The sequence below is a fragment of the Imhoffiella purpurea genome (assembly GCF_000585215.1).
Taxonomy (GTDB): domain Bacteria; phylum Pseudomonadota; class Gammaproteobacteria; order Chromatiales; family Chromatiaceae; genus Imhoffiella; species Imhoffiella purpurea.
The window spans coordinates 1-56,697 of record NZ_AONC01000029.1 but is presented as its reverse complement, the minus strand read 5'-3'; the positions used below and the strand labels follow the sequence as shown (position 1 = coordinate 56,697).

Sequence of the window (56,697 nt, the reverse complement as noted above, 5' to 3'; positions counted from 1 at the left end):
TCAGCTCCAGGTTGCGGCGGGTCGCGGCGTCGAGGATGAGCGCCTCGTCGTGCTGTTCGGTGCCGAGACCGCGGATGTGCGGCAGGGCGGCGAACTGGGTGTCGCGCACGTACTGCAGCAGACAGCCGGCCGCGCCGACCGCAAGGCGCAGATCGGCACAGCCGTATCCGCTCAGGTCGCGGGTCCCGAACTGCTCGCAGAGCGCCTGCTGGGCCGAGTCGGCGTCGAAGTGCCAGGCCGGGCGGCGGGTGACCCCGTGCTCCAGACGCAGATCCAGGGGCAGCCGGCTGTCCTCCTCGACCAGGATCTCGGCCGGCTTGAGGCGTTCGAGCTCGCTCGCCAGGGCCTCGCGGCTCGTCACCTCCAGAACCGAGAAACGGCCGCTGGAGAGCTCCAGCACGGCCAGCCCGTATCCGTCCTTAGACTCGGCGATGGCGGTCAGCAGATTCTCGCGCCGTTCGTCCAGCAGGGCCTCGTCGGTGAGGGTTCCGGGGGTGACGATGCGGGCCACCTTGCGTTCCACCGGACCCTTGCTCGCGGCCGGATCTCCGATCTGCTCGCAGATGGCGACCGAAACCCCTTGGCGCACCAGCTTGGCCAGATAGCTCTCGGCGGCGTGATAGGGGACGCCGGCCATGGGAATGGGGCGGCCGGCCGACTGGCCGCGTTTGGTCAGGGTGATGTCCAGCAGCCGCGCGGCGCGCTCGGCGTCCTCGAAGAAGAGCTCGTAGAAGTCCCCCATCCGATAGAAGAGCAGCATGTTCGGGTAGTCTGCCTTGATGCGCAGATACTGCTGCATCATGGGCGTGTGCTGGGAGAGATCCTTGGTCATGCGGTCGGCTGTGTCTGCTGGAGGTCGAAAGGGTCGCTAGTCTAGTGCGGCTGGACGCAAATGTGCAGGGGCGGATTCGATCTCGGCCGGGCGCGCGATTAGAATGCCGTATCCCCGCAAGGTCATGCTGAAATCCCCGCGAGAGGAACCCGATGCGACCCCATGCCAGCCCGACACTGGTCCGTCTCTGTCTATTGCTGCTCGTCGCCGCTCAGGCGGTCGCGGCGCGCGGACTGGATACGGATCTGCCCGGGGCGCGCGATCCCGAGGGACTGGCGCGCTTCGCCGGCTCGGTCATCATCGGCTATCGCGCGGATGGATCCGAGACCACGCATCTGCCCGCCGGGCCCTGGGTGGCGGGCCGATCCAAGGGAAGCTGGAAGAAGAGCGTCGAGGTCTCCGGCCGGCGGACGCGCATCCTCTATCTGATCCCGCGGACGGTCCGGTCTCAGGATGTGATGAGGCACTATCGCGATGTCCTGGAGCGGGCCGGCTACGAGATGCTCTATCGCTGCGAGGGTGACTCCGAGTGCGGCGAGTCGGTCGGCGGCTTCTATTCGGACGCGGGCCAGGACGAGCGTCTGACCGACACCTATCTGCTGGAGCGCGCCTTTTCGGACGGCTCGGTCAAGGACCCCTGGATCCTGGTCGCGCGTCGTGGCTCGGACTCGGCGGACCAGCATCTCTTCCTTTTCGGAGCCTATCAGGACAACTATGCCGATTCGGGCGCGGGCGAGCGGGTCGCCGTGTTTCTGGAACGGATCGAGGAGGGCGCGGGCGGTTCGGCGCCGCCGGGGGCGTTGATCGAGTCTCGGGAATTGAGCCGGCTGATCGAGGAGGAGGGACATGCCGCCCTTCATGCCATCGGCTTCGAGCCGGGACGCGCCACCCTGATGCCCGAATCCGGGCCGCAGATCGAGGCCATGGCGAGAATGCTGGGCGAAACACCGGATCTGTCGGTCTATATCGTCGGCCATACCGACGGCCAGGGCGATCTGGAAGGCAATCTGGACCTGTCCCGACGGCGTGCGACCGAGGTCGTGCAGCGGCTGATCCTGAACTACGGGGTCTTGGGCGAACGCCTCACGCCCAGGGGGGTGGGCAACCTGGCGCCGGTCGCGACCAACGCCACGCCGCAGGGGCGCGCGCTCAACGCGCGCATCGAGATGGTGCCCAGGTGACGGGCCGCGATTCTCATGGCATCCGACATCTTTACACATCGGTTTTCCTGCAAACGCGCGCCTGGCATCTCATGGATCCGGGCGAATGTCCGTCCTCTTGACGTGTTCGTCCTGGTGAACGCCCTGCTGTTCCTGATGATGTGCGTCTTCGTCTATTACAGCCGCTTCGTCGCCTATCGCGGTGCCGCCAACATCCACGAGTTCTTCGTCTACGCACTGGCCATCTTGCTCGCGATCCTCTTTCTCTGGCTGCATTTTCGGCGCTATTCCTTCGGGCCGGGACTTTTGCTCATGGTGCAGCTGGGTATCCTCATGCACTTCGCCGGGGCCTTCGTGCGGGTGGATGATCACAGGCTCTACGACGAGTTCCTGCTGGGGATCCGCTACGACAAATACGTGCATCTGGTCAACGCCTTCGTCTCCGCACTCCTGGTGCGGCAGCTCTTCATCTTGCGCCGCATCTCCCTGGCCGGGATCAACCGGCTCTTCGTGGTGCTGACGGTCCTGGGGCTCGGCGCCCTGGTCGAGATCGTCGAGTATCTCGTCGTCAATACGGTGCGGAACAATGGCGTCGGCGGCTACGACAACAACATGCAGGATCTGATCGCGAACATGTTTGGCGCGACCCTGTTCCTGGTCTATCTGGCGGTTCGGGAGAGGCTGGCGTCTCGGGAGGCGCGCGACCGATCCTTTCCGGACGCGGCCGACTGAGGTCCGTCGCCCTCTGCCTCGGCACTTGCGCCATGAAGGGTGGGACGGGACCCAAAACCCGCTAGAATGCCGCCATGAACAAGGATCTCAAACTCCCCAAGACCTACAAGACGCTGCTGATGCTGGCCCTGGTGCTCGGGCCCTTCTGCTGGCTGGCATTCACCGAGGACGGTCAGCGTCGCACCGACGTGGCGCTCATGGCCCTGCTCGGACACCCGGAATTCAATCCGGCGATCGAGTCCTTCAACGGCGGTCTGACCGAATCGCGTCTGCGCGAGGTCTTCCCCAAGCTGGAATGGGCGTGTGCCGACGGCAGCAACCCCTTCGGCAACCGTCTGTGCCGGGCCGATATCGGCTCCTTCAATCAGATACCCGCCTCCAACATCACCTTCTTCTTCGACGGCGACCGGCTGCGGGCGGCCAAGCTGGTCTATCGGCGTGCCTACCATGGGCTCATCTCCGATTGGCTGGACCGGAGGCTGGGCGGACGTGGCGCGGCCTCTCCGGTGGCGGCCGAGAGCCGGTCGGCCGAGGGTGTCGAGACCTATCAGGTGGACGACGGCGAGATCTTCCTGCGCGAGGGCGAACTGGGCGAGGACGAGGAGCCGGCCCTCCTGTGGATTTCCCGGGCGTCCCTGGACGCTCGGCACTGAGCGCGCTCGCCTGCCGCGCCCCGTCTCAGTGCGCCGGCTGTCCGACGACGAAGAGCTCGTAGAGCGTCAGGACGCTCTCGGCCACGATCGGGATGACGGTGTGCCAGTCTCGCGGGTGCCGGACAATCGGCATGAGCGGCTTCAGGGCGTCTGGAGTGCGTCCCACAGAAGCTTGCCCGAGATGGCGAGCGAGGAGAGGACCAGGACCGGCCGAACCAGGCTCGCACCGTGACGCAGCACCAGATGGGCGCCGAGCCTGGATCCGGCCAGCTGTCCGGCCGCCATGACGGCGGCGATGGTCCAGACGATGTATCCCCCGGCCATGAAGAACAGCAGCGAGGCCAGATTGCTGGTAAAGTTGAGCATCTTGGTATGGGCGGTCGCGCGACGCATGTTGTAGCCCAGCAGGGCGATATAGCTCATGGCGAAGAAGGTGCCGGTTCCCGGGCCGAAGAATCCATCGTAGAAGCCGACCCCCAGACCGATGCTCGCGGCGAATCCCGGCTCGCCGATCCGCTGGTGCGAATCCAGGTCGGAGACGCGCGGCGAGAAGAGGAAGTAGAGCGAGAAGGCGATCAGCAGCACCGGGATGAGGCGCTCCAGGAAGGCGGAGTCGATCTGCTGCACCAGGAGCGTCCCCGCCGCCGCGCCGACGAAGGTCGCGGCGATGGCGAGCTTCATCCCGCGCGGCTCGACATAGCCCTGACGGACGAAGTGCAGGGTCGCCATGCCGCTGCCGAAGACCGCCTGAGCCTTGTTGGTCGCCAGCGCCTCGACCGGCGAGAGTCCGGCCCAGAGCAGCGCCGGGATGGCCAGGAGACCGCCGCCGCCGGCGATGGCATCGATGAAGCCGGCCGCGAGCGCGGCTGCGAACAGCCAGGAGGCGAGTTCCAGGGACGGCACTTTCTCTAGGTCTCCTATCGCGGAAAACCGCGCATTATCGCAGCGATCGCCGATTCGGCGAGTCCGTTTCGGCTCCGAATCCCGGTGCGGTGGCGATATCTCGGCACCGGTCCAGGCATCTCGCCCAGGTTCATCTCCCCTCGGATCGGCCTCTCGGCTAGTCCGCCAGATTCAATACGAATACCAATTCACATGTCCGCACTCGATGTCCAGCAGCTCACCAAGACCTATAAGGGCGGCTTCCAGGCCCTGAAGGGGATCGATCTTGAGGTCGAGGAGGGCGACTTCTTCGCCCTGCTCGGTCCCAACGGCGCAGGCAAGTCCACCTTCATCGGAATCATTTCGTCGCTCGTCAACAAGACCTCGGGTCGGGTCCGGGTCTTCGGTCACGATCTCGATGCGAATCCGGAGGCGGTCAAGTCCTGCATCGGTCTGGTTCCGCAGGAGTTCAACTTCAACCTCTTTCTGCCCGTCTTCGAGGTGGTGCTGAATCAGGCCGGCTATTACGGCATCCCGCGCCAGGAGGCCAGGGTCCGCGCCGAGCGCTATCTGCGCCAGCTCGATCTCTGGGACCGGCGCGATCAGGAGATGCGCAAGCTCTCGGGCGGCATGAAGCGGCGTCTCATGATCGCGCGCGCGCTGGTCCATCAGCCGCGGTTGCTGATCCTCGACGAGCCGACCGCCGGTGTGGACATCGAGATCCGGCGCTCCATGTGGTCGTTTCTGCGCGACCTGAACGCCGAGGGGACCACCATCATCCTCACCACCCACTATCTGGAGGAGGCCGAGAGCCTCTGCCGCAACATCGCCATCATCAATCACGGCCGCATCGCCGAGCGGACCAGCATCGCCGCGCTGCTCAACAAGCTCCATACCGAGACCTTCGTCCTCAATCTCAAGGGACGGGTGTCCGAGCTGCCCGAGCTGGGGGGCTTCGTGCTCCAGTATCTGGACGACTGCACCCTGGAAGTCGAAATGAATCGGGATCACACCATCAACGGGCTCTTCGACGCGCTCTCGCGCAACGGGATCGAGGTCATCAGTCTCAGAAACAAGCAGAACCGGCTCGAGCGTCTGTTCCTCGAGATGGTGGACGGGCGTCTGGTCGCCGAGGGGGGGCAGGCATGAGCGCGGGTCGGCATCGCTGGATACGCTATTGGGTCACCTTTCAGACCATCCTCACCAAGGAGATTCTGCGCTTCTCGCGCATCTGGGTGCAGACGGTCCTGCCGTCGGTCATCACGACTACGCTCTATTTCGTGATCTTCGGGCGTCTGATCGGGGATCGTATCGGCACCATGGACGGATTCGCCTATCTGGACTTCATCGTTCCGGGGCTGGTGCTCATGGGGGTCATCACCAACTCCTATGCGAACGTGGTCTCTTCCTTCTACAGCAGCAAGTTCTCGCGCTATATCGAGGAACTGCTGGTCTCGCCCGCGCCGGACTGGGTGATCCTCGCCGGCTATGTCTCGGGCGGCGTGGCGCGCGGCCTGGTCGTCGGTGCTGCGGTCATCTCGGTCGCGCTCGTCTTCACCGACCTGCATGTGCACAGCCTCGGAATCATGTTCCTGATCTGTCTCATGACCGCCACCCTCTTCTCGCTCGGCGGCTTCATCAACGCGGTCTATGCCAACAGCTTCGACGACATCTCCATCGTCCCGACCTTCGTTCTCACGCCCTTGACCTATCTCGGTGGGGTCTTCTATTCCATCGAGCTGCTGCCGGATTTCTGGCAGGGCGTTTCCATGGTCAACCCAGTGCTCTACATGGTCAACGCCTTTCGCTACGGGCTATTGGGGGTGAGCGATATTCCGATCGGGGCTGCGTTTGGCATGATTCTGGTCTTCATCGTCGTTTTGGCCGCTTACAGTTTGAGACTGTTGAGGCGAGGGGTTGGTGTCAAGTCGTGATGAGCGCTGAGGTTTCGAGTCTGCTTTTAGGGGCCTTGATCATCGTTTCGCCCAAGACCCAATCATGTGGTCAATCAAGCCTATTTAAGCTCTTAAAAATCAGACTCTTGCTTGGCGCTCGAGGCTGGATCGCGACAGGTGGACCAAACGATGATCAAGGCCCTTTTAGGCTAAGGCATCTCGTACGATGGATGTAACACATTTGAGGCGTTTTTGTTTCTGAGTTTTTGATTTTGTTACATTCTTTGAGGGCTTATTTGTCTATGAATTAAAAGGCTCGGGAACCTCCATAGAAAACTTTGTGCAAGCTGTTGTTTTTGTGTTCCGGGGAAGTGGTGCAATTTTTGCATTTTATAATTTTAGCATCCATGCTGAGTGGAGGTGGCGCGGGCAGATTGTTCGTTGCTGCTTGGAACATGAAATATCTGAAAGAGAAAAGTTCAGTGAAACAAATCAGATTTGCATTGGCTTTTTTAAGTCTTTTGGTGTGGTCATCTGCGAATGCGGTTACTTTTGATTTTCGCAATACAAATATATCTGATTATTCATATGCCAATCAGGGTGTAGTTACTGTCGGTGATTTGACCGTTACTGTGGAAGCGCGTACAAAATTTCATTTTGGGACTTATAATTCCTCTCTGAGGAAATATGATGGTGGGCTTGGTGTCGTTAATGTTCAAGAAAGTGGATATGGGGATTCTCATACTATTGATAATTTTGGTGGTTATGATTATTTGATTTTGCAGTTCAAGGATTCGTCTGGGGGCGCCGTCAATGTTAGTATCTCTGATATAGAAAATGGATACGTTGGGAACTTTAATGGCTATTTCGGAGGGGACGCTGATTTATCATATGGAACTTCGTTTGATAACATGACGACTGTTGGTTGGGCTAATCGACACTATGGCCGCTTTACTGACAATGCGGCTAGCGATACATGGTATATCGCTGCAGCTGTCGATAACCCAGATCATTTGTATGATGGATTCAAACTTAAGACGTTGACTGCGAATGCTGTCGTTCCAATACCTGCGGCAGCTTGGCTTTTCGGTTCGGCGCTGGTGGGTATGGCTGGGTTGGGCTACCGTCGGCGGAAATTGGACGCCTAAGAAATTCAGCCGATTTTCTGTTTCTAACCTTTTCCTTTCGTACCTGATCCATAGAATTGGGTGCGAAGAAAAGGGTTCTCGCATCCTCGGGTCAGTACCCGCGAAGACTCCCTCCGCACGACGAGATTGTTTGATCTGTCATCGCAAACAGTTGTGTCCAGCCGCCGCGGATGGGACCATAAGCGCCTGAAAATCTGTGACTCAGGCTGATCGAGCTCCCTGGATGTATCCAATCCCTTTCCCTATCTCGTCCGACATGGACGGCGGCGTCGCGGCGCTGCCGGGCGGGTGCTGACCCGTGGCCGATAATCGTCGAAACCCATCCCCCAAACGCAGGTCTTCCGTCCGACGCAAGCGCTTCCGTCCGATTGCCTTTCTGTTCCGCTGGGGGCTGGTGCTCGGGATCGTCGGCGCCGCTGCGCTATCGGTCTATGCCGTCCATCTGGATCGCGTGGTGCGCGGCAAGTTCGAGGGACAGCGCTGGGCACTGCCGGCCCGGGTCTATGCGCGTGCGCTCGAGCTTTATGCCGATCGTCACCTGGATGCGGAGCAGTTCCAGGCCGAGCTGGAGCGGCTGAGCTATCATCCGGCGGATGATCCCAATGCGCCCGGCACCTACAGCCGCGAGGGCGACCGCTTCCTCGTCAGTACCCGCGCCTTCCGGTTCTGGGACGGCCAGGAGCCGAGCCGCAATCTGGACATCCAGTTCGCCGAGGGCAAGGTTTCGAGCCTGAAGGGGGCCGAGGGCGATCCGGATCCCGCCTTGGTGCGTCTGGATCCCATGCTGATCGCCAGCATCTATCCGACCCATCACGAGGACCGGGTCCTGGTGCGGCGCAAGGATCTGCCAGACCTTCTGGTCAAGACCCTGATGGCGGTCGAGGACCGCAACTTCTACCAGCACATCGGCATCGATCCCAAGGGCATCCTGCGCGCGGCCATCAGCAACTTCCAGGCCGGTGCCGTGGTGGAGGGCGCCAGCACCCTGACCCAGCAGCTGGTCAAAAACTTCTATCTCAATGCCGAGCGCACCTTCGAGCGCAAGATCAAGGAGGCCCTGATGGCCTTCCTGCTCGAGCGCCGCTACGGCAAGGACGAGATTCTCGAGGCCTATGCCAACGAGATCTATCTCGGCCAGGACGGCAGCCGCGCCATTCACGGTTTCGGACTGGCGAGCCAGTTCTATTTCAACCTGCCGCTGAGCGAGCTGAGCATCCCCCAGACCGCATTGCTGGTGGGCATGGTCCAGGCCCCTTCCAGTCTGGATCCGCGCCGTCATCCCGAGGCGGCCTTGAAACGCCGTAACCTGGTCCTGGACCTCATGGTGCGCGACGATGTCATCACCATGGGCCAGGCGGAGGCGGCCAAGACCACCTCGCTCGGCATCCAGGATGGCGGTGGGCGTCCGGCCGGGCAGTATCCGGGCTTCATCACCCTGGTGCGGCGACAGCTTCAGCGCGACTATCGCGACGAGGATTTGCGCTCCGAGGGTCTCAACATCTTCACCACCCTGGATCCGCTGGTCCAGGCCACGGTCGAGAAGGCGCTGCCCAAAAAACTGGGCGAGCTCGAGAAGTCCCGCCGCATGAAGGCCGGGACGCTGGAGACCGCCGCCGTGGTGACCTCGGTCACCCAGGGCGAGGTGCTGGCGATCGCCGGTGGCCGTCAGCCGGGCTTCGCCGGCTTCAACCGCGCGCTGGACAGCGTTCGCTCCATCGGCTCACTGGTCAAGCCTGCGGTTTATCTGACCGCGCTTTCGCAGCCCGACCGCTACACCCTGACCACCAGCATCCAGGACAAGCCGGTCAGCCTGCCGGACGGCAACAAGCGCTGGCAGCCCAAGAACTACAATCACCGTGTCTATGGTCCGGTGATGCTCTCGGACGCCCTGGCCCGATCGCTCAACCTGGCGACGGTCAATCTCGGGTTGGATCTGGGCGTTGGCAAGGTCGCGGATACGCTCTATCGTCTTGGTGCCCAACGTCGCATCCGGGTGGTGCCGTCGCTCCTGCTCGGCTCCGTGTCCATGTCGCCGCTCGAGGTGGCCCAGATGTACCAGACCATCGCGGCGGGTGGCTACCGGGCGCCGCTGCGGGCCATTCGCGAGGTGGTGGATGCGCGCGGCCATCCCCTCAACCGCTATCCGCTGGCGGTCGAGGCGGTGGTCGATCCCAAGGCCGCCTTCCTCACCACCTGGGCGCTCCAGCGCGTTGTGACCAACGGCACGGCCAGATGGCTGGGCGGCCAGCTGCCCAAGGGGATGAGCATGGCCGGAAAGACCGGGACCACGGACGACATGCGCGACAGCTGGTTCGCCGGATTCTCGGGTGACAAGGTCGCGGTGGTCTGGGTCGGCCGTGACGACTACAAGCCGATGGGTCTGGCCGGCGGCTCGGGCGCCCTGCGGGTCTGGGGCGAATTCATGCTGGACATGGAGAACGAGCCGATCCCGGACATTCCTCCGGATGGCGTCGTGGTCGCGGATGCCTGCGGTCGCTCCAAGGTTCCCTATATCGGCGATGCCTCGGCCGCCCGCAGCTGCGGGGGAGGCTCGGACAAGTCCAAGTCCGACCGCGGCGAACGTCGGGTCGCACAGACGGAGGATTCGGAGGAGAAGCCGGAGCCCCCGCCGCAACCCAAGCCCAAGCCGGAGCCGCCGCCAAAGCCGGTCAATCATTTCATGCGAGATTTCTACAACTGATGACAGCTGTCGCTCACTGGTGCCGAACCCCGCGTCGAGCCCTTCTCGTGCGATGGGGCTCGCGGTTTCTAGCCGCCATCCTGCCCGTCTTGCTTCTTCCCGCATGCTCCCTGCCTTCGCGCGAGGGGCCTCCGGCGCCCGTGGTGCAGGTGACGCCACGGTCGTCCTCCTCGGCGACGACCCGGCCGGCCGAATCCGAGCCCGCTCCCAAGCCGGCCGAGCCGCCCAAGCCGGAAAAGCCTCGGACACAGGTCTATGCCTATCAGGATCCGGCCGCGCCGCCCGAGCCCGAGCCGGTTCGACCCGAGCAGACGGCCCAGTCGTCCGAACCGCCGGCATCCGAGCCGCCGAGGACAGCCGCTCAGGCCCCGGCCGCTTCTGCCGACAAGCCGAAGACCGAGGCGCCTGCACAGGCGTCTCCCCCGCCTCGGCAGACGGCCGCCAAGACCGAGCCACCCAAGCCGAAGCCCAAACCCGAGCCGCCGATCATGCCGCCGCCCTCGTCCGAGGCCCCGACGCCGCCCACTCAGGTCGCGCGCGCGGAACCGGCTCCGGCGCCTGTGCCGGCGTCAAACCTGGCCGCGCCGACTCTGCCGCCAGCCGCACAGGCCCTGGCCAACCAGGCCGAGCAGCAGCGACAGTCCGGCGACTACACGGGCGCGGCCGCCTCGCTGGAGCGCTCGCTGAGGATCGCACCGCGCGAGGCCTATCTGTGGAACCGGCTGGCCCGGGTGCGCATGGAGCAGGGTCAGACGGTGCAGGCCGGCAATCTGGCCTCGCGATCGAACGACCTGGCCGGGTCGAACGGCGACGTCAAGCGGGACAACTGGCGCATGATCGCCGAGGCCAAGCGCCGCGCCGGCGATGCCGATGGCGCCAGCGACGCCGAGCGGCGGGCCAACGCGCAGTGACCTCCTGAGCCCGTCCCGCCGGTTCCGCGATCGGCTCCATGACAGATCTGTCTCACGTCTTCGGCCCCGAGGGCCTGCTGGCGAGCCGGATTCCCGGCTTCGCCCATCGCGACCAGCAGCAGGCGATGGCCGAGCGCCTGTCCGAGGTCATGGCCTCGGGCGGGGTGCTCATCTGCGAGGCCGGCACCGGGACGGGCAAGACCTACGCCTATCTGGTGCCGGCGCTCCTGTCCGGGCGCAAGGTCATCGTCTCGACCGGCACCCGCAATCTCCAGGACCAGCTCTTCCACCGCGACCTGCCCCTGATCCGCAAGGCGCTGGGTCAGCCGCTCTCCGCCGCGCTGCTCAAGGGGCGCGGCAACTATCTCTGCCGCTATCGGCTCAAGCTGGCGCTGGAGGATCCGGCCAGCCTGGAGCGCGATCAGCGCGACCAGCTCAAGGAGGTCGGGCGCTGGTCCAAGTCGACCCGGCGCGGCGACATCGTCGAGCTGGGGATCCCGGAGGATGCAGCCATCTGGCCCCTGGTGACCTCCAGCAGCGACAACTGTCTGGGTCAGGACTGCGCGAACTGGCAGGACTGCCATCTGGTCGCCGCGCGGCGCGAGGCCCAGGCGGCCGATCTGGTGGTGGTGAACCATCATCTCTTCTGTGCCGATCTGGCGCTCAAGGACGAGGGGTTCGGCGAGATCCTGCCGGGTGCCGACTGCTTCGTCATCGACGAGGCCCATCAATTGCCCGAGACCGCCTCCAATTTCTTCGGCGTCTCGCTCAGCAGCCGCCAGCTCATGGACCTGGCCCGGGATGCCGAGCTCGAGTCCCGGCGTGCCGCGCCCGAGGTGTCCGAACTGGTCGACCGCACCTCGCGCCTGAGACGCTCCGTCCAGGATCTGAGGCTGGAGCTGGGCGAGTCCGAGCGCCGCGGTTCCTGGCGCGATCTGATGGCCGACGCCGACGCCAAGGTGCCGCGCGCGCTCGAGACCCTGGAGCGGCGTCTCGACGCGCTGGCCGGCGGGCTCGAGGCGCTGGCCGGGCGCGACAAGGGGCTCGATGCCTGTCGGGCGCGCGCCAAGGATCTGCTCGGCCGGCTGCGCATCCTCGCCGCGCCCGAGTCCGAGGAGGCCGTGCGCTGGTTCGAGACTCAGGGGCGGGGATTCCGCTTCCATCAGACCCCATTGGAGGTCGCGGATCTCTTTCGCGATCAGATCGGGCGCGAGCGTACCGCCTGGATCTTCACCTCGGCGACGCTGGCGGTGGCCGAGGGGTTCGGGCATTTCGCCAACCAGCTCGGTATCCAGGACGCCGAGACCGCCCGCTGGGACAGCCCCTTCGACTATCCGCGCCAGGCGCTCTGGTTCGTCCCGCGCGGACTGCCCCAGCCCTCCGAGCCGGACTACAACCGCCATGTGCTGGATCTGGCGTGCGAGGTCATCGGCTACAGCCGCGGCCGTGCCTTTCTGCTCTTCACCAGCCATCGCGCCTTGCGCGAGACGGCCAGGGGGCTGGAGGGGCGCATCGACTATCCCATCCTGGTCCAGGGTACGGCGCCTCGGGCCGAATTGCTGGAGCGCTTTCGCGCCCTCGGCAATGCCGTGCTGCTCGGCAGCTCCAGCTTCTGGGAGGGCGTCGACGTGCGCGGCGAGGCACTGTCCTGCGTCCTGATCGACCGCCTGCCATTCGCCTCGCCCGGCGACCCCGTGCTCTCGGCGCGTATCGACGCCCTGCGCCAGCGCGGCGGCAACCCCTTTCGCGACTATCAGCTGCCGCGCGCGGTGATCGCCCTCAAGCAGGGGGCCGGCCGGCTGATCCGGGGTACGGAGGATCGCGGCGTGCTGGTGGTCTGCGATCCGCGGCTGCTGTCGCGCTCCTATGGCTACACCTTTCTCGACAGCCTGCCCGCGATGGCGCGTACCCGAAAGATGGAGGACGTGAGGATCTTCTTCGAGGAGGATCCGGCCGAGGCTGTGTCCGATCTGGACCAGGATGCCTCTGCTGGGTCATGATGCCAATCCGCTGACCCGAACCAATCCGGGGCCGAGCGATCGAAGGGGCAGGGTGAGCCGATGTCCCGGTCATTCCGGACACCCGAATCCATTTCTATCGGTTCGAACCCCGCCGATTGCCCGAACATCCATCCGAGAGGCTGAACGATCCCATGGCCCGTCTGCTGTATCTGCTCATCCTGATCGCCGCGATCCTCTGGGGCTGGCATACCTGGCGCCGCCTGCCGCAGGAACGCCGCCGGCATCTGCTGCGTCAGTGGCTGGTGTGGGGCGGTATCGGACTGCTGGTGGCGGCCGTGCTTTTCGGCCATCTGAACCCCTTGCTCGCCGCCGTGGCTGCGGCTATCCCGGCGCTGGTCCGGGCCGGGTATCTGCTGCGCTCGGTCGCCGGACTGCGCGAACTGCTGAAGGGCCTGGGGCTGGGCGCCTGGGTGAACGGGGAGGCCGGTGCAGGACAGAAATCGGCTGGAGGCGGGTCGCCGGGCGGCGGTGGCCCCATGACCGATGCCGAGGCCCGATCCATCCTGGGCGTGGAGCCGGGCGCGGACGCGGAGGCCATTCGTGCCGCCCATCGCCGGCTGATGCAGCGGATGCATCCGGACCGTGGCGGATCGGACTATCTTGCCGCCAAGATCAACGCAGCCAAACGACTGCTGCTGGGAGAATGAGAACGCATGTTGACGAGTCAAGCGGAGATCCATGTCGAGCGTGCACCTGAGCAGGTGTTCCAGTTCGTCGCCGAGGATTTTCTGCACAACTATCCGCGCTGGTCGCCCGAGGTCCGCTCGCTGGAGGCCCTGACCGATGGTCCCATGCAGGTCGGCTGGACCGCTCGCCAGGTCCGTTTCGATCGCGGACGGCGCACCGACAGCCAGTTTCGGGTCACGACCTTCGAGTCCGGCCGCCAGATCACCTTCAAGGAACTGTCGGACACCTATCTGATCGACTATCGCTTCGAGGCGCTCGACGGCGGTACCCGGGTCGCCTTCACCTTCGAGCTGGAGGGTCTGACCGGGGCCATGCGCCCGTTCGAAAACATGGTGAGACGCGTGCTCCAGGAGACCGCGGACCGCATGATGAACAATCTCAAGTCGCTGATCGAAGAGGAATTGGCGTCCCAGCCCTGTTGACGCCGGGCCGGGTAACGACCCTTCTTGGCGCCCTTCGCGCCTTTGCGGTTCAATTCACCACACCGAGCTCGATCCACCATGGCCGCGACCAAGATCAAGGTCTCCTATGTCTGCAATGCCTGCGGCGCGCGCCAGCCCAAGTGGGCAGGTCAGTGTCCCGACTGCGGCGCCTGGAACAGCCTGACCGAGACCGCCGAGATCCGGCGCCGGCCGGCGGAGCGGGGTGGCGGCTATGCCGGTGCCGCCCTGGACGCGCGGATCGAGATCCTGGCCGAGGTCAGCCCCGAGGAGCGCACCCGCATCCTGAGCGGCATCGGCGAGCTGGACCGGGTGCTGGGCGGCGGTCTGGTGACCGGCTCCGTGGTGCTGATCGGCGGCGATCCCGGGATCGGCAAGTCGACCCTGCTGCTGCAGGCCTGCGCCGCTCTGGCGGCCGAGGAGTCCGTCCTCTATGTCAGCGGCGAGGAGTCGCCGCAGCAGATCGGTCTGCGCGCGCGTCGGCTCGGGCTCTCGGGCGGCGGCATCCGGTTGCTGGCCGAGACCTGCGTCGAGCAGATCCTGGCGCACGCGGCCCAGGAGCGTCCGCGGGTCATGGTCGTGGATTCGATCCAGACCCTCTTCACCGAGGCGCTCCAGTCGGCCCCTGGCTCGGTCTCCCAGGTGCGCGAGGCGGCGGCCCAGCTGGTCCGCTTCGCCAAGCAGCAGGAGACCGTGGTCTTCCTGGTCGGCCACGTGACCAAGGACGGGGCGCTCGCCGGTCCGCGCGTGCTCGAACACATGGTCGACACCGTGCTCTATTTCGAGGGCGAGCACGGCGGTCCATTTCGCATCGTGCGCTCGATCAAGAACCGCTTCGGCGCGGTCAACGAACTGGGCGTCTTCGCCATGGGCGACCATGGTCTGCGCGAGGTCAAGAATCCCTCGGCCATCTTTCTCTCACGTCACGACCAGCCCGTCTCCGGAAGCCTGGTGATGGTGACCCGCGAGGGCACCCGGCCGCTGCTGGTCGAGGTCCAGGCGCTGGTCGACGAGAGCCCCCTGGCCAATCCGCGCCGGGTCGCCCTGGGGCTGGATCAGAACCGGCTGTCCATGCTGCTGGCGGTGCTGCACCGTCACGGCGGGGTCGGCATGTTCAACCAGGACGTCTTCGTCAACGTCGTCGGCGGTGTGCGCATCGCCGAGACCGCCGCCGACCTGCCGGTCGTCATGGCCGTGCTCTCGAGCTACCGCGACCGCCCGCTGCCGCTGGATCTGGCCGTCTTCGGCGAGATCGGGCTCTCGGGCGAGGTGCGTCCGGTGCCCAACGGTCCCGACCGGCTGCGCGAGGCCGTCAAGCACGGCATCCGCCGCGCCGTGGTGCCCAAGGGCAACGTGCCCAAGGAGGGCGTCGAGGGGCTGGAGATCAGCGCGGTGCGGACCCTGGCCGAGGCGCTGGATGCGGTGTCTTGAGCAGCTACCAGCTACCAGCTACCAGCTACCAGCTACCAGCTACCAGCTACCAGCTACCAGCTACCAGCTACCAGCTACCAGCTACCAGCAAGATTATAGTGCTGGCGGCTGGCGGCTGGCGGCTGGCGGCTGGCGGCTGGCGGCTGGCGGCTTCCCTCAACGTCTCGGCTTGCGGGCCGGTTTGGGGATGATCTTGACGGTCTTCACGCCGTTGTCGGCGGTCTGGATGATCTCGATCGGGTGATCCTGGAGCTTGAGGCTGGTGCCGGGCTCGGGGATGGTCTCCAGATATTCCAGGATGAGACCGTTGAGCGTCTTGGGGCCGCGTGTCGGCAGCTCCCAGCGCAGTGTTCGATTGAGGTCGCGCAGACTGATGCTGCCGTCGACCAGCAGGCTGCCGTCCTCGGCACGATGGATCTCATCGATCTGGTCGGACGGGTCGGTCGTGAACTCGCCGACGATCTCCTCGAGCAGGTCGGTCAGGGTGATGAGTCCGAGGAAGTCGCCGTATTCGTCCACCACCAGGCCGATCTGCTGGCGGCCGCGCTGGAAGTTGAGCAGCTGCTGATAGAGCGCCGTGCCCTCGGGGACGAAGTAGGGGGCCTGGGCCAGTTCGCGCAGATGGTCCTTGGTCAGCCCCTTCTCCAGCAGGGCGTGCAGGGCGGTGCGGGCGTGGAAGATGCCGATGACGTTGTCGACGCTGCCGTCGTAGAGCGGCAGACGGGTGTATCCCGCGTTGCAGATCGCCTTGACGATCTCGTCCTCGCTGTCCTGGATGTCGATGCCCTCGACCTCGTTGCGGGGGATCATGATGTCCCTCACCGTCGCGTGCTCCAGATCCAGGATCGCGATCAGCATGGAACGGCTGCGTTCCGGGATCATGGCGCCCGCCTCGCTGACCACGGTGCGCAGCTCCTCGCGGCTGAGATCGGTCGGCGGGGCTCCCTCTGGGACGATGCCGACCAGCCGCAGCAGGCCGTTGGTGAAGAGATTGACGAACCAGACGATAGGGTAGAGCACCTTGAGCAGCGGCTGGTAGACATAGGCCGCCGGAAAGGCCAGCCGCTCCGGATGCAGGGTCGCGTAGGTCTTGGGCGCGACCTCGGCGAAGATGAGGATGACCAGCGTCAGCAGACCCGCGGCGATACCGATCGCCGCCTCGCCGCCGAGGCGCAGCGCGATGATGGTCGCGAGCGAGGAAGCCATGATGTTGACGAAGTTGTTGCCGAGCAGGATCAGGCCGATGAGCCGGTCCGGCCGTTCGAGCAGACGGCGGGCGATGCGCGCGCCGCGGTTCCCCTGATCGGCCATGTGCCGCAGCTTGTAGCGGTTCATGGTGAGCAGGGCGGTCTCGGATCCCGAGAAGAAGGCCGAGAGGTTGATGAGTAGGAAGAGCGCGAAGAAGAGGCCGGACAGAGGGAGGTCGTTCACGGGAAGCCGTTTGATGGCGATCGATCGTCGTATTCTAACGAAAGAGCGGGCCTGCCGCGAATGTCAGGAAGACGGTGGGTCGTGCCGATACCGAATCGCCAGCACGGTCTTCGACCCCTCTTCTCCAGCCGTTGGATCCTTTTTCCTTGCAGTGCCCTCCGACTCGGGCACATACTCCGGCCCTTTTTTCCACAGGGGCTGACCATGTTCAAGAACGCTCGACTCTTCCGTCTGGATACTCCCTTCGGTCTGGATGCCGCCGAATTGGAGGAGCGGCTGGCGACGCGCCGCTTCCGCCCCTGCGGGCCCATCGAGACCGCGACCCTGGGCTGGGCCGCGCCGCTCGGCGAGGAGACGGCCGCACTGGTGCACGGCGTCGGCGGCTGTCTGCTGATGTGTGCGCGCAAGCAGGAACGTCTGCTGCCCTCGGCCGCCGTGGCCGAGGCGCTGGACGAGCGTGTCGCCGAGCTAGAGGCCGGCGAGGCCCGCGACGTGGGTCGTGCCGAGCGCCGCCGTCTGCGCGAGCAGATCGTCAACGAGATGCTGCCGCGCGCCTTCACCCGTTCGCGCCGCACGATGCTCTACGTGGATACCGAGGCCGGCTGGCTGGTGGTGGATTCGGCGAGCGAGAAGCAGGCCGAGGACATCGTCTCGCTGTTGCGCGAGACCCTGGAATCGCTCCCGGCGCGGTTGCCCGATCCGGCCAAGACCCCGACCGCCGTCATGACCGCCTGGATGCTCGAGGACTCGGCCCCGAGCGATTTCGTCACGGGCGATGCCTGCGAGCTGCGGGATGCCGACGACACCGCCGGGGTGATCCGCTGCAGCAAGCAGGATCTGTCGAGCGACGAGATCCTCAACCATCTGCGCGCCGGCAAGCGCACGACCAAGCTGGCCCTGGAATGGGACGAGCGTCTGAGTTTCACCCTGGCCGAGGATCTCTCGCTCAAGCGTCTGAGGGTCGGCGATGCGCTGCTGGAGGAGCTGGACGACGACGAGATGGACCCGGCGATGCGCCTGGACGCCGAGTTCGCCATCCTGGCCCTGCAGCTGCGCCAGCTGATCGCCCGCTTCGACGAGCTGTTCGGCCTGATCCCGCCCGACCTGGCCGCGCCCGCTCCGGTCCCGGCCAGCCAGGAGGCGCCTTTCTGAGGCCGCCGAAGAGCGACTCTATCCGGCCCGTTCCGGGCCGGGTGGCGGCTGCCCGGGGACGCCGCGAATACTTCCCTGCAGGCTTGACGACAGCATCCCCGCTGTCGATACCCCTGTCAGCCGCCCCCGATCCTCCCTTGGCTGAACGCTGAGGCTTCAACGCCCTGTAGGGCGCAATAGCGCAGCGTATTGCGCCGGATCGTCTCAGGCCGCCTGCCGCTGATTCAGCAGAGAATAGGGATCGAAATCCTGTAGCTCGCGGTCGGCGAACTCGATGCCCGAAAGTTCGGCCTGAGACTTTCCCCAGTCGAGCAGCGTGAAATAGGCCATGAGCGCACCCTCGTCATGCTCATTCAGCTGATCCTTGTCGCGCAGCTCCAGCCCTTCGTCCATGGCTCGACGCAGGACCTCCTCCAAAACGCCAGCGGCTTGTTCAGGGTTCATCGCTTTTCTCCGACAGAATGCCTTGCAGGATGGACAGCTCTTCCTCGATTCGCGCGATATCGGATGGCCATTGCTTGTTGTTTCAATCCACGCCCGACCTACTGGCCGGGCGATGCGCCTTGGACTTGGCGCGCTCGCACCAGTTGAGCATGTTTCAATCCACGCCCGACCTACTGGCCGGGCGATGCCGCGCGTCGCATGCGCGACTTCTACGGAATCACGCTAGTTTCAATCCACGCCCGACCTACTGGCCGGGCGATGCCCGGTAAATCGTGCTCGGCGCGCCGAGCTCCCGGATGTTTCAATCCACGCCCGACCTACTGGCCGGGCGATGCTCCGTCATCGTAACCCTTTGATTCGATGATGGTGCTGGACGATGTTGCGCGAACCTGGCGTTGCTTGCAAGACAGCTTCAGGTTTCGGGCTGGCACTGAGGAGGTTTGTGTTGGAAAACCAGTCACTTGAGCGGAGCGCGAAAGGTGCGGGTCCATGACGGTCACTTGAGGTTCGCGCATCAGATGACGAGGGGGCCGTCGAAATCGGTCGAGCGGAAGGTGCCGTACTGCTTGACGCGCAGTCCGCGCGGTTCGGTGATGCGATAGAAACGGAGATTGTCTTCCGCCAGGTCGATCTCGGCCAACAGGTCGCGCTCCAATGCCTCGAACTGTATCTGGTCGAGCTCGCATTCGAAGACCGACTTCTGTACCCGTTGGCCCATACGCTCGCAATTCTTGGCGACCCGGCGCAGCCGACGGCGGCCTTCGGCCGTTTCGGTCGAGACGTCGTAGGTGACGATGATCAGCATGGATGATTCTCGACTCTGAGGACGGTGACGTCCGTTCAATGATAACCGGCCGGCTATTTGGCGACGAAGGGCAGATAGCCTTCCATGTCGCCCCGCAGCGTGCGCGCCAGGAACCGGGCCTGAACGAATGGCAGCAAGCCGAGCGGGACCTTGGTGTCGAGCAGCGGGTGGGTGATCTCCTCCTGCTTGCGCGCCTGCCAAGCGGCGACGACAGCCCGGCGGCCGCAGTCGTTGAGCATGACGGCACCACCCTCGCGCTCGTCGAAATCGCTCGCCGTCAGTTGCCCACGGTTGATGAGCGTGAGCGCGAGCCGGTCGGCGAGGACGGAGCGGAATTCTTCCTGGAGATCGAGCGCCAGGGCGGCGCGGCCTGGTCGCACGGCGTGCAGGAACCCGAGTTGCGGATCGAGTCCAACCGTTTCGACCGCCGAGCGGCAGTCGTTCATCGACATCGAATAGAGGAAGGAGATCAGGGCGTTGAAGCGGTCGCGCGGCGGTCGGCGGGTGCGTCCGTCGAGCTGGAAACTCCCGCGCATCTGGGGTTTGACGACGAGATTGAGCGCCGCGAAATAGCCGCGCGCGGCCTCGCCCTCGACGCCCCGCAGGCTGTCCAGGTCGGCGGCGTCGCGGGCGGTTCGCAGCGAGGCCGCCAAGGCATCCGTGGCCCGGCTCAGGATGGCGGACTCCTCTCCGTCGCTCGTCTCGCGCGCGGCGCGCTGCAGCACCGATCGGCTGTTGCGCAGCTTGCCGGCTACCATGGCGCGCGCGGTTTCGAGCGTGACCGCCGGATCGGCGGTCGCTTTGTGCTGGGCCAGCCGCAGCAGGACGTTGCCCGAGACAGGCCCCTCCAGCCGGGCCTTGAAACGACCTGAGTTGTCGAGCAGCACCAGCGACTTGCCCTCGTCCGCCAGACGGTGCATCAGGGCGGGCGACACCAGGACGTTGCCGAAGCAGACCAGGGTGCCGATATGGTGGAGCGGTACCCGCAGCTTGGTCTCGCGCTCGATCTCGATCCGTACCGTGCCATTGTCCAGATGGGCATAGGCGTTCGGCGTCATGACGTAGAGCGTGTTCTGGATGGTGTGCATCTGCCGCTAGTCCGTTAGGTCGTTCGGTTCGAACAGGGCATCGCGCAATCGGCGCTGGCGTGCCCGCGCGTCGATGGCCTCCGGCTGGCAAAGATCCTTCAGCGAGCACTCGCGACAGCGCCGATCGTTCACCGGCGGCGGCAGCCTTCCCGATGCCAGCATGTCGCGGATGCCCTCGACCGTCCGCTCCACCAGAGTGCGCAGTTCGGATGTGAAGACGACCTCGCGGCGCCGCCGGCTGGCCGCGTGGTAGATGGCCCCGGCCGGCACCGGGCGGGCGAACATCTCTTCCAGGCAGATGGCCTGGGCCGCCAGTTGGAGGTCGTCGTTCAGCCACTTTCGTTTCGGCCCATGCTTGTATTCGACCGGATACAGGGTCCCGTCCGGCCAGTGCTCGACGACATCGCATTTGCCGATGAGCCCCGCCGCGTTGCTCCAAACCGGCAAGGCATAGTCGATGCGAGCCCCGTCTCTGCCCGCCACGTGCGCGGCGCGATCCACCCGCTCATGCTCCGCGTTCCCGCGCGCGGTGTGGATGTTCTGGTCGAACTCGCCTTCCAGATAGATCAATCCGCAACGTCGCGGGCAGTAGGCGTACTGGTTCAGCGCGGAGATGTTGACGGGGTCAGCGGTCATTGAGTCCTCGCTGGATGGAGGCATGGCGGTTGACAGCCACAACAGAAGTGTTCAGATCCCAGGCCACGAACGCGAACGCATTCAAGCGCTGGCTGGCCAAACAGGGGGCGACCTTTCAGAAGGGGAAGGGTGCGCACATGAAGATCTTCCTCAACGGTTGCCAGCCCGTGATGCCGATGCACAACGCCGAACTCAAGACTGGCACGGTCGAGACCATCAAGAAGCAACTCGGATTGAAAGGAGACTGAGCCATGTTCGATTTTCCCGTCACTCTGGAGGCCCAGCCCGAAGGCGGTTTCGTCGCGACCTTCCCGGACGTTCCCGAGGCCATCACCCAAGGCGAGGACGAGGACGAGGCCCTGCTCTACGCGGTCGACGCGCTGGAAACCGCGCTGACGTTCTACCTCGAGGCGCGCCGTCCTCTGCCCGTCCCCTCGGCCGCGGACGGGCGTCCGACCGTGCGGCCATCGGCGCTCGAATGCGCCAAGCTCGGTGTCTACCAGGCGATGACCGAGCAGGGGATCCGCAAGGCCGAGCTCGCACGGCGCCTGGGCTGGCATATGCCGCAGGTGGATCGGTTGCTCGATCTCAAGCATGCCTCGCGCCTCGATCAGATCGAGGCCGCCGCGCGCGTCCTCGGACGCACGCTCGAGGTGCGGGTCTCCTGACGCCCGGGAAGGCTCGTGCCATCAAGTCGGGGTTGCCTCTGCGGATTTGCCGTCGACCAGCAACTCCACTCCGGCTGGCAGACGTTCCGGATGAACCTCGACCTCATAGTCGGCGAAGGTGCGCGGTGAGCCCTGTAGGCCCGCACGATGCTGGATTTCGACGATCGCGTTCGCCTGCGGGCGGGTCGGTTGGGAGAAATCCAGCAGCCGGTGCGCCGGTGCGCCGGGGCGCAGCCGAGCATGGCCTGACGTACCCGCTGGTTGGGGTCCGTGTCCGTGCCGACGTGCTTGAAGACGTAGAGACCGCGGCAGGCCATGACACCCTTGGAGGCGGATCGGTCGTGGTCCCACATGCCGAGCAGTGCCTCCCAGAGATGGCCGAGATCCTCTTCCGAGAATCCGGTGCCCTGGGCGAGATGGGCGGAGATGAACCCCTTGCAGGCATAGAGACCGTAGGGGATGAGTGCTTTGCGGCCCATGGTGCGTAGCTTGTCCTCTTCTTGATCGTTTTCCCAGTGTTCGTAGTCGGCCACGGTCGTCGCTCCGGCGACCCTCTCCGCGACGGCCATGCGGGTGATGGATGCGTCCATGGGCAGAATGGGATCGATCGAGCGCGAGAAGGCGACCTGAACCGGGCCGCGAACCTGTCCGGCATTGGCGCCGGTGGACATCACCGCGCCGAAGGTGCGGACATCGAAGAATTGGGCGCACATCCAGTTGCGTGCCGCACCGACCTGAGTGCGATTGCCACCGCCGCCGGGTGCGCCGCCGGTGGCGATGTGCGCGGCCACGATCGGCTTGTTCAGGTTGGTCGCATGCTCCACGAAGATGGCGTTGGGCGCGGCGTTGCCGAAGGCGGTCTGGACATAGTTGCGAATCCGCCGCTTGATGGCGACATCCGACACGAGACCATGCATGTCTTCGGGATCGAGGCGGGGGCTGTTGCCGGCGTCTGGATCGCCGTTGGGATTGCCGTTCTCGCAGTCGAAGAGGTAGAGGAACTCGTAGCGGTTCTGGATGGCGGTCATGGGTCAGTCTCCTTGATGCGATCCGCGTCCGATCGTTGCGTCGGGCGATGGATCGGCGTCCGTGGCGGATGCCGTGTCTTCGGCCGGGGTCTTGCGGCTGGCCCGCAAGGCGGCGAGCTGCTGGTAGTAACCCAGGGCAAACAACCCCTGGCCTTCGAGGTCGAGGATGCGGGGCGCGCCGTCGCCGAGCCGGCTCATGACCTCCGCCAACTGCTCCTCGTACCACCATGCAAGTCCAGCGTTGAGTTTGCCCAGATGATTGCGGGCATTCGCGGACAGTCGTCCGAGGATCAGCCCGGGCGTTTGGCTGGCCGCGGTGTAGTAGCGTTGGACGACGCCGGCGCCGACATCCCCGAGCGCGGCCCGTTGCAGATTGGCGAACACCGCGAGCAGGCGCCCGCAGTGATAGGCGGGGGCCGGGTGGTCGGGGTTCAGATAAGCGGTCATGCTGGCGTCACCTCCTGGTGTGCGGCGAACGAAATAAGCCCGAATGAGGCCCATCCTGGCGTGATTGATCGGGGGCTGGTCCTTGTCGATGACCTCCGTGCGAAAACGGGCGAGCGCTTGCGCCATCAGCGATCGAGGAATCGGAAGCCCCTGGAGCGCGACACGCCAGAGTGTCGCGGCGGTCGGGGCGGGCAGATCCTTGAGGTCGCGCACCAGCGCGCCGCAGACGGCCATGAACTTCGGGTCATGGGCGAGTGCGTGACCACCACGGGCCACGATGGCGAGATCGGCGAACCAGGCCGCGATCCGTCCCGCCAAGTCCTCGAAGCGGCCCTCCATCCAGTCGCGCACCATGACGCGCCCGGCTGCTCCGGAGAGGGTCAAGGCGTAGTAGCGGTTGTCGCCCAGATCCGGACGCTCTCCGGAGTGGATGGCGTCGAGCAGGCGGCGAACGGCGCCGAGTGCGGCGGCCTCGGTCTGTTCTTCGGTCTCCATGCCCATCAGGAAGGCCAAGGGATCCTCGGCGGGAGCGATGCTGTCCTTGTACCAGTGGGCCACGATGGTATTGGCCAGCTTGCGGCCGTGATGACGGATCAGGTGATTGAGCCCATCGACATAACGCTGTACCGCCTCTTCGCCCATCGCGGCATTGGCGGACTGGTCAAGGCCGAAGGAGCCGAAGGAGGACTTGTCGAAGCCGACCAGGACGTCGCCCATCGCCAGCCCGCCGACCCCCGACAAGCCGGCGATCTTCGGGTGGGTGGGCAAGGGCGTGACCGTTTTGCCGGTCAGGAGGCAGCGCATGGCGCTCGCCGGGGACGGTCTGCGACCTGAGCCTCGCTCCTTGCTGGGAGCGGCTCGGGATAGATCGGTCCGGCGCCAATCGCGCCACCAGCGCTGAGCATCCTCGTCGTCGCGCGGATCCTGTCCGCCGATCCGCCAGGTGATCCAGTCGGTTGGCTTCGCCTTGTGAGCCGTCAGGGCCGCTCGGATCTCGGCGATGCGCTCCGAATCGGCGAGCAGATCGGCAAGCGGTTTCAAGAGGTCGACCTCGGCGGCGGCCTGCCGCACGAGATCGAGGTAATAGGCATGCCGCTTGGCGGTCTTTTCATCGGGATCCTCGTTGCCCTTGGTCAGCAGGGTGACGTACAGGCAGGACTCGACCAGGAAATGGGCCCGGCCCCCGGCGTTCATGTTGTGCATGTCCGGGCAACGGACCAGCTCCCGGCCGCGCTTGCCATCCCCCAAGGGCAGGGCGCCCAGAAAACGTCCGTCGGCGGCGAGCTCCAGCGACCAGCGAACCTCCCGGGACCTGAAGCCCGGTTCCGATTCGGTCAAGTGGGTGGCGGCATAATCGGCGAGCTGTTGGAGCATCCTCAGATCCCTCCGGGCTTCTTGACGGCGGCACTCTCGAACGGCGGCACCTCCAGGACCCCGCTACGCATGGTCGCCTCGAAGAGGCTGATGAAGGGCGGGTCGCCGTCCCTGACCCTCTCGCGCGACAAGTCGAAGACGTCGTAGAGCATGAGGCCCAGATGTTGGTCGAGCGCGATTGGCGGTGACGCGACCACAGCATCCTCTACGTACTCGAAGAAGGCGGGGAATTCGCGGCACCCGAGGTAGGGCTGCTGAAAGCATTTGCCGGCGCGGGCGCGACGTACGAACTGGCTGTTCATGGCCGCCTGCTCGGCGCGGAACGCGGGTTTGGGAACGATCTGGGCGGTGAGTCGATACCGGACCCGCTTCAGCGCCATGGTCTGGCGCTGGGTGCGTCCCTTCTGGTCGGTGCCCAGCTCGTCCTTGCCGCCGTCGGCCCAGAGCGGCTCGGGATCGGCGCTGCCCTTCATCCATTTGTTGAGGACGGCCGTTCCCGGCACCCGGTCCTTCACCTCGTTACGCCGCAGGGCGATGTAGCGCGGTGGTTCGAGTACCTGGATGCGGACGATCTGCCAATGGAAGTAGGGCCGTACCCAGTCGCCCTCGCGGCGCGCGTCCCAGTAGATGGCGTCGAAGATGCCGCGTGCGGCGGATGGGGTAATGACGGGATAGGAAAAGCGTTCGACCTTCATCTCCGGCCGGGTGAAGCAGGCCAGGTCGCCCCAGACTTCCAGTGTGTGCGTGCCGTTCGTCATGGCTCCTCCTTCAGTGGCCGGCCCAGGCGCGGGTCGCTCGCCCGGACGTGGTTGTCGCTCAGCTCGCCCCGTCGGGCCGGGTTCATCCGATGAGCACCTGTTCCGCCTGGGGCAGGATCAGCCCCAGTCTGTCGTCGTAATGTTCGCCGCGTGGATCTTCCAGGATGAACCATTCATCCTGTTGGCGGTTCGTCCTGCCGCTGCGGCGCAGCTTGGCGGGGATCAGGATGCCCCAGGCGGGATGGTCCGCGCGTGGGCGATAGAGACTGACGGCCAGACCCTGGGCACGGCGCATCCAGGTACCGCCGATGCCGTCCGTTTCCGCCTCGGCTTGCAACGCCTCGAACTCTTCCATTCGCTCGCTCCAGGGCACCAGAACCTGGATGGCGTCCTGGTCGATGAGGCGATAGAGACGGGCGATCTCAGGGAAGTCGCGGGCCTCGATGGCCTCGTGGAACGCCGGGTTCTGACCGGCGGGTTGGCTCAGGTCGTAGAGCTGGCGGTAATAGTGCCGAAACGCGGCCGGGTCGTTGATGTCGATGGTCCCCAGGTCCAGGAGGATGCGGCGCGTGACCTCGGCTGCCTGGAAATAGGCATGGGTCGGATAGCGTCGCCGCCAGTCGCCCGATTCCTCGGGGTCGAAGACCCGGACCTCGCCCGGCTCGTCCAGGCGTCCTTCCCGATTGCACCGTCCCGCCGCCTGAGCGATTGCCTCCAGCGGTCCGAAGGCGCGGAGAACGCGGGGGAAGTCGAGATCCACGCCGGCCTCGACGCACTGTGTGGAAATCAGGCGGCAGGGCTCTCCGCGTCCGAGCCGGTCACGAATGCGGTTCAGCACGGCACGCCGGTGCATGGGGCAGAGATTCGTCGACAGATGGAAGACGTCCGGCGTCTCGGCCAGCGCGTCCAGCAGCGCCATGGCGTGACGCTTGAGATTGACGACGACGAGGGCTTGCGGGATCTCCTCCAGCTCCGCTGCGAGATCGCCCCAGCCGAGCTTCTCGCCTGGATTCGGCCAGGTCACCTCGACGCGCTTGAGGGTGGCGAACAGGGCTGGATGGTCCGGCACCGCCTCGACGGGCTGCCAGCCAGGCGCGGCGTACCGGCTGACGGCCTCGTGCAGCGAGTCGAAGGCGGGCTGGGTCGCGGTGGCGAAGACGACGCTGGAGCGATAGGCCGCCGAGAGGTGCGACAGGGCGGCCAGGGTGGGCACCGCCAGTTGCGCGGGCAGGCCCTGGGCCTCGTCGAAGAGAATCACGGACTCCATGAGGTTGTGCAGCTTGCGGCAGGCGGACGGCCGATTGGAAAAGAGCGATTCCAGCAGCTGCACATTGGTGGTGATGACGATGGGGGCGTCCCAGTTCTCGGCGAGCAGGCGCCGCTCGCGCTCCTGCGGCGGCTGGGCGTCGCCGGACGCCGTCTCTGGGCCGAGACCGGCCAGGCCGTGATGCTCCAGGACGAAATTCTCGGGGAAGTCCGCGAAGACGGTGCGATAGATCTGGGCGGTCTGCTCGATGATGGTGAGGAAGGGCACGGCCAGGACGATGCGCTCGAGTCCATGACGCCGCGCATGCTCCAGGGCGAGCTTGAGCATGGCCAACGTCTTGCCCGAGCCGGTCGGGGCGGTGAGCGTGAAGCAGCCCGTTGGTGCCAGGGCGGCGTCGGCGCAGGCCTGCCACAGGGTCTCGCGTGCCTCGCGCACCGCCGGTCGTATCTGGCGCCCGGAACGGATGCCATGGTCCATGTAGCGGTCGAGTGCGCGCAGGGCCGCTGCCGGATCCAGGGTTGGCCCGGGTCCGCGAAACCGCTTGCCGTTGGCGTCGCCCTCGAAGTGCGCCTCCGTGTCGAGGAAATCGGCATCGACCAGACAGGAGAAGAGCAGACGCACGTCGAGCATGGCGGCGACCGCTCTGTCCCAGCGCGTGACGGCCTTGGCCGATGGTGGGCGGTATCTGATGCCATCGGCGTCGGCGCGCGCGATCAGCTGGTCCAGGTCGGGGTCGGAGAGCGCGAGGCCGAATGGATGCTGGCGAGTCAGCCTTCCGGGCTCCAGGCCCAGGAGTCCGCCCCGGTCGCCTCGCTGCAGTCCGATGTGGTGGCCTTGGATGGCCAATGCGGCGGCGACGGCCTGATACCCTGACAGTGCGAGCCAGGCGCCCATGGACCAGTGGTCGAGCCCGGAGTCCTGCCCCTGCAAGCGGCGCTGGAAACGCTCGCCGTACTTGCCGAGATCGTGCAGCTCGCCGGCAAGCCCGGCCTCATCCCGCCAAGGGGCGGAGCCGGCGAAGCTTCGGGCGAGTCGGCCTGCGGACGTCAGATGCTCGTTCAGCCGATGCCATGTCCCGAAAGCGTTCGCGCTGTGGGCGTGAAAGCGGTTGTCCATCTCACGGCGCTCTCCATGTGCGCGACCCCGAGCGTGGCTCGCGGCGCGAACGCTTGGCGGTCAGAAGGGCTTCCTCGTCGGAAGCTCGGTGCCCGTCAACTCTTCCGATAGAACTCCAGATACCAATCGACGAACCGCTGGACGCCGACGGCGACCGGGGTGCTCGGCCGGTAGTCCACGTCGCTCACCAAATCCTTGACGTCGGCAAAGGTGTCCGGGACGTCGCCCGGCTGCAGCGGCAGCATCTCCATCTCGGCCTTGCGGCCGAGGCTCTGCTCCAGCAGCCGGATGTATTCCATCAACTCGACGGGCGCGTTGTTGCCGATGTTGTAGACCTGGTAGGGCGCCTGGCTGGTGGCCGGATCGGGTGCCGCGCCCGACCAGTCCGGATTGCCTCGGGGGACGCGGTCCAGCACCCGGATCACGCCCTCGACGATGTCGTCGATATAGGTGAAGTCGCGCCGGTGTTTGCCGTAGTTGAAGACCTGGATCGGCTCGCCGGCTAGGATGGCGCGGGTGAACTTGAACAGCGCCATGTCGGGGCGGCCCCAGGGGCCGTAGACGGTGAAGAAGCGCAGCCCGGTGGTCGGCAGCCGGTAGAGATGGCTGTAGGTGTGCGCCATCAGCTCGTTGGCCTTCTTGCTCGCGGCATAGAGGCTCAGCGGATGGTCGACGTTGTGATGGACCGAGAAGGGCATCTCGGTGTTGGCGCCGTAGACCGAGCTGCTGGAGGCGTAGACCAGATGCTCGACGCCGTTGTGCCGGCAGGCCTCCAGGATGTTGGCGAATCCGACCAGATTGGTGCGGACGTAGGCCATGGGGTTCTCGATCGAATAGCGCACCCCGGCCTGGGCCGCCAGGTTGACCACGCGGTCCGGCTTCTCGGCGGCGAACAGCTCGCTCAGCGCCTGGCCGTCCTCGATGTCGAGCCGGACGTCGGTGAAGCCGGGATGATCCTGGGTGCGGGCGAGACGGGCCAGCTTGAGGCCGACGTCATAGTAGTCGTTGAGGTTGTCGACCCCGACGACCTGATCGCCCCGTTCCAGTAGGCGCAGCGACAGGGCCGATCCGATGAATCCGGCGCTGCCGGTCACGAGGACTTTCATTGAGACTCCGTTGATGTGGATCGCGAAGGATGTGGCCGATGCACGAAGGATCAGAGACGTCCGTCGACCGCCTCGCGAGGGAAGAGCTGTTTGACGTCGTAGAGTATCGCATCCGGCTTGCCGAGGGCGCGGATCCGCTCGACGCCCATCTCGGCGAACTGGCGGTGGGCGACGGCCAGGACGATGGCGTCGTAGCTCGCCTCCCGGGGCTCGGCGATCGGCCGGATCCCGTATTCGTGCTCGGCCTCGGCCGGGTTGGCCCAGGGGTCGTGGACGTCGCAGGCGATGCCGTAGTCTCCCAGCTCGGCGAGGATGTCGATCACCCGGGTGTTGCGCAGGTCCGGGCAGTTCTCCTTGAAGGTCAGCCCCAGGATCAGCACCTTGCAGTCGCGCTTGAGACAGCCTCGGCGCGTCATCAGCTTGATCACCTGCCCGGCGACATAGGCGCCCATGCTGTCGTTGAGACGCCGTCCGGCGAGGATGATCTCCGGGTGGTAGCCGATCTGTTGCGCCTTGTGGGTCAGATAGTAGGGGTCGACGCCGATGCAGTGTCCGCCGACCAGCCCGGGGCGGAAGGGCAGGAAGTTCCACTTGGTTCCCGCCGCCTCGAGCACCTCCTGGGTGTCGATCCCCAGCCGGTTGAAGATGAGCGCCAGCTCGTTGATGAGGGCGATGTTGAGGTCGCGCTGGGTGTTCTCGATCACCTTGGCCGCCTCTGCGACGCGAATGCTGCTCGCCAGATGGGTGCCGGCGGTGATGATGGAGCGGTAGAGTGCGTCCACGAAACGCGCGGTCTCCGGCGTCGAGCCGGATGTGACCTTTTTGATGGTTGGCAGACGGTGCTCGCGGTCGCCCGGATTGATGCGTTCCGGGCTGTAGCCGGCGAAGAAGTCCCGGTTGTAGACCAGTCCGGAGACCCCCTCGATGATGGGGATGCAGACCTCTTCGGTCGCCCCCGGATAGACGGTCGATTCGAAGATGACGACGTCGCCTGGGGCGACGAGGCTGCCGAGCGTGCGGCTGGCCGATTCGAGCGGTCCGAGATCGGGCTGTCGGTGCTCGTTGATGGGGGTGGGAACGGTGACGATGTAGCAGTTGCAGTCCGCCAGGTCCCGCGGATCCCGGGTGTAGGCGAGTTGGCTGGCCTTGGCCAGATCGGCCGGGTCGACCTCCAGCGAGGAATCCCGCCCGGCGCGCAGCTCGTCCACCCGCGCCTGGCTGATGTCGAGGCCGATCGTCGGATAGCCTTTACCGAATTCGACGGCGAGGGGAAGCCCCACGTAACCTAGACCGATGACCCCGATTCTGACCCGGTCCAGGTCCAGAGTGAATGAAACCGCCACGCCTTCGTCTCCTGATTGACTGCTGGTCGAGCGATTCTAGGTGGGATCCGGGTGACTGGCCAGTGTCGTCGAGGTCATGGTCTCGCGTGCGAGCCGGGCCATGCCGAAGGCTGCCTCCTGGTGCTCGGCCGCGATCACCGGGATGCCGAGCCGGCGGGCGCGCAGGCGGGTCCAGACGGTGTTCCGGGCGCCGCCGCCGACACTGAGGACCCGGGTCGGCGCCGGTGCGCCCAGCTCGGCGAGACGCGCGTATCCCTCGGCCTCGATCACGGCGATGCCTTCGAGGAGGCCGTGGAGGAATCGTGCCGGATCCGATGGCCGGGGCTCCAGACGGGGTTCCAGCTTCGGGTCATGGTGCGGGAAACGCTCGCCCGGTCCGGGAAGCGGGTAGTAGTCCAGGCCCGAATCCGTTTCGGGGTCGATCCGGCGGCTGAGTTCGGCGATTTCGCGATCGTCGAAGAACCGGCGCAGCACTCGGCCGCCGCTGTTCGAGGCGCCGCCGACCAGCCAGTGATCGCCGAAGCGATGGCTGTAGATGCCGTAGCGGCTTGAACCGACCGGACGCTCGGAGACAACCTTGATCACCAGCGTGCTGCCGAGTGAGGTTACGGCGTCTCCGGGGCATGCGGCGCCGGCGGCCATGACCGCAGCGGTGCTGTCGGTGGTGCCCGCGAGCACCAGCGTCGTGGGCGGGAATCCGATCCTCGCGGCGACGGCCGGGTCCAGCGAAGCGATTGGCGCTCCGGGCGCCAGGACACGAGGCAGCCCGACAGTGCCTGGAATGCAGGTCCGGACCCAGTCGGGCCAGTGCAGTCGCCGCGTCTCGTATCCGAGCTTGAGCGCGTTGTTCCAGTCGCTGAGCCCGTAGCGGCCGGTCAGGCGGCCGGTGATCCAGTCCGACTGATGCAGGGCGAGCGTTTCGCCCTCGGGCGCGAGTCCTTCGGCGAGTGAAATGGCCTTGGCGAGGCTCGACCCAGGGCCACGGGCCGGCGAGTCGGCGGGCGCAAGCCGGGCGATGCGGTCGGCGGCCTCGCTGGCGCTGCGGTCGTCGTACATGAGCGCCGGTCCGATCGGCCGTCCGTCGGCATCGGCGAGCAGTAATGTGCCAGAGGTGGCGTCCAGGCCGATGGCGATCGGCGGCTGACCCTGCAATTGACGGGCTAAGGCGCTCAGGACCTCCTGCACCGACTGCCACCAGCACTCAGGATCCTGCTCGACCGAGCCGGGTCGCGGCCGTACCGGTTCCGGCATGGCGACGCGCGCCTCGGCGATCTGGATGCCTTGGTCGTCGATCGCCAGCGCCCGGCAGCCGGACGTGCCGATGTCGAGTCCGACGAATGAACCTGGCCGTTTCATCGTCCTCATCCCTGGTCGGCCGCCAGCCGCTTACCGCTGGGCGTCGGCGATGACCCGGGCGACATGCCTCAGGTTGGCGAAATAGTCCGGTGCCAGGTTGTCGATGGACTCGACCCGTCCGTCGATGGCGTTGGCGACCTGCTCCGCCGCGCGGCGGCTGAACTGGGGCTGTACGAAGATGACTCGGGTGTCTTGGCGGCGTGCCTGATCGATCAGCGCGGCCAGGCTCCTGGCGCCGGGTTCCTTGCCTTCCTTCTCGATCGGGATCTGCGTCAGCCCGTAGGCATCCGCGAAATAGCCCCAGGCGGGGTGGAAGACCATGAAGCGTCGTTGCGAAACCGGGGCGAGGATCTCGCGGATGTCGCGGTCGAGCGCCTTCAGATCCGATTGGAAGCGATCGAGGTTGGCCTTGTATTCCGCGGCGTGGCTCGGATCCATCCGGCTCAGGACGTTTGCGATCGATGCGCCCATGCGCCCGACCAGGAGCGGGCTGGTCCAGACGTGTGGATCCTGTTCGTGCTCGTGCTCGTGCTCGTGCTCGTGCTCGTGCTCGTGCTCGTGCATCTCATCGTGATCATGATGCTCGTCCTCGTCATGATCGTGGTCCTCTAGGGCGCGGTGAGCGAGACCCTCGCTCAAATCCAGGAACCGGATGTCGGGATTGACTCCGCGAATGCGTTCGATCCAGGCGGGCTCGAACGGCATGCCGATGCCGAGATAGAGATCCGCATCGGCCAGCCGGGCCACCTGGCTCGGGGTCGGCTCGAAGGTATGGGGATTGTCGCCCGGCTTCACCAGCGACTCGACCTCGACCTGGTCCCCGCCGATGCGCTCGACGAACGTCTGTTCGGGCAGGATGCTGACGAAGACCTCGAGCGGTTCGGCGGCGAGCGCGAGCGGTGCCGTCAGCCCCAGAACCAATACCAGATGTGTGAATCTGTTCATCCGAATGCCCCCTGATGGTTTGGGCGAACCCGATGGTCGGTGCGCCCGGAGTGGGTCGGAGCATTGGCTCCCGTATCGATGGCAATGTTATGAAATAACGTTCTGGTCGGCAAGAAGCCATGCGTGGCTTCAGGATTGATGTGTCTCTGGGGGGGGGGCTGCCGGGGTATACAGGTAGACGAGAAGACAGCGTCCCTGCTGTCGCCTTTCCGATTGTCCCAGACGCCCTGTCGGCTGGAAGCGAGCGTCTGGGGGCTGGATCAGAACTCGACCGCGAGTTGCGCGATGATGGTATCGGCCGACTTGCCAGTGCCGCCGTCCTTGCCGGAATAGTCCCTGTCGTGAGCCCATTCGAGCGAGAGGGCGGTGCGCTCGTAGACCTCGACCGACCAGCCGAGCATCCAGCGCTCCTTGGGAAGCTCGAGGCCCAGGGCCTCGTCCGTGCCCTGATAGGCGACGGCGGCGACCGATTCGCGCCCCATGACGGAGAAGCTGTAGCCGGCCTCGATGTTCCAGGCCGATGGCTTGGCGCCCGAGTCCTTGTAGCTCAGGCTGACGGGGTCGTAATCGTCCGTGGCCGAGAGATATTCGCCGATGAGGTTGAACGGGCCGAAGCTGGCGGCGGCATTGACGGTCCAGCCGGCGGTGCGGTCGGTCGGATCCACGCTGTAGCCGCTGGTGTCGATGCCGGCCGCGATGGCGTCTTCCTCTGCCGCGACGCGGTTCTCGTTGATGAGATCCTGGAGGCTGTCCGAGTCTCCCAGGTCGTTGATGTAGCCGACTCCGAAGGCCCAGGCCCGGTCATCCTCCTCGTGCGCGTAGCCGAGATTCGCGCCCCAGCTGTCGATCCGGTTCTTGCCCTTGACCTTGTTGTCGCCGTTGAAGGCATAGACGCTTCCCGAGAAATCGCCCTGCGCGAAGCCGATCTGCAACGCGGTTTCACGCGTCTCGCCGATCTCCAGCGTGAGCGGGTCCGACACCAGATTGGTCTCGTAGGCGCCGAATGGGACGTAGATCTGGCCCGCGGTCAGGAACAGCGGGGTGACGTCTGGATTGGCGATGGTGATGTAGCCGGTGTCGACTTCCAGATCGGTGTCGTCCTCCTCGTAGAGGAAGCTGATGCCGGCGAGGACCCAGTCGTTGATCTGAGAGCTGATGCCGAGCTCCACGGTCGCGAGAATGAGATCGCTCTCGGTGTCGCCCTCGAAGGGTGACAGATAGGAGCCCTCGACCTCGATCAAGCCGGAGATCTCGATGTTGCGGAACCAGGCGCTCGGATCGTCCAGGCTGGCGGCGAGGCGGTCCTCCTCCATGCCTTCCTCGACCGCCTTCAGTCGTTCCGGCGAGCCCTTCAGTTGAGCGCGGTGCTCGGCGATCTCCGCCTCCTGGCGCTTGACCTGGGCCGCCAATGACCGGTTCTGGGCCTCCAGCCGTTCCAGTCGGGTCTCGACGCTCTCGGCCTGCGCAGGGGTTTGGCTGGCGAGCGCGAGTGCGATGGCGGCTGGCAGCATCGACATTCTCATGGTTTCGTACTCCATCGGATTTATAACGCGAATCGTTTTTATTTATACTCAAAAACCCGCCAGACTGTAAAGCAATGTCCGCGTCGCGATCTGATGCTACTAATATTTAGTATGTAATACTATCGCTCCGATTGAAATCTCGACCTGTTGCGTCTGATCGCCGTTCGATCACGGAATCAGACCTTGTCGCCCTCGATGCGTCAGCCCTGTTCCTCGATCGCGATCATGCGGGTCGGCGGGCATCAAGCCCCTGGCTTCAGGCGGCGTATCACGGCCTTGGCTTTGCGGAGGATGCGTGCCGCGAGGCTGGGTTTCTCGAGTCGCTTGAGCTGCTGGATTCGCTCGGCCATTGCCAGCAAGGTGTCGGCGATTTGGGGCTCGGTGAGCCGGATGTCTGGACTGGCTAGAGTCGTGGCGATGGCCGGATCCCGTTCCTCCCCCGGCTCGAACAGGCTGGCGACGCCGCCCAGATAGTTGCGGGCAATCTGGGCGTTCGAGCGGCTGAAGCGCTCCAGGATGCGTTGGCGGTCCCCTTCGGGAAGAATGGCCGCGTATGCCCATCTCCGATCGGACCCCTATCGATGGAAAGCGCTCTGCGTCGATCGGACGGCCTGGATGATCGCTTCGTCGATATCGCGCATCGGCGAATATCGCGCGAGGATCCTGGTCGCGGGCCTATTTGGTCAGTATCAGCTTGTTGTTGCGCGTCATACGCAGAAAATACTGATGTCCGGCATGCTCGATCATGAGCAGATTGTCGCCTCCCATGAGGCTGCCGCTGTCGATGCGCCGCATCTGGGCGCCGGGGTTCCTTTCCCGGGTCGTGATGCGGGGACGGCTGTCGGTCGAGGCGAGGGTTTGCATCGTCTTCTCCTTCAATCGAGCCTGGAGGCCGGGTTGATCAATGATTTCTTAATAAGAATCGTTTAGATCTAGATTAGATGCGTTCCGTCAGCCTGTCAATGCGTGGGTTTCCCTTTCTGCGATCCTCCCGTTCCGGTCAATCGAGATGCACCGCCGATTTGGACGCTTCGCAGTCAAGAGGTCTGTCGGTCCTGGGTGTTGTGCCGAGGAAGGCATGCTCGATCGGCGGATCGAGGTCTCGGATCGGATCGGGTAAGGCTTGGCCGGCCTCTTCTTGGGTCAAATGTGCGCTATTTTGGTGCGTTTTCCGCCTCAAGCCCCTAGGCCGATCGAGAGGCCGCGGCCTGTCTCATGCCTCTGGCACGGTGTCGCCCTCGCATGACCGGCGACCCTGGTCGAGGCGTATTTCTTGCATTGGGATAGGTCATCTACTGGCTAGTGACGTAGAGGCCGCCCCGCCATGCTGAAGCAATTCCAATCCGGCGCCAACGGCACGCTCCGCGAGTCTTCCGAAGGACCCCTCATGGCCTATCACGAGTTCTATCGGGACGACTTCTGCCCCCGCGACCACTATCTTCCGATGTGGGAGCATATCCAGTCTGTCGGTCAGCAGATCCTTGCGGCCAAGGTGAAAGAGGCCCACCTGGCCCTGCATACCGAGGGCGTGACCTTCACCCTCTATGCCGGGGAGGAGGGCATCGAGCGGGTCTGGCCGTTCGACATCCTGCCGCGGATCATCACGGCGGGCGAGTGGAATCAGATCGAGGCCGGACTCAAGCAGCGCGTGCGCGCCTTGAATCTGTTCCTCAAGGATATCTATCACGGTCAGCGTATCCTCAAGGATGGGGTGGTTCCGCCCGAGCTCATCTATCGGGGCAAGGATTTCTGCCGCGAGATCATGGACGTGGATCCGCCGCACGACATCTATATCCATATCAGCGGGATCGATCTGATCCGCGACGAGGACGGCCGCTATCTGGTGCTGGAGGACAACCTGCGCACCCCCTCGGGCGTCTCCTACATGATCGAGAACCGGATCGTCGAGCGCCGGATCCTGCCCGAATTCTTCTCGCGCTATCGGGTGCGTCGGGTCGAGCACTTTCCGGACAGGCTGCTTCAGGCGCTGCGCTCGCTCTCGCCGCGTGGCGAGGGCGAGGCCGTGATCGTGGTCCTGACGCCGGGCGTCTTCAATTCCGCCTATTACGAGCACAGCTTCCTGGCCCGGGAGATGGGGGTCGAACTGTCCGAGGGGCGCGACTTGGTCTGCAAGAACGACAAGGTCTATCTCAAGACCACCCAGGGACTGCGCCGGGTGGACGTCGTCTATCGCCGTATCGACGACGCCTATCTGGACCCGCTGCTGTTCCGTTCGGATTCGATCCTCGGGGTCGCCGGTCTCATCAACGCCTGGCGCGCCGGCAACGTGGCGCTGGCCAATGCGCCCGGCACCGGGATCGCCGACGACAAGGCGGTCTATGCCTATGTCCCCGACATCATCCGCTACTATCTCGGCGAGACACCGATCCTGCCCAGTCTTCCGACCTTCCAGATGACGGACCATCAGGACCGCACCTATGTGCTCGAGAACATGCAGCGCATGGTGATCAAGGCGGTCGCCGAGTCCGGCGGCTACGGCATGCTGATGGGGCCTTCCTCGACGACGGGTCAGCGCGAGGAGTTCAGACGTCGCATCGAGTCGAATCCCCGCAACTACATCGCCCAGCCCGTGATCCAGCTGTCGCGTCATGTCTGCTATCTGGACGGCGAACTGGAGTCGCGCCATCTGGATCTGCGTCCCTTCGTCATCTGCGGTCGCGAGATCGAGGTGGTCCCCGGCGGTCTGACCCGGGTGGCCATGACCAAGGGATCCCTGGTGGTGAACTCTTCGCAGGGCGGCGGCAGCAAGGACACCTGGGTCCTGGCCGCCTGATCCGGGTCCAACGTCGATGCTGAGCCGAATCGCCGAATCCTTCTACTGGATGGCCCGTCATCTGGAGCGGGCCGACAATACGGCGCGCGCACTCGACATCAACTTCATCCATATGCTGGAGTCCGACGAAGGCGTCTCCGAGGAGACGCAATGGAAGCCGCTGCTGACCATCATGGGTGCCGACGAAGGCTACGAGGATCTCTATCCCGATGGCCGGGTGACGGTGCAGCGCGTCATCCATCTGCTCACTCAGGATTCGCGCAATCCGGGCTGTATCCATTCCAGTCTGAGGATGGCGCGCGAGAACGCCCGCGCCGTGCGTGATCGCATCTCCAATCCCATGTGGGAGACCCTCAACGATTTCTGGCTGACGACCGACAGGCATCTCGAAGCGAGGCTGCCACCCTGGCGTGCGGCCGAGTTCTATGCCTTCGTGCACCGTGAGGTCGCGACCTTCTTCGGCTTCGCTCATGCCACCATGATGCGAGGCGAGGCCTATGGTTTCAGTGGGCTGGGCATCCTGCAGGAGCGGGCCGACATGACCGCCCGCATCCTCGACGTCCGCTATCATCTGCTGCTGCCGGATCCCGCCATGGTCGGATCTCCGCTCGACTACTACCAGTGGGGCGCCCTGCTCAAGTCGCTTTCGGGATTCGAGGCCTATCGCCGTCGGTATCAAAGCGGCATCCGTCCGCTGGAAGTGGTTGAATTCGTGATTCTGAACCCAGATTTCCCCCGATCGCTGATCTACTGTATCGAGGGTATGGAGCGTGCCCTGGAGCGTATCGGGCCGCCGCCCCAGGCATCGGTCGTGACGCGCTTGCAGGCACTGCGCCAGCAGCTCGTCGGGATCGGTGCCGCCGAGATCCTGGAACAGGGCCTGCACGAATATCTGGACGCCTTCCTGGCGCGACTGGCGGATTTCGGGGCCGCGCTTCAGGCGGATTATTTCGATGCCTATCCGGAGGACGGTTAGTGAAATACCATATCGAGCAGGCCTGTCGCATACGCTTCGCGCAGCCGGCTCGCGAGCATCATGTCCAGATTCGCCTGACGCCCTGGGATGACGAGAGCCAGTCCCTGGTCAATGTCGTGCTCCGGGTCGAGCCGAGCGCCGACCCGGTCGCCAGCTACGACTGCTTCGGCAATCTGTCGCATCATTTCGCCGTTCTGGGCTCGCACAGGGAACTGTCCTTCTCGATCGCCGCGGATGTCGAGACCCGTCGTGAGAATCCCTTCGATTTCAGCCTGGTGCCGCCGGAGCGCGAGCGGGCCTGGATCGCCGACAGCCTGCGGCAGGCGCCGAGGCTGTGGGATTTCGTCCTGCATCGCAGCGCTCTGGTACCGACCCTCGCCGATGAGGTCTCGGGTCGGGAAATACCTGAATACCGCGAAGGCGTTTCCCTCATCGAGCAGGTCCAGGCGGCCTTCGGCTGGGTCGGGTGCTCGATGCGATACGATCCGGCATTGGAGGCATCGGGTAGCGATCTCTCGGCACCGCTCGCGGCCGGGCGTGGCTCGGCGGCCGATCTCGCGCATCTCCTGATCGCGCTGGTACGGCACTGGCAGGTTCCGGCCCGCTTCGTTTCCGGCTATCTGGATGCGGCCTATTTCGACGACTCCGCCCAGGCCCTCGGAGCCATATCTTCCCAGCGTCTGCATCATTGGGTGGAGGTGCTGATACCCGGAGGGGGCTGGCGCGGCTTCGATCCGGCGCTGGAGCTGGCTGCCGACGCGACCTATGTGCGGGTCGCCATCGGCCGCGATGCCGACGACATCAGGCCCTTGCGCCAGGCCTGCCGTAGCGATGGGGAAGGCCCGGAGCTGGACGAAAGCCTGATGGTCTCGCGCGTGAGCTGAGCGCCTCAGTTCTGGACCCGCGAGGCGCGCGTCAATTCGGCGAAGCGAACCCCGCGCAGTCCGGCGATCTCTAGGCTGAGATGTTCGATCTCGGCCGGCATGCCCCGGATGATGATGGTCTCCAGGCAGTTGTGATGGTCCATATGGACGTGGGTCGAGGCCACGACATGGACGTACTGGCGATGCTGGATGTCCAGGATCTGCTGCGTCAGCTCGCGCTGATGGTGGTCGTAGACGATCGTCAGCACACCGGCGACCTCCTCGTCGCCGCGCTCCCAGGTCTCCTCGACGATGCGTTCTCGGATCAGGTCCCTGACCAATTCCGATCGCGAGGCGTAGCCCTTGCGGACGACCCTCCTGTCCAGTTCGTCCAGCAGTGGTTTGGGGAGTGAAACGCTGAAGCGGATGGTTTCGTCTGGGTTAGGCATCTGGAAGGGGGCATGCGGAAGACAAGGTATGCAGGATGCCAATGATTCATGCCCCGGCGCAAGGACGTCAGGGCATTCGCTGCGATCCGGCTCGGAGGATCAATGTCCGTTTCGGGAGGATTGCCCGCTCTGATCCGATTGGATCGCCTGGACCTCGATGACCGGGGTTCCCTTGAGCCCGATTCCAGAATCGTCCGCGTCGGCCAGATGGACCGTCGACTGAATGCCGCCCGCCAATACGATCGCTGCGGCAAGAACACCTAATGCACCCATGATACATCTCCACGTTGGGTCGGTTGTCGGATGCTTATAAAAATATAAGCAATTTCTAATTATTCAAGTCGGACGCCGAACTTCATCCTGACTCTTGTGACTGGATTCGCATGAAATCTCTGCCCCCGACCCCGATCCTGCTAGCATGCATCCAAGTACAGGGTTCAATGATCGGCGTTCGCCTGGCTCGCCATCCGTTTTCGGCTACATGGAGTGATCCCGCATGTCCACGTCAGACACCAGTTTGATCGGCCGTGTCATCGATGTTCATGGCGGTTGCCTGGTCGCCAGCGTCTTCCCTACGGATGAAGGCTTTCCATCCTCGGTCAATCTGGGCGAGGAATCCCTGCCGGTCGGGCAATTAGGCAGCTTCGTCGAGGTCCGGGACCGTGCGGGACACGTGCTCGCCGAGGTGGCTCGGATCCGCGAAGAGGCGGTCGAGACACGTTCCGTTCCGGACCCCAAGGCCAATGGCGGCAGCCGGCGCGTGACCATCCGCGAGCGTCGTCTGGAGCTGACCCCGCTGGGCGAGATCAACGAGGACGGCCGCCTGGAGCCGGGCGTGAGCCGATATCCGGTGATCGGCGCGGCGGTTCATCTGATCGGGAGCAAGCGTCTGGCCGGTCTGCTGACGCGCGAGCAGGCCGGCGGTCTGGAGCTGGGGCGTCTCTCGGTACGACCCTCGCTCAAGGCGACGCTCGATCCATCGGCCCTCTTCGGCCGCCATCTGGCTATCCTGGGGCAGACGGGCGCCGGCAAGTCCTGGACGCTCTCGAGTCTGCTGCAGAGCGTCGTGCGTTCGATGCCGCGCTCGCACATCATCCTGCTCGACCTTCACGGCGAATACGGCTGGCGGGACGACGACGGCAGTTTCCATGGCATCTTCGGTCCCGAGGCCGCGCGTCATGTCGACGCCCGCGAGCTCGAGATCCCCTACTGGCTGCTGACCTATTCGGAGCTGGTCGATCTTTTCGTCGACCGCGCGGACTCCAACGCCACCGTCCAGATCGCCTTCCTGCGCGAGAGCCTCTTCAGTCTGCGCCGCCAGTCCAATCAGCACCTCGGGCTGCAGCGGCTGTCGGTGGACTCGCCGGTCTATTTCTCGATCGAGGACCTGTATCAGAGATTCAAGAAGGCCAACGAGGAGAAGCTCGAGTTCGGCAAGGTCAAGGGGCCGCTGTTCGGGGCCTTCGACGACTTCCTGGTGCGTTTCCAGTCGCTCTACAACGACGGGCGTTACGACTTCTTCATGCGTCCGCGCAAGAACGCCAGCTCGGCGAGTCTGGAGGGTCTGCTGCGCGATTTCGTGGGGTTGGGCGAGCTGAAGCGTCAGGTCACGGTGATCGATCTGAGCCCGGTTCCGGTCGATCTGCGTCCGGTCATCTCGGCCCAGATCGGCCGGCTGGCCTACGAGTTCAACTACTGGAATCCGCGGCGTCACGAGTTCCCCATCCTGCTGGTCTGCGAGGAGGCCCACCAATACATCCCGCGCGAGTCGGATACCCAGTTCGTCGGCACCCGTCGCGCCATGGAGCGCATCGCCAAGGAGGGGCGCAAGTACGGGGTCAATCTTTGCATCGTCAGCCAGCGTCCGACCGAACTCTCCGAGACCGTGCTCTCTCAGTGCGGCAACTATCTCTGTCTCAAGATCTCGAACGCCGACGACCAGGAATACGTGCGGCGTCTCCTGCCGGAGGGGGCCAAGAACCTGGCCGACCTGCTGGCCTCGCTGCGTCGGGGCGAGGTGCTCGCGGTCGGCGACGCCGCCATGCTGCCCTCTCGCATCCTGGTGCATCCGCCGAATCCGGCGCCGGCGAGCCGAGATGCGCCGCTCTCGGTCAGCTGGACGACCGGACCCGAGGATCTGGACGTGGCCCGGATCATCGACAATTGGTGGCGGCAGGTGCGTTGAGCATGCCGGGCGGGTCGATGACGAGGGCTCGGCTTGAATCCCGGCCCTGAGCGCGAATCCGTGACGCACCGCGAGGGATCCGGTTCTTGGACACTGGGTCTATGGATCGGCTCGGGTCTGCTGGCGGTCGTGCTGATCGCCGGTCTGGCCCAGCGTTTTTGGCCGCTGCTGCATCCGGATGCGATCGCCCTGGCGCAGCCCGAGCCCGGGTGCGATTTGCATCTCGGGGCCTGCCGGGCGAGCTTCGCGGACGGCGCGACCCTGACCTTGGGTATCCGGCCGAGGCCGATTTCCGTCATGGTTCCTCTGCAGCTCGATGTGGGAATCGAGGGACTCGAGCCCTCCGAGGTCGAGATCGATTTCGTTGGGGTCGACATGAACATGGGCTTCAATCGCGTCAGGCTCGTTGCGCTCGGCGACGGCCGTTACCGGGGGCAGGGGATGCTGCCGGTCTGCGTTCGCGCCCACATGATCTGGGAGGCCCGGGTGCTGCTGCATACCGCTCGGGGCATCATGGCCGCGCCCTTCCGGTTCGAGACCGATCGCGCTCGCAACTCCGCTGCCGGCTGATATCCGTTTCGCATGGCATGCACGACCATTGTTCCCCGACTGCGGTCCTTGGCCGTCCTGCTCCTCTTCTGGTCCGCGACGGCCGCCGCCCTGCTGGGCGGCGAGCCGGACAGCGACGAGCGCTATGCGGCCGTGATCGCTCTGGGCGATGGACGACGGCTGCACTGCTCGGCGACCAAGATCGGTGACGACCGCTTCCTCACCGCGGCCCACTGCGTGGCGGATACGAGCAAGGGTGGGCTGGACGACGCCTTCCGGCCGGGACGCCGTCTCTTCCTCAGCAATCGGGTGTCGCCGGTTCCGTCCGGGGATCTCCTCGCGGTCACCGTCCGCGAGGTCCGGCTGCATGCGAGCTACCTGGAGGCACTGCGGCGTTTCTACCGCTATAAGGAAGACAAGATCCGCGACTTTCGCGAGCGCTATTCCGGTGAGGATCTGGCTCGCCGGATCCGGGTCGTGGAGCGCGATGCACTCTTCACCTCGCGTTTCCCCGATCTCGCCATTCTCCGGGTCCGGGAGCCGACTCCGGGCATCCCGATCCTCCCCGTCGACTGCGGGCCATTGCATGCCGGGGATCGGGTCGAGATCGTTGGCTATGGCTACGAAAGCCTGCAGGGCATGGCGCTCGCCCGACGCATGCGGCCCTATGGTCGGCGCAACCGGGGATTCACCCGGGTGATCCGGGTCGATCCGGTCAATTTCTACAGCTATGCCGGGGAGCTGCATTCCGGAAGTCCCTCTCTGAGCCCCGGGGACTCGGGCGGTCCGGTGCTGCGCGATGGCCGGGTCGTGGGTGTCAACGGGACCGTCTACGGGCTGAGTCGGCTGGATATGGCCCGCTCGAATATGTCGGTCAATCTCAATGGTCTGACCGGCGATACCGGGCTCGGTTGCCGAGAATTCTTCGGTTTGCCTTCCGATCCCGGTTCGGGTGGGCGCCACTCGGGCGAGTGAGGCAGGACGATTCAGCCGTGCCGGTGATCCTCGGCCTGGGCGGCACCGTGATGATCCTCGGTGTCCTGGGAGAGGTGCAGATGGAGATGGCTGTGATGGTGGGTGTGGGGATGGCGATGCAGTCGGGCCTCGCTCAGCCGGCCGCCGACAAGATGTACGGCCCGGTTCGCCAGACGCTCGAGGAAGGTGCGGTCGTGCGAGACGATCAGCATCGCCTGGTCGAGACCGGAGAGATGGGCGATGAGCCGCTGCTCGGTGGCTTCGTCGAGACCGTTGGTCGGCTCGTCGAGCAGCAGCACCGAGGGTTTCATGGCCAGCACGGTCGCCAGTGCCACCAGGCGTTTCTCGCCGGCCGACAGACGGTGCGTGACCCGCTCCGCGAATCCATCCAGTCCGAGGACCGACAGGGTACGAAATGCCTCGTCACGCGCCTCGTCCGGCGAGCGGCCGAGATTCAGGGGACCGAAGGCGACGTCCTCGAGCACGGTGGGACAGAAGAGCTGGTCGTCCGAATCCTGGAACAATAGCCCGACCCGGGCGCGAACCTCGTGGAAATCCGCTTCGCTGCGTCTTGCTCGGCCGAAGGCGATCAGCTCTCCGGCCTTGGGGCGAAGCAGTCCGACCAATAGAAGCAGCAATGTGGTCTTGCCGGCGCCGTTCGGGCCGACCAGCGCGACCCGCTCTCCAGGGTGGAGACCGAAGTCGATTCCCTCGAGTACCGGACGGTCGCGGTGATCGAAGGCGATGCCGCGCAGCTCGATCAATGGGGCTTGGTTGTGTGGTGGGTGGTGCGACTCGTTCGGGCTCACATGATGCGGTCCAGGATCGGCAGGCCCATGCACAGTATCATGAATCCGGCGGCCGATCCGGAATCGGCGATCCGCCAGCGCGGCTGGTCCAGCAGATAGAGGCGTCCGCGGAAACCGCGGCAGCGCATCGCCGCCATGACCCGCTGCGCGCGGTCCAGGCTGCGCACCAGCAGCATGCCCATCAGCCAGCCGTAGCTGTTCCAGGTGTGGCGGTCGCTGCGGGGGACGAAGGCCCGGGCCCGCATCGCCTGGCGCAGGCGCAGATATTCCTGGTGCAGCAGATGGATCTGGCGGATCGTCATGAGCAGGAGATGGACCAGCTTCTCCGGAACGCCCAGCCGGGCCAGCGCATGTCCGAAGACCACGGGTTCCAGGGTCCCGATCAGCGCGGTGAGCGTCAGCACCACGGTGTTGGCCTTGAGCAGGATGAGTCCGGCGAGATGCAGCCCCTCGCGGCTCGCCGCGAGGGGGCCGATCTCGGCGATCGCGTGGCCCGGAACCGTGAACGGGAGGCTGAGAAGCAGGATCGCCATGAACCCCTCGAGCGCAGCCAGACGGCGCAGCAGGAATCCCGGACGTATGCCGGCGGTCAGTGCCAGCGATAGAGCCAGTGCGAATGCGAGCAGGGCGACCGGCAGATGATCGAGCCCGATGGTGATCAGCGCGAAGAGGGTGGCCGCAAGGATCCGCAGACGCGGGTCGCGCGCCGCGATCCAGCCCGATCCCAGCGGGGCGAGCAGCGCCCCCTCCGTCACGGGCGTCCGCCCTTGGAGCGGGCGTGCATCCAGAGCGCCAGACCTGTGAGTCCGATGATATAGCCGATTCCGCCCAGCACGTCGTGCCAGCGGGCGCGGTCCTGAGCGGCGATCAGCTCCTCGCGCAGGGGACGGACCTGGCGGGCGACGGCCTGCTCGATCGCCATCAGGAGCCTCGCGTCGTCGGCTCGACCGGAGAGCTTCGGCTCGGGCTCCATGGCCACGGCGTTCTGAGGCCGGGCCTTCGAATCCGCCGCTTCGTCATGCCGCCCATCCGCCGCTGTGGAGGATGCCGGGTCCAGTTCGGGGAATCCGCCGGCCAGTTCGTCCGCGGCGATCCGCCATTCGGCGCGATGTCCGTCCCCCGAGTCGGCGACGACGAGCAGATCGGCCGGTTGCGTGGCCCGGTAGCTGAACCGACCCTCGGCATCGGGCGTCAGTTCGGCGAGCGTTTTGCCCGTGGCGTCCTGGATACGTATGAGGGCGCCGGTCGCCTTGGCTCCGCCGGCGAAATAGGCGCTGCCCTGGATCCGTGCGCCTTCGGCGAAGGCGAAGACCTGGAGCTTGTGGGCGAGCGCCGGCTGGCTGGCGAGCGCCAGGCCCAGGAGCAGTAGGGCGGCCGATGGGGCGCCATGGCGTGCGGAGAAAGCATGTTCAGGCATGTCCTGCCTCGTCGTGGATGATGATCTCGGGAGCGACCCGCTGCAGGAAGGCGACTACAGTGCCCGTGATGAGCGCCTCGACGACGGCCAGGGGGATATAGGTCAGAACCAGGATCTGGGCCGCGGGCAGGAATGCCTCACCGCTCAGTCCGAGATCGATCGCCACCAGGGCAGCCGTCGCCATCACCCCGAGCCCGCCGGCCGCTGCGCCCACCCAGAAGCGTCTACCGGGGGCGACCCGGCGCATCCATGGCGCGAGCGTGAGCGCGCAGATCAAGGCCGGCAGAGCCATGTTCATGGTGTTGACGCCGAGCGCCACGAGGCCGCCGAAGCCGAAGAAGACCGCCTGCAGCAGCAGTGCGACGAAGAGCGCGGGCAGGGCGGTCCAGCCGAGCAGCAGGCCCATGAGCCCGTTCAGAAGCAGATGGACGCTGCTCGGACCGAGCGGGACGCTGATGAGCGAGGAGACGAAGAAGGCGGCCGAGAGGACCGCCGCCTGTGGGAGGCGGTCGTAGTCGAGACGTTTGAGGGCGATCCCGAGCAGCGCGGCGGACATCAGTCCGCCGCCGACGAGCACGGGGGCCGAGAGGACGCCGTCAGGGATGTGGGCCATGGGGCGGATGCCGCTCCGTCATTGCATGTCCGTCGCCTTCACCCAGATCAGGGCGCCGGCCTCGACCGGAACCTCCTCGCCGTCCGGGTTCTTCATGGGCGTCTCCCCTTCGAGCAGCGCGGCGAATCCCCACCAACCGGCTCTCGGCATGGCGTAGCTGAAGTGTCCGTTGGCGTCGGCCTTGACGACCTGGGTGACGAAGGGGGAGGCGGGCGGCGTCACCGAGCCGTCGTTGATCCATTCAACCTCGACCTCGGCGAATGGCACCGGCTTTCCGTTCTGTTTGACGATGCCGCTGAAGAGGTTGCCGGTCCAGAGACCATAGGGACGCACCAGGGGCTCGATCTCGACCGGCAGTCCGATCTCGGTGTCCCAGCCCGCCTCGGCGCCGAAGGCATCGACCACGACCTTCGTATAATGGACGATCATGACGCCCTCGGCCGGCTCCCAGTAGGGCGCGGGCTCGACGAAGAAGACATAGTCGCCCGGCTGCTTGACGCGGTAGTCGGCGCTGAAGGTCTGCTTGCCGTCGGTCTTCTCGGCGTTCAGGGTCGCGGTCAGATCCTCCACCCCGTTCGGACCGGCGACGCCGAAGCGCACCGGCTGGCCCATGTCCATGAGCGGACCGCGCTCCATCGGGTGGGTGAATCTGAGCTCCAGTCCAACCTCTGCACCCGTGTCCGCGGTGACGATGTCGGCGGTCGGTATGAGTTCCTGAAAGTGCGCCTGGACCCCTCCTGCGATCAGGAGCGAGACGGACAAGAGACTGGCGGGGGCGAGCGTACGCGCGAAGATGGGTCGGTTCATGGTGATGGTCGACGATTGACGCGTTGGTGTGACGAGAGTGTTCTTCGTAACACCCGGCGCTGTCAACCCCCGAACCGCCGGACAGAGGATCGATTCGTGTTTATCGAGGGTCGATCAGTCGATCTCGTCCAATGGCAGCGTGCCCACGATCGGACCCTCGGGGTCTTCCTTCTCCAGCCTGGTGCGTAGCGTCACGATCTGCCGGTCCAGCTCCCTCAGCCTGGCGATCTGGGTCTTGAGATAGGCGAGCTCGGCCTTCATGCGCATGACCTGCTGCGATTTCTCGCGCCGATCCCGAAGCGCGTTCAGCGCCTGCTTGAGCTCGAGCGATACGCGTTCGCGATGCACGACCGACTGGCGGAAGGAGGCCGCGCTGCTGCCCGGCTCCGAGTTGATCTTGTCGCCCGCACCGTAGACTCGGTTGAGAATCTGGTCCAGGTCGGGATCGAAATGCATGGATGAATTCTTATACATCTTGCTCGGTGACTCGAGTTCCATGGTTGCAATTCACCTGAATCGCATTATAGCTATGGGCGCGACTCGGAATCGCGGCATCGTCCACATGATCGCAACATCGACAGGGGGATTTCGCCATGACAGCTCGATCGCTCGCCTTCGTGACCGGGGCCCACCGGGGGGTCGATACGCTCGGGGCGCTGCGGCTGTGCCAGGCGCTGATCCCGCTCATGCAGGGACGCGGCCGGGGGGGGCAATGTGTCCTCTGGGATGGGCCAGCTGAGCGAGATGAACGGGCGCTGCCCCGGCTGTCCCAGTGGCGGATTCTGTCGCCACGGCGAGCCGCTTGCCTGGTGATGCGCCCGCTGGAACTCAGTCCCCGCCGGATTCGGGGTGATAGACGGTATCGTCCGGATCCAGCTTGCGAACCCAGATGTCGAACTTGGCCAGTGCGGGCGACAGTGCGGCGGCGGCGGCCTCGGCCGATTCGCGGGTGGCGTGCAGGCTGTCGATGAGGACGTACCAGGTACGGCCCTGATAGGTCTCCTCGTCATAGACCACCCAGTCCGTCAGTCCGTAACGCTTGGCGAAGGTCTTCAGAGACTGCAACGAATAGAAGCCGATCACCTGGACCGAATAGGGCGTATCCCCGACCGGGATACGCGTGGGCTCGTCGGGTGCCGATTCCGTCTGCGGCGTGGTCGGCTCCGGCTCCTTGTGGACTGCTGGCTCCGAGGATGAAGGCTCCTCGGTCGTCGACGCCTCCGGTGCTTGTGCCGGCTCGCGAAGCGGCTCGGCCGCCTCCGGCGGTGCCGTCGGCTCATCGGCGGATTCCGGAATGGCCGGAACCGGGGGCGGTTCCAGGGAGGCGTCCGAGTCCTCCGGATCGGCGGTTGGTTCCGGCGACGATTCCGGCATCTCGCGGACTGCGGCCGTTTCCTGGAGCGGTGGCTGCGACTCGGGTGGTGACGAGGGGGGGGCGGGAACCTCAGGGGTTGCTGCCGATTCCTGAGATGGCTCCGGGGCCTCCTCGGCAATGGGCGATCGGGTCTGGAGCGGGCTGGAGGTTTCCTCGGTTTCCTGGGGTTCGACCTTTGTAACCCCGTCCGTTTCGGAACGGGGTTCCTGCGACGGAGTCGCCGTGGGTTCGGGTTTCTCCTTCTCGACGGGCTCGGCGTCGATGTCGCGCTCGGGTGATCTTGGCGCGGACGGGGCGCTCGGCTGGGGCGGAGTCGGCGATGGGGACTCGATCTGTTGGGGCTCGACACTGGGATCGAATTGGAGATCCCTTGGCTGAGGTTCGACCGTCGGCAGTGATTCCTGGTCCTCGGCAAGACGTTCCAGAGAGGTGGTGATGGCCTTCACCGCCGTCGACAGTTGGGAGAGCTTCTCGCGCGTGGCCGGATCCTGGGTCTGTACCGGCGGGACCGAGGCCGATGCCTTGACCTCTTCGAGGGTCTGGCGCAGCTCTCCGATCTCGTCGGAGAAGGTCTGTCTGGCCTGGTCGAACTTGGCATAGACGAAGACCAGCAGGACGCCGACGATGATCACGAAGAGGATGAGGGTCGTGGTGACGATCGCGTTCTGGCGCCTCAGGCGCATGTCGATCTCGTCGCGGTGATTCTGATGCGTGCGCTGCAGACGCGTGGCGGCATGCCGTCGGTCGTCGTCGACATCGGCGATACGGGAGACCAGGGACACCTCCATGGTCTGGAAATCCGATTTCTGCTGCTCCAGTTCCTGACGCAGCTGGGCGATCTCGGTCGATAGGTTGGTGATCTTCGGCCGATTCTTGGGATCCGTATCTTGCTGATTAACCATGGTCATGCATCCCGATGCTGGCATATGGGTGCGTCCCGCCTTTCCGGCGAGGACTGGATCCATCAGCGAGGGCAGGCTTTCGAGCCGCTCGCCGAGCACTTCCGCCTTTCACTCTGCGGCAAAGACCGGACAGGCGATAAGTATACCCAAGGTGGATCGGTCTTCGGTCCGGATGATGCGTATGCCGGTCTGTGCCCGGCAAAAGGCGTGGAGGACGCCTCTATATCGCGTTCCCGGACGGGACGGGGATGGCGAGCCGATTGAATGCCGGATGTGCATTCAATCGGCTTGTCGCTAGATGATTTCCACCAGCTCCAGGGCGAAGGTGAGATTCCGTCCTGCCAGAGGATGGTTGCCGTCGATCGTCACCTCTTCCTGATCGAATGCCTTCACGACGAATGAGACCGGGACTCCATCCGGGCCCTCGGCGCTGAGGATCATGCCGACCTGAAGCTCGATCTCGGGCGGGATGGCCGAGCGCGGCACCTGCTGGGTCATCTCTTCCTGATAATCCCCATAGGCCTGCTCGGGCGGGATGGTGACGGTCTTGGTTTCGCCGACCGTCATTCCGCTCACCGCGGACTCGAAGCCGGGAATGACGCCGCCCGAGCCGATCGTGAATTCGAGTGGTTCGCGGCCGTTGCTGGAGTCGAACACGGTACCGTCGTCCAGTGTGCCTGTGTAGTGGATCTTGACCGTATTGCCTTGTTGGGCGTGCGGCATGGGTATTCCTCCTCGTGGTGCGAGTGGTACCCGCCGACCGCGACGAATGAGCGCGCGGAACAGTGTGCGGACGAACGCTGGCGATTCGAGACGGGAGACGAGCGATAAGGGTTGCGCGCACTCTAGAACAGGCGGGACCTAAGTGCAAACCAGTTACCCGGCCGGGCTCGATCGGGGTTCGGCCCCGATCCGGGATGTCCGATCAGCGGCGAATCCTTCTGAGCGCCCCCCGTGCGCGGTTGCTGGGCACGGCGAAACCGATGCCGACATTGCCGCCGGTCGGGCCGATGAGCGCGGTGTTGATGCCGACCACGGCCCCGGTCAGATCGATCAGGGGACCGCCTGAATTCCCAGGATTGATCGAGGCATCGGTCTGAATGAGTTCGCCGAGCCGGTTGCCATTGATGTCGCTGCGGCCCACGGCGCTCACGATGCCGAGCGTGACCGTCTGACCCAACCCGAAGGGATTGCCGATGGCGATCACGAAGTCTCCGACCTCCAGCCGATCGGAGTCGGCGAGCGGCAGCGGGCGAACGTCGAGGGGTGGAATCTCGAGGATGGCGACGTCGGTTCTGGGATCCGAGACGCGTTTGCGGGCGCGGAAGCTGCGCCCGTCGGTGAGGGTGACCCGGATCTCGCTGGCGTCTTCGAGCAGATGTCCGTTGGTCATCACCAGGCCGCGTTCGGCGTCGACGACGACCCCGGAGCCCAGGCTCTGGCGGCGCTCCGAATGGTCCCATTCGGGGACCGCCACGCCGAGCCCGTCGAGAAAACGCTTGAAGTCAGGATCCTCCATGAAGGGCGGCGGCTCGGACTGGACTCGGGATTCGGCCGAGATGGTCACCACGGCCGGGGTCACGCGGCGCATCAGGGGGGCCAGACTGGGCGATCCCCGGCTGTTCTTCTCCAGTGCGCACCCGCAGTTCTGAAGCGGAATCTGGGCGGCGGCGGGCTCGGAGTCCGGCGCCGAGGTCGTGACCGCCGCGCAGGCGGTGAGCAGCCAGGCGGCGACGGCCCAGGATCCCACCTCGATGAGACCCCGGCCGAGCGCATCGATTCTGGATGGGATGCGTGGGTTGATCACCTGTGCCCGTTCGCTCGTGGATCAGTGCGTCAGGCTGCTGGCGACCCGGCGTCTCAGACCGTAGTCGACCGGCTGATTGATCAGCAGCGCGAATGGCTCCCAGGCGCCGTCGCGGCGGACGTAGCCGGCGTAGCAGCTCACGCCGCGCAGCGTGCCGGTCTTGGCACGGACGTCCGGGTCGCCGTCCTGGACCGGCATGAGGTCGCGATAGGGCGCGAAGGCGTCGAGCAGGGCGACCATCTGGCGGGCACTGAGCCGGTTCGCCCGCGACAGACCGGCGCCGTCGTCGACGCGGAAGCCGCGCCAGCCGAAGCGTCGTTCGGCGAAACCGGTCATGGCGCGCTGCGCGCTCGCCATGCTGACGCGGCCCTTCGTCCGCGGGTCGGCCAGACGCAGGAAGAGCGCGTTGGCGACGAAGTTGCTCGAATACTGGAGCATGGGCCGGATCATCTCGGTCAGGGTGCGGCTGTTGGTGTGTCGAAGGACCAGCTTGGCGCCGCGGGGCACCTGGGCGATGCGGATGGCATCGTCCACGCGCACGCCGGCGTCCTTCAGCTTGGCACCCAGCAGCTCGCCGAAATAGCGCAGGGCGATCTCGCGCTCGCGCAGATTGACCCGCTGCTTGCCCTGCCCGCCGGACAGACCGAAGCGTCGCGCCGTCGCGGTGAGCGGTGTCTGCGACTCGGCGCTGCGGACCCGGTCGCCGCTGCGGACCAGGTTCAGCGTATTGAAATTGGCGGCCAGGGCCGTGACCGGGGCGTCGTAGGGATTGTCAGAGGACGAGCGGCCGGCGATCTCGACGTCCGGGTCGAAGAAGCTGTCATCTAGCCCGATGCCCGCGACTCGGCGGATTCCTTGCGCCTGGAGTTCGGCCACCAGGCGATCGAGCTCCTCGGACACCAGGTAGGGGTCGGCATAGCCCTTCACCCACAGCCAGCCGTCGTTGCCGCGGTAGATGTCGGTCTGGAAGCGATAGTCCCGCCCCCAGGTCTCCAGTGCGGCATAGGCGGTCAGCAGCTTCATGGTGGAGGCGGGGACGCGCGGCGTGTCCGCCTGATAGGCGATGCGGTCGCGGCCCCCATCCTTCAGCAGCAGGCTGGCCTGTCCCAGCGACTCCACCTGCGAGACCGGATCGGTGGCGGCGAGTGCGGTGCTGGCGAGTGCGCCAAGAATCAGGATGGCGGCGAGGCGGAATCTGGTCGGCATGGTCGCTCGGGTGGGCCGGTGCCCGGTATTGGCTCGAAGATCTGGATCTCGGCGTTCAGTTCGCAGTAGTCCCCAGGTCTCGGGAACGACCGATCCGGGTGAGTTCCGGGGCCATCGGCCCGGCGAGCCCGAGCGCCGAGGGATCGAGATGGGCGGCTGTCCGGTCTGGCTCCGGATCGTCCATCCAGGGGACGACGCCGAGGCAGGGTGCCTCGATGAGCGCGGCCAGGGTCGCCAGGTTGGCCTCGCGGACCAGCATGCCCGGCTCGACCTGATTGGCCACCCAGCCGGCCAGTCTGGCGCCGCTGGCGCGGATGCTTTCGACCGTCAGCAGCGCATGGTTGATGCAGCCGAGCTTGAGTCCGACCACCAGCACCACGGGCAGATCCAGCAGGATCGGAATGTCGCTGACGAAGAAATCGGAACCCAGCGGAACGCGCCAGCCGCCGACGCCCTCGACCACCACCAGATCCGCCTCTTGCCGCAAGGTGCGATAGGCGGTGCGGATGGTGGTGGGCGAGATCTGGACGCCCGTCTCGGCTGCCGCCAGGTGCGGCGCGACCGGTGGCCGGAAGGCGAATGGATTGAGGATGCCGTAGGGGGCCGCCGTGCTGCCCTGCGCCAGGAGCCTCAGGGCATCCCCGTTGCGGAGTCCGTCCGGCCCGGGCTCGCAGCCGCTGGCGACCGGTTTCATCCCCAGCACGCTCGCCCCTCGGCTCTGGAGGCTCGCCATGAGTCCCAGGCTGATCTCGGTCTTGCCGCAGTCCGTGTCCGTCCCGGTGATGAAGATGCCTGTCATACCCTCTTGCCCGAATGACTCCGATCGTCCGGACGGGAGGCCGTCCGGCGTGATTGACTCGCTGAATCAGGCCGTTCGTCCCCGGCCGCCGATGGCCGGGATGGGAACGGCGATGCCGTCGGCGACCGGCTTCTGCACCGGTGTCCAGGCGTGACCATAGAGTACCTCGTAACTCGCCGGTAGTCTGCCGTCGCGTCGATGGATCTCGTAGGCCGATTCGACCGCCGTCAGCCGCTGGCGTCCAGAGAGCGCGCGCGGACGGTCCTGCGTGGCGTTGCGCGCCCCGAGCACCTTGAGGTCGCGCATAAGATCCCGTACCCGCTCGTAGGTGAGCGTCATGCGCTCGGCGTCCATCACCGGATCGGCGAAGCGGGTGCGGACCAGGGCGTCGCCGATGTCGTGCATGTCGAGAAAGGGGCTCACATGGCTGTGCCGGTCGACCTGGCTCCAGGCCTGGCGCAGCTCCTTCAGGGTGTCCGGACCGAAGGTGGTGAACATCAGCAGACCGCCCGGCCGCAGGACGCGCAGACATTCGGCGAAGGTGCGGTCCAGGTCGTTGCACCACTGGATGGTGGCGCTGGAGACGATGAGATCGACGCTGGCGTCGGCCAGCGGAAGCGATTCGGCATCGGCGCAGACGCAGGCCGGACGGCGCAGCCAATGGCCGCGTTTGCGCGCCTGCCGCAGCATGCCGTGGGCGAAGTCGAGACCGATCAGACGGGCCTTGCGATAGCGTTTGCTCAATCCGTCCAGGGTATAGCCCGTGCCCGTGCCCAGGTCCAGGACGCGGGCGGGCTCGAGCCGGATATAGTCGAGCCGCTCGATCAGCCGGTCGGCGATCTCGCGCTGCAGGACGGCCACGCTGTCGTAGCTGGAGGCGGCCTGCTCGAAGCTGCGCCGGGCGCGTCGCTTGTCGATCGGGGGGATGTCGTTGGCAATCTCGGACATGATCAAGCGTCTGGCTCGACACAGGCGTCGACGAAGGATCGGATCAGGCTGGCGGTCTCCCCGGGATGCGACAGATGCGGGGCATGCGCGGCGCGCTGAACGATGTGGGTCCGCGCGCCCGGCATCAGCAGCTCGACACGCTCCGCCACGCCCTGTGGGACCAGGGCGTCGTGGCTGCCGAACAGCCAGAGCGCCGGACATTTGATGTCCGGCAGCTGGCCGCGCAGATCCTCGTCGCGCAGCAGGTCGAGGCCGAGCGAGAGCGCGTCCGGATCGGGTTCGGGCCGCTGGGCGAGCTCCTGCTTCAACGTGCGCAGGGTATCGCGGGCGGCCTCGCTGCCGCGGACCTGGAGGGCGAGGAAGCGCTCCAGCGTGCCCTTGGGGTCCTGGGTCAGTCCGGCATGGAACTGGTCGAGCGTCGACTCCTCCATGGCTGGGGTCCAGTCGGTCGCGCGGACGAAGCGGGGCGTCGCCGTCAGCAGAATCAGTCCGGCGACCCGCTTGGGTGCGCGCAGCGCGGCGGCCAGCGCCACCAGTCCGCCCAGCGACCAGCCGAGCCAGACCGCGCGCTCGGGGGCGGCCTCGAGACAGGCGTCGGCCCAGCGCCAGAGATTGTCGAGCGCGGGCGGAAATGGACTGTGTCCGTGGCCCGGCAGATCGATGCGATGCTGGGCGAATCCGTCCCAGCAGTCGGGACAGCCGTCCCAGACGGCTGAGTTCATGCCCCAGCCATGCAGCATGACCAGGTCGATTGGGGTGTCGGATACGTCAGTCAAGGTGTTCGTCCTTCGCGATGGGGTCCGCCATCGGCAATTGCGCCAATGCGTCGAGCAGCCGGTCGAGGTCCTCGTCGCTGTGCGTGGCGGAGAAGGTGATTCTCAGTCTGGCCGTGCCTTCCGGGACCGTCGGCGGCCGGATGGCGCCGACCAGGATGCCGCGCTCCTCGAGCATGCGGCTCCAGGCCAGTGCCCGGGCCTCGGTCCCGGCCAGCAGCGGCTGGATCGGGGTCGGCGAGTCCATGGTCGGCAGACCGAGCTGTTCCGCCCCCTGCCGGAAGCCCGCGATCAGTTCCCGCAGCCGCTCGCGGCGCCAGTCGTCGCGTTCGGCGATGGCGAGGCTGGCGCGGGTCGCCTCGGCCACGGCCGGCGGCGAGGCGGTGGTGAAGACATAGCTGCGGGCGCGCTGGATCAGTGTCTCGACGAGATCCTCCGAGCCGGCGACGAAGGCGCCGAAGGTGCCGAAACCCTTGCCCAGGGTGCCCATGAGGATGCAGTCGTCGTCCGGCGTCAGCCCGAAATGGTCGAAGGTGCCCCGGCCGCCGCGTCCCAGCACGCCCAGCCCGTGGGCGTCGTCCACCAGCAGCCAGGCGCCTGTCCGGCGGGCGATGGGCATGAGTTCGGGCAGCGGGGCGAGGTCGCCGTCCATGCTGAAGACGCCGTCGGTCGCGACGAGGCGCGCGCCCTCGTCGCCGAGCAGGCGTTCCAGTCCGGCGGCGTCCGCGTGCGGATAGCGGCGCAGATTGGCGCGCGAGAGCTGTGCCCCGTCGAGCAGCGAGGCGTGGTTGAGCCGGTCCTGGATCACCTTGTCGCCGCGTCCGGCCAGCGCCGAGATGATGCCCAGGTTGGCCATGTAGCCGGTCGAGAAGAGCAGTGCGCGCGGCCGGCCGGTGAAGGCGGCCAGCTCCTCCTCGAGGGCATGATGTGCCCGGCTGTGACCGTTGACCAGATGGGCGGCGCCGCTGCCGACGCCCCAGTCCTCGGCGCCGCGCTGCAGCGCCCGGATCACCTCGGGGTGATTGGCCAGGCCCAGATAGTCGTTGCTGCAGAAGCTCAGCATGGGGCGGCCGTCCAGACGCGAGCGCGGCTGCTGGGGGCCGTCCAGGACACGCCGGCGCCGATAGCGATGGGCGGCGGCGAGCTGGTCGAGCTGTTCGCGCAGCCCGGCATCGGGCCGGTGTTCTCGGCTGGAGGTCTCCATGCTGGACGTGGCGGTCGTCACAGCGTCATGTGGACGTGCGACTCGCCCTCGTGCTTGTGGCAGGCGCCCGGCTCGGTGCGCTCGGCCTCGACCTCTTCGAACGAGAGTCCCAGGCGGGTGAAGAGCTTGCGGTCGCGGTCGGACTCGGCATTGGGCGCGGTCAGCAGACGTTCGCCGTAGAAGATGGAATTGGCCCCGGCCAGGAAGCAGAGCGCCTGCAGTTCGTCGCTCATCTCGCTGCGGCCGGCCGAGAGACGCACGTGCGACTTGGGCATGATGATGCGCGCTGCGGCGACCACGCGCACGAACTCGAACGGGTCGAGCGCCTCGCGTCCGAACAGTGGCGTGCCCTCGACCTGGATCAGCATGTTGATGGGGACGGACTCGGGATGGGCCGGCAGGTTGGCGAGCTGGCGCAGCATGGAGGCGCGGTCGCGGCGCGACTCGCCCATGCCGAGGATGCCGCCGCTGCAGGTCTTGAGACCCACGGCGCGGATGTGCTCCAGGGTGTCGAGCCGGTCCTGGTAGGTTCGGGTGGTGATGACCTGGCCGTAGTACTCGGGCGAGGTGTCCAGGTTGTGGTTGTAGTAGTCGAGTCCGGCGTCCTTGAGGCGGCGTGCCTGGGGCGCGGTCAGCATGCCGAGGGTCACGCAGGTCTCCATGCCCAGGGCATGGATGCCCTCGACCATGGACACGACCTGATCCAGATTCTTGTCGCTCGGATTGCGCCAGGCGGCGCCCATGCAGAAGCGGGTCGCGCCATGCTCGCGCGCGGTGCGGGCGGCCGCCAGGACATCCTCGACCGGCATCAGACGCTCGCGCTCGACCTCGGTCCCGTGCTTGGCGCTCTGGCTGCAGTAGCCGCAGTCCTCGGGACAGGCCCCGGTCTTGATGCTGAGCAGCGAGCTGACCTGGATGCGGTTCGGATCGAATCCGGCGCGATGGACGCCCTGGGCGTGGAACAGCAGGTCGTTGAAGGGCTGGTCGAGGATGGAGAGGATCTCGTCGATCGACCAGTCGTGACGGATGACCGGGGTGGGCTCGGAGGAGTGCATGGGCGATGATTCGGTTCGAATGGGGCGGTCCGGGCATGGGCCGCAACTGGAAAAGCGCCCTATCCTAGGCGTCGCGGGCGACTTGTCAACCATATCGCTCTATTTCGGTTTACAGCTCGTGCGATTGGGCGGCCAATCAGGAGGCGGTGAGACCGCTGTTCGGCGGTTCCGGCGAATGGGCGGCCGCCAGTCGGAGAAGAGGAGGGTCGGG

The 56,697-nt window shown here is 65.6% G+C and carries 55 protein-coding genes (1 of these 55 only partly in view); 21 read left to right on the top strand and 34 right to left on the bottom strand.

Translation table 11 applies throughout. The features are described from left to right. Positions 1–832, bottom strand: partial view of a DNA mismatch repair protein MutS gene (gene mutS / locus D779_RS10305; protein WP_043753387.1) — the 5' end (the start) only. The gene continues 1,766 nt to the left of window position 1, outside the view; 832 of the gene's 2,598 nt are visible here — the first part of the coding sequence; its start codon is at positions 830–832; its stop codon lies off the left edge, out of view. 152 nt (positions 833–984) lie between these two features. Between mutS and D779_RS10300 the strand changes: the two genes are divergently transcribed. From D779_RS10300 to D779_RS10290, 3 genes are all read left to right on the top strand, one after another. Continuing rightward, on the top strand, positions 985–2,013 hold the full coding sequence (locus tag D779_RS10300; protein WP_043753385.1) for an OmpA family protein: 1,029 nt from the start codon (positions 985–987) through the stop codon (positions 2,011–2,013). A 114-nt stretch (positions 2,014–2,127) separates the two neighbouring features. After that, positions 2,128–2,724 carry a DUF2238 domain-containing protein gene (locus D779_RS10295; protein ID WP_157726372.1) on the top strand — a complete coding sequence of 199 codons (597 nt, stop codon included), beginning with the start codon at positions 2,128–2,130 and terminating at the stop codon, positions 2,722–2,724. A gap of 74 nt (positions 2,725–2,798) precedes the next feature. After that, positions 2,799–3,377 carry a hypothetical protein gene (locus D779_RS10290; RefSeq protein WP_043753381.1) on the top strand — a complete coding sequence of 193 codons (579 nt, stop codon included), beginning with the start codon at positions 2,799–2,801 and terminating at the stop codon, positions 3,375–3,377. Positions 3,378–3,518: 141 nt separating this feature from the next. Here the strand turns inward: D779_RS10290 and D779_RS10285 are convergent, their stop codons facing one another. Beyond that, a complete protein-coding gene (locus D779_RS10285; protein WP_043753379.1) occupies positions 3,519–4,280 on the bottom strand; it encodes a TSUP family transporter in 762 nt (253 codons plus the stop codon). A gap of 192 nt (positions 4,281–4,472) precedes the next feature. Here D779_RS10285 and D779_RS10280 point away from each other — a divergent pair, with 192 nt between their 5' ends. The 9 genes from D779_RS10280 (at position 4,473) to radA (ending at position 15,493) form a co-directional block, all read left to right on the top strand. Further along, a complete protein-coding gene (locus D779_RS10280; RefSeq protein ID WP_043753377.1) occupies positions 4,473–5,408 on the top strand; it encodes an ABC transporter ATP-binding protein in 936 nt (311 codons plus the stop codon). Then, positions 5,405–6,193 carry an ABC transporter permease gene (locus D779_RS10275; RefSeq protein WP_043753375.1) on the top strand — a complete coding sequence of 263 codons (789 nt, stop codon included), beginning with the start codon at positions 5,405–5,407 and terminating at the stop codon, positions 6,191–6,193. Before D779_RS10280 ends, D779_RS10275 begins: the two co-directional genes overlap by 4 nt. Positions 6,194–6,609: 416 nt before the next feature. After that, positions 6,610–7,302, top strand: coding sequence for a VPLPA-CTERM sorting domain-containing protein (locus D779_RS22205; RefSeq protein ID WP_157726371.1), 693 nt, complete (start codon positions 6,610–6,612; stop codon positions 7,300–7,302). A 298-nt stretch (positions 7,303–7,600) separates the two neighbouring features. Then, positions 7,601–10,003, top strand: a complete 2,403-nt coding sequence (gene mrcB / locus D779_RS10270) for a penicillin-binding protein 1B (protein WP_043753373.1) — start codon at positions 7,601–7,603, stop codon at positions 10,001–10,003. A gap of 149 nt (positions 10,004–10,152) precedes the next feature. Beyond that, the gene (locus D779_RS10265) at positions 10,153–10,914 is read left to right on the top strand and encodes a tetratricopeptide repeat protein (RefSeq protein WP_232424150.1); all 762 of its coding nucleotides are present in this window, start codon (positions 10,153–10,155) and stop codon (positions 10,912–10,914) included. 38 nt (positions 10,915–10,952) lie between these two features. Continuing rightward, complete coding sequence (locus tag D779_RS10260) at positions 10,953–12,914, top strand: ATP-dependent DNA helicase (protein WP_043753368.1); 1,962 nt, start codon at positions 10,953–10,955, stop codon at positions 12,912–12,914. Positions 12,915–13,030: 116 nt separating this feature from the next. Continuing rightward, positions 13,031–13,582: a DnaJ domain-containing protein gene (locus tag D779_RS10255; protein ID WP_332307757.1), complete on the top strand. Its 552-nt coding sequence runs from the start codon at positions 13,031–13,033 to the stop codon at positions 13,580–13,582. Positions 13,583–13,588: 6 nt separating this feature from the next. Beyond that, entirely contained in the window at positions 13,589–14,044 is a 456-nt protein-coding gene (locus tag D779_RS10250) for an SRPBCC family protein (protein ID WP_043753366.1), read from the top strand. Between the two features lie 78 nt (positions 14,045–14,122). After that, the gene (gene radA, locus D779_RS10245) at positions 14,123–15,493 is read left to right on the top strand and encodes a DNA repair protein RadA (protein ID WP_043753364.1); all 1,371 of its coding nucleotides are present in this window, start codon (positions 14,123–14,125) and stop codon (positions 15,491–15,493) included. A 156-nt stretch (positions 15,494–15,649) separates the two neighbouring features. On the opposite strand, the gene D779_RS10240 is transcribed toward radA, so the two are convergent. Beyond that, entirely contained in the window at positions 15,650–16,924 is a 1,275-nt protein-coding gene (locus D779_RS10240) for an HlyC/CorC family transporter (RefSeq protein ID WP_043753362.1), read from the bottom strand. Positions 16,925–17,128: 204 nt separating this feature from the next. On the opposite strand from D779_RS10240, the gene D779_RS10235 reads away from it, so the two are divergent. Then, a complete protein-coding gene (locus D779_RS10235; RefSeq protein ID WP_043753360.1) occupies positions 17,129–18,076 on the top strand; it encodes a recombination-associated protein RdgC in 948 nt (315 codons plus the stop codon). Between the two features lie 204 nt (positions 18,077–18,280). On the opposite strand, the gene D779_RS10230 is transcribed toward D779_RS10235, so the two are convergent. From D779_RS10230 to cas4, 4 genes are all read right to left on the bottom strand, one after another. Continuing rightward, positions 18,281–18,520 (bottom strand): hypothetical protein, encoded by a 240-nt coding sequence (locus D779_RS10230; protein WP_157726370.1) that lies wholly within the window; start codon positions 18,518–18,520, stop codon positions 18,281–18,283. A gap of 514 nt (positions 18,521–19,034) precedes the next feature. Next, the gene (gene cas2 / locus D779_RS10225) at positions 19,035–19,325 is read right to left on the bottom strand and encodes a CRISPR-associated endonuclease Cas2 (RefSeq protein WP_043753356.1); all 291 of its coding nucleotides are present in this window, start codon (positions 19,323–19,325) and stop codon (positions 19,035–19,037) included. A gap of 53 nt (positions 19,326–19,378) precedes the next feature. Beyond that, the gene (cas1c, locus tag D779_RS10220; protein WP_043753355.1) at positions 19,379–20,413 is read right to left on the bottom strand and encodes a type I-C CRISPR-associated endonuclease Cas1c; all 1,035 of its coding nucleotides are present in this window, start codon (positions 20,411–20,413) and stop codon (positions 19,379–19,381) included. Positions 20,414–20,419: 6 nt separating this feature from the next. Next, entirely contained in the window at positions 20,420–21,049 is a 630-nt protein-coding gene (gene cas4 / locus D779_RS10215; RefSeq protein WP_043753352.1) for a CRISPR-associated protein Cas4, read from the bottom strand. Positions 21,050–21,078: 29 nt separating this feature from the next. Here cas4 and D779_RS10210 point away from each other — a divergent pair, with 29 nt between their 5' ends. Both D779_RS10210 and D779_RS10205 read left to right on the top strand, forming a co-directional pair. Next, positions 21,079–21,297, top strand: coding sequence for a type II toxin-antitoxin system HicA family toxin (locus D779_RS10210; RefSeq protein WP_198295702.1), 219 nt, complete (start codon positions 21,079–21,081; stop codon positions 21,295–21,297). 3 nt (positions 21,298–21,300) lie between these two features. Then, positions 21,301–21,717 (top strand): type II toxin-antitoxin system HicB family antitoxin, encoded by a 417-nt coding sequence (locus tag D779_RS10205; protein ID WP_043753351.1) that lies wholly within the window; start codon positions 21,301–21,303, stop codon positions 21,715–21,717. Here the strand turns inward: D779_RS10205 and cas7c are convergent. From cas7c to hemP, 10 genes are all read right to left on the bottom strand, one after another. Then, on the bottom strand, positions 21,660–22,745 hold the full coding sequence (gene cas7c, locus D779_RS10200; protein WP_081763449.1) for a type I-C CRISPR-associated protein Cas7/Csd2: 1,086 nt from the start codon (positions 22,743–22,745) through the stop codon (positions 21,660–21,662). The genes D779_RS10205 and cas7c overlap by 58 nt on opposite strands. Positions 22,746–22,748: 3 nt before the next feature. After that, a complete protein-coding gene (gene cas8c, locus D779_RS10195; protein ID WP_043753350.1) occupies positions 22,749–24,566 on the bottom strand; it encodes a type I-C CRISPR-associated protein Cas8c/Csd1 in 1,818 nt (605 codons plus the stop codon). Positions 24,567–24,568: 2 nt separating this feature from the next. Next, the gene (cas5c, locus tag D779_RS10190) at positions 24,569–25,324 is read right to left on the bottom strand and encodes a type I-C CRISPR-associated protein Cas5c (protein ID WP_043753349.1); all 756 of its coding nucleotides are present in this window, start codon (positions 25,322–25,324) and stop codon (positions 24,569–24,571) included. Positions 25,325–25,406: 82 nt separating this feature from the next. Then, the gene (locus D779_RS10185) at positions 25,407–27,707 is read right to left on the bottom strand and encodes a CRISPR-associated endonuclease Cas3'' (protein WP_052348030.1); all 2,301 of its coding nucleotides are present in this window, start codon (positions 27,705–27,707) and stop codon (positions 25,407–25,409) included. Between the two features lie 95 nt (positions 27,708–27,802). Then, the gene (locus D779_RS10180; RefSeq protein ID WP_043753347.1) at positions 27,803–28,813 is read right to left on the bottom strand and encodes an NAD-dependent epimerase; all 1,011 of its coding nucleotides are present in this window, start codon (positions 28,811–28,813) and stop codon (positions 27,803–27,805) included. Between the two features lie 50 nt (positions 28,814–28,863). After that, on the bottom strand, positions 28,864–30,156 hold the full coding sequence (gene tviB, locus D779_RS10175) for a Vi polysaccharide biosynthesis UDP-N-acetylglucosamine C-6 dehydrogenase TviB (protein ID WP_081763448.1): 1,293 nt from the start codon (positions 30,154–30,156) through the stop codon (positions 28,864–28,866). A 36-nt stretch (positions 30,157–30,192) separates the two neighbouring features. Continuing rightward, positions 30,193–31,512 (bottom strand): FGGY-family carbohydrate kinase, encoded by a 1,320-nt coding sequence (locus D779_RS10170; protein ID WP_081763447.1) that lies wholly within the window; start codon positions 31,510–31,512, stop codon positions 30,193–30,195. Between the two features lie 30 nt (positions 31,513–31,542). Continuing rightward, positions 31,543–32,457: a metal ABC transporter solute-binding protein, Zn/Mn family gene (locus D779_RS10165; RefSeq protein WP_043753344.1), complete on the bottom strand. Its 915-nt coding sequence runs from the start codon at positions 32,455–32,457 to the stop codon at positions 31,543–31,545. A gap of 260 nt (positions 32,458–32,717) precedes the next feature. Then, positions 32,718–33,974, bottom strand: a complete 1,257-nt coding sequence (locus D779_RS10160) for an LbtU family siderophore porin (protein WP_332307756.1) — start codon at positions 33,972–33,974, stop codon at positions 32,718–32,720. A 681-nt stretch (positions 33,975–34,655) separates the two neighbouring features. Next, a complete protein-coding gene (hemP, locus tag D779_RS10155; RefSeq protein ID WP_043753530.1) occupies positions 34,656–34,844 on the bottom strand; it encodes a hemin uptake protein HemP in 189 nt (62 codons plus the stop codon). A 460-nt stretch (positions 34,845–35,304) separates the two neighbouring features. Between hemP and D779_RS10150 the strand changes: the two genes are divergently transcribed. Genes D779_RS10150 through D779_RS10140 form a run of 3 tightly spaced genes read left to right on the top strand, consistent with a single transcriptional unit; the run spans position 35,305 to position 38,634 of the window. Beyond that, entirely contained in the window at positions 35,305–36,774 is a 1,470-nt protein-coding gene (locus tag D779_RS10150; protein ID WP_043753342.1) for a circularly permuted type 2 ATP-grasp protein, read from the top strand. 16 nt (positions 36,775–36,790) lie between these two features. After that, entirely contained in the window at positions 36,791–37,750 is a 960-nt protein-coding gene (locus D779_RS10145) for an alpha-E domain-containing protein (protein WP_043753340.1), read from the top strand. Continuing rightward, the gene (locus D779_RS10140; protein ID WP_043753339.1) at positions 37,750–38,634 is read left to right on the top strand and encodes a transglutaminase family protein; all 885 of its coding nucleotides are present in this window, start codon (positions 37,750–37,752) and stop codon (positions 38,632–38,634) included. Before D779_RS10145 ends, D779_RS10140 begins: the two co-directional genes overlap by 1 nt. Positions 38,635–38,639: 5 nt before the next feature. On the opposite strand, the gene nikR is transcribed toward D779_RS10140, so the two are convergent. Together nikR and D779_RS22645 are read right to left on the bottom strand one after the other, a co-directional pair. Then, positions 38,640–39,062 carry a nickel-responsive transcriptional regulator NikR gene (gene nikR, locus D779_RS10135; RefSeq protein WP_043753337.1) on the bottom strand — a complete coding sequence of 141 codons (423 nt, stop codon included), beginning with the start codon at positions 39,060–39,062 and terminating at the stop codon, positions 38,640–38,642. Between the two features lie 99 nt (positions 39,063–39,161). After that, the gene (locus D779_RS22645; RefSeq protein WP_198295701.1) at positions 39,162–39,335 is read right to left on the bottom strand and encodes a hypothetical protein; all 174 of its coding nucleotides are present in this window, start codon (positions 39,333–39,335) and stop codon (positions 39,162–39,164) included. 223 nt (positions 39,336–39,558) lie between these two features. On the opposite strand from D779_RS22645, the gene D779_RS10130 reads away from it, so the two are divergent. Genes D779_RS10130 through D779_RS10120 form a run of 3 tightly spaced genes read left to right on the top strand, consistent with a single transcriptional unit; the run spans position 39,559 to position 42,771 of the window. Continuing rightward, entirely contained in the window at positions 39,559–41,247 is a 1,689-nt protein-coding gene (locus D779_RS10130; protein WP_043753335.1) for an ATP-binding protein, read from the top strand. 33 nt (positions 41,248–41,280) lie between these two features. Continuing rightward, the gene (locus D779_RS10125) at positions 41,281–41,817 is read left to right on the top strand and encodes a hypothetical protein (RefSeq protein ID WP_081763446.1); all 537 of its coding nucleotides are present in this window, start codon (positions 41,281–41,283) and stop codon (positions 41,815–41,817) included. A gap of 48 nt (positions 41,818–41,865) precedes the next feature. Beyond that, positions 41,866–42,771 carry a trypsin-like peptidase domain-containing protein gene (locus D779_RS10120; protein WP_232424149.1) on the top strand — a complete coding sequence of 302 codons (906 nt, stop codon included), beginning with the start codon at positions 41,866–41,868 and terminating at the stop codon, positions 42,769–42,771. A gap of 11 nt (positions 42,772–42,782) precedes the next feature. Here the strand turns inward: D779_RS10120 and D779_RS10115 are convergent, their stop codons facing one another. From D779_RS10115 to bioB, 15 genes are all read right to left on the bottom strand, one after another. Continuing rightward, positions 42,783–43,580, bottom strand: a complete 798-nt coding sequence (locus D779_RS10115) for an energy-coupling factor ABC transporter ATP-binding protein (RefSeq protein ID WP_052348027.1) — start codon at positions 43,578–43,580, stop codon at positions 42,783–42,785. Next, on the bottom strand, positions 43,577–44,335 hold the full coding sequence (gene cbiQ / locus D779_RS10110) for a cobalt ECF transporter T component CbiQ (protein ID WP_043753331.1): 759 nt from the start codon (positions 44,333–44,335) through the stop codon (positions 43,577–43,579). Before cbiQ ends, D779_RS10115 begins: the two co-directional genes overlap by 4 nt. Further along, entirely contained in the window at positions 44,332–44,997 is a 666-nt protein-coding gene (locus D779_RS10105; protein WP_043753330.1) for a hypothetical protein, read from the bottom strand. The genes cbiQ and D779_RS10105 overlap by 4 nt, the downstream gene beginning before the upstream one ends. Continuing rightward, the gene (cbiM, locus tag D779_RS10100) at positions 44,990–45,610 is read right to left on the bottom strand and encodes a cobalt transporter CbiM (protein ID WP_043753328.1); all 621 of its coding nucleotides are present in this window, start codon (positions 45,608–45,610) and stop codon (positions 44,990–44,992) included. The genes D779_RS10105 and cbiM overlap by 8 nt, the downstream gene beginning before the upstream one ends. Positions 45,611–45,628: 18 nt before the next feature. Next, a complete protein-coding gene (locus D779_RS10095; RefSeq protein ID WP_043753326.1) occupies positions 45,629–46,417 on the bottom strand; it encodes a DUF4198 domain-containing protein in 789 nt (262 codons plus the stop codon). 114 nt (positions 46,418–46,531) lie between these two features. Further along, on the bottom strand, positions 46,532–46,891 hold the full coding sequence (locus D779_RS10090) for a hypothetical protein (protein WP_157726369.1): 360 nt from the start codon (positions 46,889–46,891) through the stop codon (positions 46,532–46,534). Between the two features lie 354 nt (positions 46,892–47,245). Beyond that, positions 47,246–48,694 carry an SPOR domain-containing protein gene (locus D779_RS10085; RefSeq protein ID WP_157726368.1) on the bottom strand — a complete coding sequence of 483 codons (1,449 nt, stop codon included), beginning with the start codon at positions 48,692–48,694 and terminating at the stop codon, positions 47,246–47,248. 294 nt (positions 48,695–48,988) lie between these two features. Continuing rightward, on the bottom strand, positions 48,989–49,417 hold the full coding sequence (locus D779_RS10080; RefSeq protein ID WP_043753321.1) for an FKBP-type peptidyl-prolyl cis-trans isomerase: 429 nt from the start codon (positions 49,415–49,417) through the stop codon (positions 48,989–48,991). A 202-nt stretch (positions 49,418–49,619) separates the two neighbouring features. Beyond that, positions 49,620–50,501 (bottom strand): trypsin-like peptidase domain-containing protein, encoded by an 882-nt coding sequence (locus tag D779_RS10075; protein WP_408606008.1) that lies wholly within the window; start codon positions 50,499–50,501, stop codon positions 49,620–49,622. Between the two features lie 21 nt (positions 50,502–50,522). After that, a complete protein-coding gene (locus tag D779_RS10070; protein ID WP_043753319.1) occupies positions 50,523–51,707 on the bottom strand; it encodes a D-alanyl-D-alanine carboxypeptidase in 1,185 nt (394 codons plus the stop codon). Positions 51,708–51,762: 55 nt separating this feature from the next. After that, complete coding sequence (gene bioD / locus D779_RS10065; RefSeq protein ID WP_081763445.1) at positions 51,763–52,506, bottom strand: dethiobiotin synthase; 744 nt, start codon at positions 52,504–52,506, stop codon at positions 51,763–51,765. Between the two features lie 66 nt (positions 52,507–52,572). Continuing rightward, on the bottom strand, positions 52,573–53,454 hold the full coding sequence (gene bioC / locus D779_RS10060) for a malonyl-ACP O-methyltransferase BioC (RefSeq protein WP_043753316.1): 882 nt from the start codon (positions 53,452–53,454) through the stop codon (positions 52,573–52,575). 2 nt (positions 53,455–53,456) lie between these two features. Then, on the bottom strand, positions 53,457–54,194 hold the full coding sequence (bioH, locus tag D779_RS10055) for a pimeloyl-ACP methyl ester esterase BioH (protein WP_052348026.1): 738 nt from the start codon (positions 54,192–54,194) through the stop codon (positions 53,457–53,459). A 28-nt stretch (positions 54,195–54,222) separates the two neighbouring features. Next, complete coding sequence (bioF, locus tag D779_RS10050) at positions 54,223–55,431, bottom strand: 8-amino-7-oxononanoate synthase (protein ID WP_043753313.1); 1,209 nt, start codon at positions 55,429–55,431, stop codon at positions 54,223–54,225. A gap of 17 nt (positions 55,432–55,448) precedes the next feature. Further along, on the bottom strand, positions 55,449–56,486 hold the full coding sequence (gene bioB / locus D779_RS10045; protein WP_043753311.1) for a biotin synthase BioB: 1,038 nt from the start codon (positions 56,484–56,486) through the stop codon (positions 55,449–55,451). Positions 56,487–56,697 lie beyond the last annotated feature (211 nt).

What these genes read in the sequence shown, in the direction of transcription:
- D779_RS10300 (WP_043753385.1), top strand. Translation starts at nt 985, where the DNA reads ATGCGACCCCATGCCAGCCCGACACTGGTCCGTCTCTGTCTATTGCTG.
- D779_RS10290 (WP_043753381.1), top strand. Translation starts at nt 2,799, where the DNA reads ATGAACAAGGATCTCAAACTCCCCAAGACCTACAAGACGCTGCTGATG.
- D779_RS10280 (WP_043753377.1), top strand. Translation starts at nt 4,473, where the DNA reads ATGTCCGCACTCGATGTCCAGCAGCTCACCAAGACCTATAAGGGCGGC.
- D779_RS10275 (WP_043753375.1), top strand. Translation starts at nt 5,405, where the DNA reads ATGAGCGCGGGTCGGCATCGCTGGATACGCTATTGGGTCACCTTTCAG.
- D779_RS22205 (WP_157726371.1), top strand. Translation starts at nt 6,610, where the DNA reads ATGAAATATCTGAAAGAGAAAAGTTCAGTGAAACAAATCAGATTTGCA.
- D779_RS10260 (WP_043753368.1), top strand. Translation starts at nt 10,953, where the DNA reads ATGACAGATCTGTCTCACGTCTTCGGCCCCGAGGGCCTGCTGGCGAGC.
- D779_RS10250 (WP_043753366.1), top strand. Translation starts at nt 13,589, where the DNA reads ATGTTGACGAGTCAAGCGGAGATCCATGTCGAGCGTGCACCTGAGCAG.
- radA (WP_043753364.1), top strand. Translation starts at nt 14,123, where the DNA reads ATGGCCGCGACCAAGATCAAGGTCTCCTATGTCTGCAATGCCTGCGGC.
- D779_RS10235 (WP_043753360.1), top strand. Translation starts at nt 17,129, where the DNA reads ATGTTCAAGAACGCTCGACTCTTCCGTCTGGATACTCCCTTCGGTCTG.
- D779_RS10230 (WP_157726370.1), bottom strand. Translation starts at nt 18,520, where the DNA reads ATGAACCCTGAACAAGCCGCTGGCGTTTTGGAGGAGGTCCTGCGTCGA.
- cas2 (WP_043753356.1), bottom strand. Translation starts at nt 19,325, where the DNA reads ATGCTGATCATCGTCACCTACGACGTCTCGACCGAAACGGCCGAAGGC.
- cas1c (WP_043753355.1), bottom strand. Translation starts at nt 20,413, where the DNA reads ATGCACACCATCCAGAACACGCTCTACGTCATGACGCCGAACGCCTAT.
- cas4 (WP_043753352.1), bottom strand. Translation starts at nt 21,049, where the DNA reads ATGACCGCTGACCCCGTCAACATCTCCGCGCTGAACCAGTACGCCTAC.
- D779_RS10205 (WP_043753351.1), top strand. Translation starts at nt 21,301, where the DNA reads ATGTTCGATTTTCCCGTCACTCTGGAGGCCCAGCCCGAAGGCGGTTTC.
- cas7c (WP_081763449.1), bottom strand. Translation starts at nt 22,745, where the DNA reads ATGACCGCCATCCAGAACCGCTACGAGTTCCTCTACCTCTTCGACTGC.
- cas8c (WP_043753350.1), bottom strand. Translation starts at nt 24,566, where the DNA reads ATGCTCCAACAGCTCGCCGATTATGCCGCCACCCACTTGACCGAATCG.
- cas5c (WP_043753349.1), bottom strand. Translation starts at nt 25,324, where the DNA reads ATGACGAACGGCACGCACACACTGGAAGTCTGGGGCGACCTGGCCTGC.
- D779_RS10185 (WP_052348030.1), bottom strand. Translation starts at nt 27,707, where the DNA reads ATGGACAACCGCTTTCACGCCCACAGCGCGAACGCTTTCGGGACATGG.
- D779_RS10180 (WP_043753347.1), bottom strand. Translation starts at nt 28,813, where the DNA reads ATGAAAGTCCTCGTGACCGGCAGCGCCGGATTCATCGGATCGGCCCTG.
- D779_RS10170 (WP_081763447.1), bottom strand. Translation starts at nt 31,512, where the DNA reads ATGAAACGGCCAGGTTCATTCGTCGGACTCGACATCGGCACGTCCGGC.
- D779_RS10165 (WP_043753344.1), bottom strand. Translation starts at nt 32,457, where the DNA reads ATGAACAGATTCACACATCTGGTATTGGTTCTGGGGCTGACGGCACCG.
- D779_RS10160 (WP_332307756.1), bottom strand. Translation starts at nt 33,974, where the DNA reads ATGTCGATGCTGCCAGCCGCCATCGCACTCGCGCTCGCCAGCCAAACC.
- hemP (WP_043753530.1), bottom strand. Translation starts at nt 34,844, where the DNA reads ATGCAAACCCTCGCCTCGACCGACAGCCGTCCCCGCATCACGACCCGG.
- D779_RS10150 (WP_043753342.1), top strand. Translation starts at nt 35,305, where the DNA reads ATGCTGAAGCAATTCCAATCCGGCGCCAACGGCACGCTCCGCGAGTCT.
- D779_RS10145 (WP_043753340.1), top strand. Translation starts at nt 36,791, where the DNA reads ATGCTGAGCCGAATCGCCGAATCCTTCTACTGGATGGCCCGTCATCTG.
- nikR (WP_043753337.1), bottom strand. Translation starts at nt 39,062, where the DNA reads ATGCCTAACCCAGACGAAACCATCCGCTTCAGCGTTTCACTCCCCAAA.
- D779_RS22645 (WP_198295701.1), bottom strand. Translation starts at nt 39,335, where the DNA reads ATGGGTGCATTAGGTGTTCTTGCCGCAGCGATCGTATTGGCGGGCGGC.
- D779_RS10130 (WP_043753335.1), top strand. Translation starts at nt 39,559, where the DNA reads ATGTCCACGTCAGACACCAGTTTGATCGGCCGTGTCATCGATGTTCAT.
- D779_RS10105 (WP_043753330.1), bottom strand. Translation starts at nt 44,997, where the DNA reads ATGCCTGAACATGCTTTCTCCGCACGCCATGGCGCCCCATCGGCCGCC.
- cbiM (WP_043753328.1), bottom strand. Translation starts at nt 45,610, where the DNA reads ATGGCCCACATCCCTGACGGCGTCCTCTCGGCCCCCGTGCTCGTCGGC.
- D779_RS10095 (WP_043753326.1), bottom strand. Translation starts at nt 46,417, where the DNA reads ATGAACCGACCCATCTTCGCGCGTACGCTCGCCCCCGCCAGTCTCTTG.
- D779_RS10090 (WP_157726369.1), bottom strand. Translation starts at nt 46,891, where the DNA reads ATGTATAAGAATTCATCCATGCATTTCGATCCCGACCTGGACCAGATT.
- D779_RS10085 (WP_157726368.1), bottom strand. Translation starts at nt 48,694, where the DNA reads ATGGTTAATCAGCAAGATACGGATCCCAAGAATCGGCCGAAGATCACC.
- D779_RS10080 (WP_043753321.1), bottom strand. Translation starts at nt 49,417, where the DNA reads ATGCCGCACGCCCAACAAGGCAATACGGTCAAGATCCACTACACAGGC.
- D779_RS10070 (WP_043753319.1), bottom strand. Translation starts at nt 51,707, where the DNA reads ATGCCGACCAGATTCCGCCTCGCCGCCATCCTGATTCTTGGCGCACTC.
- bioD (WP_081763445.1), bottom strand. Translation starts at nt 52,506, where the DNA reads ATGACAGGCATCTTCATCACCGGGACGGACACGGACTGCGGCAAGACC.
- bioC (WP_043753316.1), bottom strand. Translation starts at nt 53,454, where the DNA reads ATGTCCGAGATTGCCAACGACATCCCCCCGATCGACAAGCGACGCGCC.
- bioH (WP_052348026.1), bottom strand. Translation starts at nt 54,194, where the DNA reads ATGCTGCATGGCTGGGGCATGAACTCAGCCGTCTGGGACGGCTGTCCC.
- bioF (WP_043753313.1), bottom strand. Translation starts at nt 55,431, where the DNA reads ATGGAGACCTCCAGCCGAGAACACCGGCCCGATGCCGGGCTGCGCGAA.
- bioB (WP_043753311.1), bottom strand. Translation starts at nt 56,486, where the DNA reads ATGCACTCCTCCGAGCCCACCCCGGTCATCCGTCACGACTGGTCGATC.